The sequence below is a fragment of the Marinilactibacillus kalidii genome, from assembly GCF_017599325.1.
Classification (GTDB): Bacteria; Bacillota; Bacilli; order Lactobacillales; family Carnobacteriaceae_A; genus Marinilactibacillus; species Marinilactibacillus kalidii.
Genome location: NZ_JAGFVM010000030.1, coordinates 115,343 through 173,013, shown reverse-complemented (window position 1 = coordinate 173,013; position 57,671 = coordinate 115,343). Strand labels below are relative to the sequence as shown.

55 protein-coding genes and 4 pseudogenes (2 of these 59 running past the window's edge) are annotated in these 57,671 nt (G+C 36.4%); 49 read left to right on the top strand and 10 right to left on the bottom strand.

All coding sequences use genetic code 11. From position 1 onward, the window contains the following. The 12 genes and pseudogenes from J5J05_RS13025 to J5J05_RS07585 all read left to right on the top strand — a co-directional run. Nucleotides 1-263, top strand: a pseudogene (locus J5J05_RS13025) (transposase) (its annotated part extends 53 nt beyond the left edge of the window); the annotation flags it as partial. Nucleotides 264-1,578: 1,315 nt separating this feature from the next. Beyond that, on the top strand, nt 1,579-1,842 hold the full coding sequence (locus tag J5J05_RS07635) for a hypothetical protein (protein ID WP_208560086.1): 264 nt from the start codon (nt 1,579-1,581) through the stop codon (nt 1,840-1,842). Beyond that, complete coding sequence (locus tag J5J05_RS07630; RefSeq protein WP_208560085.1) at nt 1,824-2,129, top strand: hypothetical protein; 306 nt, start codon at nt 1,824-1,826, stop codon at nt 2,127-2,129. Before J5J05_RS07635 ends, J5J05_RS07630 begins: the two co-directional genes overlap by 19 nt. A 266-nt stretch (nt 2,130-2,395) precedes the next feature. Continuing rightward, a complete protein-coding gene (locus tag J5J05_RS07625) occupies nt 2,396-2,704 on the top strand; it encodes a rhodanese-like domain-containing protein (RefSeq protein ID WP_208560084.1) in 309 nt (102 codons plus the stop codon). Nucleotides 2,705-2,709: 5 nt separating this feature from the next. Then, nucleotides 2,710-4,365, top strand: a complete 1,656-nt coding sequence (locus J5J05_RS07620; RefSeq protein WP_208560083.1) for an FAD-dependent oxidoreductase — start codon at nt 2,710-2,712, stop codon at nt 4,363-4,365. Beyond that, a complete protein-coding gene (locus J5J05_RS07615) occupies nt 4,358-4,669 on the top strand; it encodes a rhodanese-like domain-containing protein (protein ID WP_208560082.1) in 312 nt (103 codons plus the stop codon). Before J5J05_RS07620 ends, J5J05_RS07615 begins: the two co-directional genes overlap by 8 nt. Continuing rightward, nucleotides 4,656-4,925, top strand: a complete 270-nt coding sequence (locus J5J05_RS07610) for a metal-sensitive transcriptional regulator (RefSeq protein ID WP_208560081.1) — start codon at nt 4,656-4,658, stop codon at nt 4,923-4,925. Before J5J05_RS07615 ends, J5J05_RS07610 begins: the two co-directional genes overlap by 14 nt. 239 nt (nt 4,926-5,164) lie before the next feature. Continuing rightward, entirely contained in the window at nt 5,165-5,902 is a 738-nt protein-coding gene (locus J5J05_RS07605; protein WP_208560080.1) for a hypothetical protein, read from the top strand. Nucleotides 5,903-6,154: 252 nt separating this feature from the next. Further along, complete coding sequence (locus J5J05_RS07600) at nt 6,155-7,765, top strand: DUF7309 domain-containing protein (RefSeq protein WP_208560079.1); 1,611 nt, start codon at nt 6,155-6,157, stop codon at nt 7,763-7,765. A 188-nt stretch (nt 7,766-7,953) separates the two neighbouring features. Further along, nucleotides 7,954-8,592, top strand: a complete 639-nt coding sequence (locus J5J05_RS07595) for a DUF6088 family protein (protein ID WP_208560078.1) — start codon at nt 7,954-7,956, stop codon at nt 8,590-8,592. A gap of 112 nt (nt 8,593-8,704) precedes the next feature. Further along, nucleotides 8,705-9,523, top strand: a pseudogene (locus J5J05_RS07590) (nucleotidyl transferase AbiEii/AbiGii toxin family protein); the annotation flags it as partial. A gap of 510 nt (nt 9,524-10,033) precedes the next feature. Further along, a complete protein-coding gene (locus J5J05_RS07585; RefSeq protein WP_208560077.1) occupies nt 10,034-11,173 on the top strand; it encodes a M20 family metallopeptidase in 1,140 nt (379 codons plus the stop codon). Between the two features lie 130 nt (nt 11,174-11,303). Here the strand turns inward: J5J05_RS07585 and J5J05_RS07580 are convergent, their stop codons facing one another. Both J5J05_RS07580 and J5J05_RS13020 read right to left on the bottom strand, forming a co-directional pair. After that, nucleotides 11,304-12,572, bottom strand: coding sequence for an MFS transporter (locus J5J05_RS07580; RefSeq protein ID WP_208560076.1), 1,269 nt, complete (start codon nt 12,570-12,572; stop codon nt 11,304-11,306). Between the two features lie 230 nt (nt 12,573-12,802). Beyond that, nucleotides 12,803-12,880, bottom strand: a pseudogene (locus tag J5J05_RS13020) (SEC-C metal-binding domain-containing protein); the annotation flags it as partial. A gap of 1,681 nt (nt 12,881-14,561) precedes the next feature. On the opposite strand from J5J05_RS13020, the gene J5J05_RS07570 reads away from it, so the two are divergent. Continuing rightward, entirely contained in the window at nt 14,562-15,329 is a 768-nt protein-coding gene (locus tag J5J05_RS07570; protein ID WP_208560075.1) for a tyrosine-protein phosphatase, read from the top strand. 98 nt (nt 15,330-15,427) lie between these two features. Here J5J05_RS07570 and J5J05_RS07565 read toward each other — a convergent pair whose 3' ends face one another. Then, nucleotides 15,428-16,735 carry a metal-dependent hydrolase family protein gene (locus tag J5J05_RS07565; protein ID WP_208560074.1) on the bottom strand — a complete coding sequence of 436 codons (1,308 nt, stop codon included), beginning with the start codon at nt 16,733-16,735 and terminating at the stop codon, nt 15,428-15,430. Between the two features lie 284 nt (nt 16,736-17,019). Between J5J05_RS07565 and J5J05_RS07560 the strand changes: the two genes are divergently transcribed. Next, nucleotides 17,020-17,394, top strand: a complete 375-nt coding sequence (locus tag J5J05_RS07560; protein ID WP_208560073.1) for a hypothetical protein — start codon at nt 17,020-17,022, stop codon at nt 17,392-17,394. A gap of 93 nt (nt 17,395-17,487) precedes the next feature. On the opposite strand, the gene J5J05_RS07555 is transcribed toward J5J05_RS07560, so the two are convergent. After that, nucleotides 17,488-17,799 (bottom strand): PTS sugar transporter subunit IIB, encoded by a 312-nt coding sequence (locus J5J05_RS07555; protein ID WP_208560072.1) that lies wholly within the window; start codon nt 17,797-17,799, stop codon nt 17,488-17,490. A gap of 382 nt (nt 17,800-18,181) precedes the next feature. On the opposite strand from J5J05_RS07555, the gene J5J05_RS07550 reads away from it, so the two are divergent. The 10 genes and pseudogenes from J5J05_RS07550 (at nt 18,182) to J5J05_RS07505 (ending at nt 26,723) form a co-directional block, all read left to right on the top strand. Next, nucleotides 18,182-19,672 (top strand): BglG family transcription antiterminator, encoded by a 1,491-nt coding sequence (locus J5J05_RS07550; protein WP_208560071.1) that lies wholly within the window; start codon nt 18,182-18,184, stop codon nt 19,670-19,672. After that, nucleotides 19,662-20,066, top strand: coding sequence for a PTS sugar transporter subunit IIA (locus J5J05_RS07545; protein WP_208560070.1), 405 nt, complete (start codon nt 19,662-19,664; stop codon nt 20,064-20,066). The genes J5J05_RS07550 and J5J05_RS07545 overlap by 11 nt, the downstream gene beginning before the upstream one ends. Nucleotides 20,067-20,081: 15 nt before the next feature. Next, nucleotides 20,082-20,396, top strand: a complete 315-nt coding sequence (locus tag J5J05_RS07540; protein ID WP_208560097.1) for a PTS fructose transporter subunit IIB — start codon at nt 20,082-20,084, stop codon at nt 20,394-20,396. 23 nt (nt 20,397-20,419) lie between these two features. After that, nucleotides 20,420-20,869, top strand: coding sequence for a PTS sugar transporter subunit IIA (locus J5J05_RS07535; RefSeq protein ID WP_208560069.1), 450 nt, complete (start codon nt 20,420-20,422; stop codon nt 20,867-20,869). Between the two features lie 34 nt (nt 20,870-20,903). Continuing rightward, nucleotides 20,904-22,004 (top strand): PTS fructose transporter subunit IIC, encoded by a 1,101-nt coding sequence (locus J5J05_RS07530; protein ID WP_208560068.1) that lies wholly within the window; start codon nt 20,904-20,906, stop codon nt 22,002-22,004. Nucleotides 22,005-22,025: 21 nt separating this feature from the next. Next, entirely contained in the window at nt 22,026-22,715 is a 690-nt protein-coding gene (gene alsE / locus J5J05_RS07525; protein ID WP_208560067.1) for a D-allulose 6-phosphate 3-epimerase, read from the top strand. 29 nt (nt 22,716-22,744) lie between these two features. Beyond that, the gene (gene tkt / locus J5J05_RS07520) at nt 22,745-24,742 is read left to right on the top strand and encodes a transketolase (RefSeq protein WP_208560066.1); all 1,998 of its coding nucleotides are present in this window, start codon (nt 22,745-22,747) and stop codon (nt 24,740-24,742) included. 143 nt (nt 24,743-24,885) lie between these two features. Continuing rightward, nucleotides 24,886-25,070, top strand: a pseudogene (locus tag J5J05_RS07515) (sugar ABC transporter permease); the annotation flags it as partial. Between the two features lie 277 nt (nt 25,071-25,347). Beyond that, nucleotides 25,348-25,893, top strand: a complete 546-nt coding sequence (locus tag J5J05_RS07510; RefSeq protein ID WP_208560065.1) for a sigma-70 family RNA polymerase sigma factor — start codon at nt 25,348-25,350, stop codon at nt 25,891-25,893. A 14-nt stretch (nt 25,894-25,907) separates the two neighbouring features. Beyond that, nucleotides 25,908-26,723: an N-acetylmuramoyl-L-alanine amidase family protein gene (locus tag J5J05_RS07505; RefSeq protein ID WP_208560064.1), complete on the top strand. Its 816-nt coding sequence runs from the start codon at nt 25,908-25,910 to the stop codon at nt 26,721-26,723. Nucleotides 26,724-26,762: 39 nt separating this feature from the next. Here J5J05_RS07505 and J5J05_RS07500 read toward each other — a convergent pair whose 3' ends face one another. Beyond that, nucleotides 26,763-27,581, bottom strand: a complete 819-nt coding sequence (locus J5J05_RS07500; RefSeq protein WP_208560063.1) for a competence protein ComK — start codon at nt 27,579-27,581, stop codon at nt 26,763-26,765. Nucleotides 27,582-27,868: 287 nt separating this feature from the next. Between J5J05_RS07500 and rfbB the strand changes: the two genes are divergently transcribed. The 6 genes from rfbB to J5J05_RS07470 all read left to right on the top strand — a co-directional run bounded on the left by rfbB (nt 27,869) and on the right by J5J05_RS07470 (nt 32,274). Further along, a complete protein-coding gene (gene rfbB, locus J5J05_RS07495) occupies nt 27,869-28,846 on the top strand; it encodes a dTDP-glucose 4,6-dehydratase (RefSeq protein ID WP_208560062.1) in 978 nt (325 codons plus the stop codon). A 277-nt stretch (nt 28,847-29,123) separates the two neighbouring features. Further along, nucleotides 29,124-29,999 (top strand): transporter substrate-binding domain-containing protein, encoded by an 876-nt coding sequence (locus J5J05_RS07490; RefSeq protein ID WP_208560061.1) that lies wholly within the window; start codon nt 29,124-29,126, stop codon nt 29,997-29,999. Between the two features lie 2 nt (nt 30,000-30,001). Next, nucleotides 30,002-30,688, top strand: a complete 687-nt coding sequence (locus J5J05_RS07485) for an amino acid ABC transporter permease (RefSeq protein ID WP_208560060.1) — start codon at nt 30,002-30,004, stop codon at nt 30,686-30,688. A gap of 76 nt (nt 30,689-30,764) precedes the next feature. Further along, on the top strand, nt 30,765-31,178 hold the full coding sequence (locus J5J05_RS07480) for a GNAT family N-acetyltransferase (protein ID WP_208560059.1): 414 nt from the start codon (nt 30,765-30,767) through the stop codon (nt 31,176-31,178). 78 nt (nt 31,179-31,256) lie between these two features. Continuing rightward, nucleotides 31,257-31,877 carry a hypothetical protein gene (locus J5J05_RS07475; RefSeq protein WP_208560058.1) on the top strand — a complete coding sequence of 207 codons (621 nt, stop codon included), beginning with the start codon at nt 31,257-31,259 and terminating at the stop codon, nt 31,875-31,877. 100 nt (nt 31,878-31,977) lie between these two features. Continuing rightward, nucleotides 31,978-32,274: a hypothetical protein gene (locus J5J05_RS07470; protein ID WP_208560057.1), complete on the top strand. Its 297-nt coding sequence runs from the start codon at nt 31,978-31,980 to the stop codon at nt 32,272-32,274. A gap of 62 nt (nt 32,275-32,336) precedes the next feature. Here the strand turns inward: J5J05_RS07470 and J5J05_RS07465 are convergent, their stop codons facing one another. Then, nucleotides 32,337-32,681 (bottom strand): TM2 domain-containing protein, encoded by a 345-nt coding sequence (locus J5J05_RS07465; protein ID WP_208560056.1) that lies wholly within the window; start codon nt 32,679-32,681, stop codon nt 32,337-32,339. Between the two features lie 162 nt (nt 32,682-32,843). Here J5J05_RS07465 and J5J05_RS07460 point away from each other — a divergent pair, with 162 nt between their 5' ends. From J5J05_RS07460 to J5J05_RS07425, 8 genes are all read left to right on the top strand, one after another. Next, nucleotides 32,844-33,572 carry a plasmid pRiA4b ORF-3 family protein gene (locus J5J05_RS07460; RefSeq protein WP_208560055.1) on the top strand — a complete coding sequence of 243 codons (729 nt, stop codon included), beginning with the start codon at nt 32,844-32,846 and terminating at the stop codon, nt 33,570-33,572. Nucleotides 33,573-33,747: 175 nt separating this feature from the next. Further along, a complete protein-coding gene (locus tag J5J05_RS07455; protein WP_208560054.1) occupies nt 33,748-34,203 on the top strand; it encodes a PTS sugar transporter subunit IIA in 456 nt (151 codons plus the stop codon). Further along, entirely contained in the window at nt 34,200-34,523 is a 324-nt protein-coding gene (locus tag J5J05_RS07450; protein WP_208560053.1) for a PTS fructose transporter subunit IIB, read from the top strand. The genes J5J05_RS07455 and J5J05_RS07450 overlap by 4 nt, the downstream gene beginning before the upstream one ends. A 17-nt stretch (nt 34,524-34,540) precedes the next feature. After that, nucleotides 34,541-35,659: a PTS fructose transporter subunit IIC gene (locus J5J05_RS07445; RefSeq protein ID WP_208560052.1), complete on the top strand. Its 1,119-nt coding sequence runs from the start codon at nt 34,541-34,543 to the stop codon at nt 35,657-35,659. Nucleotides 35,660-35,677: 18 nt separating this feature from the next. Further along, on the top strand, nt 35,678-38,311 hold the full coding sequence (gene mngB, locus J5J05_RS07440; RefSeq protein ID WP_208560051.1) for a mannosylglycerate hydrolase: 2,634 nt from the start codon (nt 35,678-35,680) through the stop codon (nt 38,309-38,311). An 80-nt stretch (nt 38,312-38,391) separates the two neighbouring features. Beyond that, nucleotides 38,392-40,293 (top strand): BglG family transcription antiterminator, encoded by a 1,902-nt coding sequence (locus J5J05_RS07435; RefSeq protein WP_208560050.1) that lies wholly within the window; start codon nt 38,392-38,394, stop codon nt 40,291-40,293. 243 nt (nt 40,294-40,536) lie between these two features. Beyond that, entirely contained in the window at nt 40,537-41,367 is an 831-nt protein-coding gene (locus J5J05_RS07430; RefSeq protein ID WP_208560049.1) for a PRD domain-containing protein, read from the top strand. A gap of 120 nt (nt 41,368-41,487) precedes the next feature. Next, nucleotides 41,488-43,401 (top strand): beta-glucoside-specific PTS transporter subunit IIABC, encoded by a 1,914-nt coding sequence (locus tag J5J05_RS07425; RefSeq protein WP_208560048.1) that lies wholly within the window; start codon nt 41,488-41,490, stop codon nt 43,399-43,401. A 210-nt stretch (nt 43,402-43,611) separates the two neighbouring features. On the opposite strand, the gene J5J05_RS07420 is transcribed toward J5J05_RS07425, so the two are convergent. Beyond that, a complete protein-coding gene (locus J5J05_RS07420; protein ID WP_208560047.1) occupies nt 43,612-44,385 on the bottom strand; it encodes a MurR/RpiR family transcriptional regulator in 774 nt (257 codons plus the stop codon). A gap of 134 nt (nt 44,386-44,519) precedes the next feature. On the opposite strand from J5J05_RS07420, the gene J5J05_RS07415 reads away from it, so the two are divergent. The 3 genes from J5J05_RS07415 to J5J05_RS07405 all read left to right on the top strand — a co-directional run bounded on the left by J5J05_RS07415 (nt 44,520) and on the right by J5J05_RS07405 (nt 48,402). After that, on the top strand, nt 44,520-45,887 hold the full coding sequence (locus J5J05_RS07415) for a PTS transporter subunit EIIC (RefSeq protein ID WP_208560046.1): 1,368 nt from the start codon (nt 44,520-44,522) through the stop codon (nt 45,885-45,887). An 18-nt stretch (nt 45,888-45,905) separates the two neighbouring features. Then, nucleotides 45,906-47,366 (top strand): sulfatase-like hydrolase/transferase, encoded by a 1,461-nt coding sequence (locus tag J5J05_RS07410; protein WP_208560045.1) that lies wholly within the window; start codon nt 45,906-45,908, stop codon nt 47,364-47,366. 217 nt (nt 47,367-47,583) lie between these two features. Beyond that, nucleotides 47,584-48,402 carry a formylglycine-generating enzyme family protein gene (locus J5J05_RS07405; protein WP_208560096.1) on the top strand — a complete coding sequence of 273 codons (819 nt, stop codon included), beginning with the start codon at nt 47,584-47,586 and terminating at the stop codon, nt 48,400-48,402. Nucleotides 48,403-48,446: 44 nt separating this feature from the next. On the opposite strand, the gene J5J05_RS07400 is transcribed toward J5J05_RS07405, so the two are convergent. Next, a complete protein-coding gene (locus tag J5J05_RS07400; RefSeq protein ID WP_208560044.1) occupies nt 48,447-48,782 on the bottom strand; it encodes a DUF6054 family protein in 336 nt (111 codons plus the stop codon). Nucleotides 48,783-48,959: 177 nt separating this feature from the next. Here J5J05_RS07400 and J5J05_RS07395 point away from each other — a divergent pair, with 177 nt between their 5' ends. Beyond that, nucleotides 48,960-49,598, top strand: coding sequence for a hypothetical protein (locus J5J05_RS07395; RefSeq protein WP_208560043.1), 639 nt, complete (start codon nt 48,960-48,962; stop codon nt 49,596-49,598). Between the two features lie 34 nt (nt 49,599-49,632). Here J5J05_RS07395 and J5J05_RS07390 read toward each other — a convergent pair whose 3' ends face one another. Next, nucleotides 49,633-49,809 carry a hypothetical protein gene (locus J5J05_RS07390; protein WP_208560042.1) on the bottom strand — a complete coding sequence of 59 codons (177 nt, stop codon included), beginning with the start codon at nt 49,807-49,809 and terminating at the stop codon, nt 49,633-49,635. Nucleotides 49,810-50,333: 524 nt separating this feature from the next. Between J5J05_RS07390 and J5J05_RS07385 the strand changes: the two genes are divergently transcribed. The 5 genes from J5J05_RS07385 to kduD all read left to right on the top strand — a co-directional run bounded on the left by J5J05_RS07385 (nt 50,334) and on the right by kduD (nt 55,764). Beyond that, nucleotides 50,334-52,073: a glycoside hydrolase family 35 protein gene (locus tag J5J05_RS07385; protein WP_244244660.1), complete on the top strand. Its 1,740-nt coding sequence runs from the start codon at nt 50,334-50,336 to the stop codon at nt 52,071-52,073. 152 nt (nt 52,074-52,225) lie between these two features. Continuing rightward, nucleotides 52,226-52,993 (top strand): endonuclease/exonuclease/phosphatase family protein, encoded by a 768-nt coding sequence (locus J5J05_RS07380; RefSeq protein WP_208560041.1) that lies wholly within the window; start codon nt 52,226-52,228, stop codon nt 52,991-52,993. 60 nt (nt 52,994-53,053) lie between these two features. Next, complete coding sequence (locus J5J05_RS07375) at nt 53,054-53,929, top strand: ROK family protein (RefSeq protein ID WP_208560040.1); 876 nt, start codon at nt 53,054-53,056, stop codon at nt 53,927-53,929. Nucleotides 53,930-54,126: 197 nt separating this feature from the next. Next, on the top strand, nt 54,127-54,957 hold the full coding sequence (kduI, locus tag J5J05_RS07370; protein ID WP_208560039.1) for a 5-dehydro-4-deoxy-D-glucuronate isomerase: 831 nt from the start codon (nt 54,127-54,129) through the stop codon (nt 54,955-54,957). Nucleotides 54,958-54,981: 24 nt separating this feature from the next. Further along, the gene (kduD, locus tag J5J05_RS07365; RefSeq protein ID WP_208560038.1) at nt 54,982-55,764 is read left to right on the top strand and encodes a 2-dehydro-3-deoxy-D-gluconate 5-dehydrogenase KduD; all 783 of its coding nucleotides are present in this window, start codon (nt 54,982-54,984) and stop codon (nt 55,762-55,764) included. A 50-nt stretch (nt 55,765-55,814) separates the two neighbouring features. On the opposite strand, the gene J5J05_RS07360 is transcribed toward kduD, so the two are convergent. Next, nucleotides 55,815-56,573: an IclR family transcriptional regulator gene (locus J5J05_RS07360; RefSeq protein WP_208560037.1), complete on the bottom strand. Its 759-nt coding sequence runs from the start codon at nt 56,571-56,573 to the stop codon at nt 55,815-55,817. A 227-nt stretch (nt 56,574-56,800) separates the two neighbouring features. Between J5J05_RS07360 and J5J05_RS07355 the strand changes: the two genes are divergently transcribed. After that, entirely contained in the window at nt 56,801-57,643 is an 843-nt protein-coding gene (locus J5J05_RS07355) for a sugar phosphate isomerase/epimerase family protein (protein WP_208560036.1), read from the top strand. A gap of 10 nt (nt 57,644-57,653) precedes the next feature. Next, nucleotides 57,654-57,671: the 5' portion of a beta-galactosidase BglB gene (gene bglB, locus J5J05_RS07350; protein WP_208560035.1), read on the top strand. It continues 1,089 nt past the right edge of the window; only the first 18 of its 1,107 coding nucleotides appear in the window; the start codon lies at nt 57,654-57,656; its stop codon lies off the right edge, out of view.

Sequence of the window (57,671 nt, the reverse complement as noted above, 5' to 3'; positions counted from 1 at the left end):
CGGCCTTCATAAAGGTACTTCAAGAAACTCTAGATGTGTATTTAAGTCATCCTTATGCTTCGTGGGAGAGAGGAATGATCGAAATCCAACATAAGTTTATTTGCGAATTTATTCCAAAAGTAAAAGTCATCGGTCAATTGAGTGAGACGGAATACTTGAGAATCCAGCAATGGATGAATGACTACCCTCAGAAAATACGTGGCTATAAAATATCACATGACTGTTTTGCTCGTGCTCTACGCTCTTTATCCCAATTAGCCTAAGCACGTTAGTACTTTCAAAAATGGAGACTGACTTCTTCTAATAATAATAACTGATGGAACAACTGACAATTAAGCTAATATTTTTGTAAAATACGTGGCTAACTTAAACTTGAAATTTACAAAAAAAAGAGAACGATTTCAGTACCTTTCAAAAATGAAACAGAATAATGTGAAATTATAAGCATCTAAAAAGTAGTAATCTTTATGAAACCTGTAAAGTGATTTTCTTATATTGTTTTAGTCCTTCAATATTTTTGATAATATATTATATATTCTTCACTTCAAAATTATAAACGTAACATAATAATGAGCGCAACCTAGATAAAGGGAACAGATTAAGTCTAAGAATAAAGTTTCAGTTGATTTTATAAATTTACAAACTTTTTCAAAGTGGAAAAAGCTAAAATAGTAATGACATTCTAAAGGTTTTTGTTTAAATCAACATTTGCACTATATACTGCAAATGTTGGTTTTTTTAAAAGTGTTATTGATAAAATAACTTAAGATATTTAAAAAATTCAAGAGGTGAAAATATGAAAAGGTTAGTTCAATATTTATTGAGTGACATTATATGACTGTAACAGTTTTTATACTTATCGATAACAGAGATTGTAGACGAACTGGATACTGCTCAGCGAATTGCTATTAGTCAAATCGATATAGTCGACAATGAAAATGAATCAGTTAAAGAAGTCACTAAAAATACTGAATGCAATCTGTTCATTAGTTAGAAAACGAGTGCACTAAAAGCTATAAAGAAAGCATACAATATATAAATTTACAGTAATGATTTTTAAAGAGTGCATAAGAAACGCAATCTTCTTTAAATAAGAGATTTTTGTCTCGAATGTCAAGTGCATTTTGCCTATCATTTGATGCAGGCAAATGATTTCCCCTATGAATGTTTAGTTTTAGAAGATTATCTTTCTACAAGGAACTCACTTGTTTTCTACTGTTTTTTACTTTTGGAAGAACGTTATGATCTGCGTACTTTCTTAAGGTAAACCAATCATAACCGGTTTTCGTGACAAATTTGTTTGAAGAATAGCCTTCTTCAGTTTTCATTTTTTGATAGAATAGATTTGGTTCATTGTGAGCATCCTTTCTCAAGCCTCTCTGAATTTCTTAGTCAAACTCCATTTTAGGCGAATGGTAAAGTAGAAACAATGGACTATTTTTATCTGAGTTATGAATTTTTTCATGCACTATTCTACATATTTATTCTGCCATACACACTTGGAAGAGATTCAAGAAATATTTTGATTAAATACTAAATCTTTCAAAGAAATAGTGGGATAAAATTAAGAATATAAAGATGTTTAGAACACTTAAGTTAATGCTTTTATCAATGTTGAGTTTAATCGTGCTCACAGCTTGCATTAAAACGCATGATGCTTCTCTTAGTGAGCAAAATATTGCTAGTTTTAAAGAGAGAATACCTGAAACTGAACTAGAACATCCTAGAGAAACAGAACAATTAATCGACGGTCAGCACAGTGTTGAAGAAAACCTTCCAGTTGGACGTTATTTATTCACTGCAAAATCCTCAGGTGATTTTACATGGATAATGCTAAAGTAGATATTAGAGATATAAAAGAATCATTGAATAATGAAAATAAAAAAGCAGTAATTTTTGAATTAACAGTTGATCTGTATAGAGGTAGCCTAATAAAGCTAACTAGTTTAGAAGAGACGACGTTTAAACCCATTACAGAGCGAACATTTTTTAATACATTAAAAAATGGTATGTGGAAAGTGGGAACGGATATAGAGGTTGGCAATTATAATGTATATAATAAAGAGAATAGTGGAAAACTTATTATATATGAGGTAAATAACGAAGTACCTAGGACGATTGATAACTAAAAGAAAAGTACGCTGTCGTTGAATGATTTGAATATAAGTAGTCTTGAGTAGCTTAAATGTTTGCTCAAGACTTTTTTATTCTAAAAATTATACCCAAAGGGGTATTTGACATGGGATGATTTTTCGATTATTATACCCGTATGGGTATTTTATAATTAGATGAATTTAAAACTTCTTCCAGATAGTGTATCAGTATATTAGCGGTGTAAAAGGCCAATCACTGAAAGAGTTCAATTAAACAGAGAAAAAAGAAAGAAGGAAAATAGATGTTTGCATTGTTTAAACCAGTAGAGCAAATCACTACACAAGAATTGAAAAAACGGTTACCAAAGAAAAGTAAATTGATCGATGTTAGAACCTCTAGAGAATTCAAGGCCGGACATATCAAAGGTGCGACTAATCTACCCTTAAATGAGATTAATCGTTTCAATGGAAAGAAAGATCAGCCAGTCTATGTCATTTGTCAGTCAGGTATGAGAAGCAAACAAGCCTGTAAAAGACTAATGAAAAAGGGCTACAAAGTGATTAATGTTCGTGGTGGTATGAATCAGTGGAAAACAACTAAAGGAGAATGATAAAAATGGATAGAGTGATTATAGTAGGTGGCGTTGCAGGGGGTATGTCAGCAGCAACAAGGTTAAGGAGGTTACTGTCAAACGTAGAGATTGTTGTGTATGACAAAGGACCCTATGTATCTTTTGCCAATTGTGGTTTGCCCTATCATGTTTCTGGAGAAATAGCTGAGCGAGAAAAATTGATTGTTCAAACACCAGAAGCGTTAAAGAGCAGATTTGATATCGATGTGAAACCAAATCATGAAGTAGTAGCCATTTCACCCAAGAACAAAACCGTCACCGTTAAATTCAACGGTAAAATAACCGAAGATCATTATGATAAACTGATTCTTTCTCCTGGAGCAAAGGCTTTTATCCCACCGATTGAAGGACTAGCAGAAGCTGAAAATACAGTTACTTTAAGAAATGTGCCAGACTTGGATGATATTATGGCACGTCTTGATGAACCGGCTGTTGAACGAGCTGTGGTTATCGGTGCTGGATATATTGGTTTGGAAATGTCTGAGAATCTAAAAAAACGTGGACTCAACGTTACGATCGTAGAAAAAGCACCACATGTAGTACCTTCTTTCGATGAAGAAGTGGCAGCTTATGTACAAAATGAACTTTTGGCGAACGATGTTGCACTATTTACAGGACAATCAGCCGTAGCCTTCAAGGATAAAGGGAAAATCGTTCAGCTAGAAGATGGAACAGAATTAAAGAGTGATTTAACGCTACTATCTGTTGGCGTACAACCGGAAAACACCTTAGCAAAAGCTGCTGGTCTTACACTTGGACACCGTGGTGGTATAGTTGTGAATGATCACTATCAAACGAGTGATCCTGACATTTATGCAGTAGGGGATGCAATCGTTGTAAACCAACAAATTTTAAATCAGAATGCTTTGATATCACTAGCTTCTCCTGCTAATCGACAAGGAAGACAAGTGGCTGATGTGATTGCTGGGCTCGATAGAAAGAATAAGGGAAGTATTGGAACAGCTATTGTGAGAGTATTCAATCTGGTTGCAGGATCTACGGGTTTAAGTGAACGTGTAGCGAAACTAAACGATTTATCTGTCCATGTCCTTCATCTACAAGGGAAAAGTCATGCTGGATACTACCCTGGTGCAGAAAACATCTTGTTGAAAGTGATTTTTGATAAAAAAAGCGGTATAATTTACGGTGCGCAAGCGGTGGGGGCTGACGGCGTCGACAAGCGAATCGACATATTAGCGACTGCAATCAAAGCGAATATGACGATCGAGGATTTACCAGAATTAGAATTTACGTACGCTCCTCCATTTGGTGCTGCTAAAGATGTCGTCAATATGGCAGGCTATGCTGGGTTAAATTTATTGGAAAATATCAGTGAATCTATTCAGTGGTATGAACTAGAAGAAAACTTAGCAGCTGGTGCTATTTTATTGGATGTTCGAAATGCTGCTGAACTAGAACACGGTACATTCAAAGATAGTGTGCACATCCCGCTTGATCAGTTAAGTGAGCGTTTGAATGAATTAGATCAATCCAAACAATATATCGTCAGTTGTCATAGCGGACTGAGAAGTTATATTGCTGAAAGATTGCTGAAAAATAAAGGTTTCACTGTAAAAAATCTCGATGGTGCATTTGCACTCTACCAAACTATTAAACCGGAGGAAATTAAATATGTATAGATCAATTGGAGCAGATGAATTTTATCAAGAAGCAAGAAACAAAGAACTAACGATTTTAGACGTTAGAGAAGTTGACGAGTTTGAAAATGGTCATATCCCCAATGCCCATAACTTTCCTCTCAGTCAGCTTAATGAAGAAATAGATGCACTAGATAAAACCAAAACTTATCACGTGATCTGTCATTCTGGTGGTCGCTCAACGCTGACTAGTGAACGTTTAGCTGAACATGGCTATGATGTTGTCAACGTAATGGGCGGAATGTCTAGCTGGAAAGGGGAAACGACGAAAGATGAATCAAAGTGAAGAACAAAAACGGAAAATGACGAATCGCCTAAAACGAGCAGAAGGACAAATGAGAGGCGTTCAGAAAATGATCCAACAAGATGATGAATGTATCGATATCGTCACCCAACTTAGTGCAGTTCGTTCTAGCGTTGACCGAATGATCGGTATGATTGTTGCTGAAAATCTAAAAGATTGCCTAGAAAACCCTTCTGACAGCACTGAAGATCAATCAGCAAAAATAGAGAAAGCCATCCAACTGATTGTCAAAAAGTAGTCAGTACTAACGATTTTCAAACGGTATACATCAATAGAAAAAGATTGTGCGTCCGGATTATTCTCAAAAAAAATGAGGAGAATCCGGACTTTTTGATTATCAACTGTTCTCGCTGTGTTTTTTTGTAAAAATCTTACGAATATTTTCTTGATTAGTAGATTATATGATACTTTGTTTGGAAATGGAATAACTAAATGTTACAATAAAATTCAAATGTTTCACATCTAGGAGGAAGTAAATTGAAAGTAAAGATTCTTGAAGTTACATATAGAAAAATGAAGGTATTGACGTTAATGCTTGCCAGTGGAGTAGTCCTTGCAGCTTGTAGTACCGATGATAATGCTACAGATGAAATGTCTGATGCAGATGAAACTACGGAAGAAACGAGTGATGCTGCAATGGATACCGAAGAAGATGAAACAGAAGCATCTGGCGGTGCTCAAGGAGCCATGTCCGATACATTAGATGGTGTGAAAACACTAACTGATGGGGAATACGTTGTAGGTGAAGATTTGCCTGCTGGACGTTACGAGATTACTGGTAAAGAACCTGGGAACTTGTTGATTGAAAATAATGATGACAGAAACACAAATATTTTAGAGATACTAGAAGATGGTTCAATGAATATGGGTGTACCGAGTGTAACGACGGACTTGACAGATGGTACAAAAATAGCACTAAATGATCTTGAAGAGACGAGGTTTGAACCAGTTTCTGAACGCACATTATCGAATGTACTTTCAACAGGTACTTGGGAAGTTGGCAAAGATATCGAACCAGGTAGTTATGAAGTCACTACCAATAGTGATAAGAGTGGGAAAATCATGGTTTATGAAGGATTAAATGCTTTACCAATCGTTGATAGTCCGATTGATCCCGAGGGAGAGCTAGGACCAGAATCTTTAGAAGTAGAATTAGAAGAAGGTCAAGAAGTTATCGTTAGTGTAAGCCCAGAATTAGAATTTGCCCCAAAATAATAAAAGAGTAGCTATTTTTTTTACTATGATAAAGCATGAATCCCTGATAATTTTAGGGGGTCATGCTTTATTTTGGTTATAAGTTCGACATTTTTCCACATATACTAATGGTTCTTTAATATGGTAGCGTTTTAGAGGAAGTATACTTTGTCGGATATGTTTTAGTAGTGTAAACTAGTAAAGAAACGAACTAACTTACGTTTGTTTATACTAAGATTACCTTATACAAATGATAAATAAAGGATGTATCGCATGAGATTTCACGCAACGAATAAATTATTGACAGTATATAAAAGAAGTTTAAAGCAAAACCAACTTGACGCACCGAATATCGGCGAAGTTGAAGCACTCCCAGCTGATCGAGATGAACTCTATGACTGGCATGTTTCTTTAATAGAAGTGGAAGACCAGTTTCTAGTTGCGTTTGTCAATGACTTAACGCAATTTCCTATCATCACAGGACCATTTTCAACAGTAGAACTCGCAAATGCGTTTGAAACATTCAATAAATTGCTTAGTAGCGTAATGAAGGCACAACAATTTAACGATGAGCAAATAACTGAATACTTGAACACAGTTCAACCAATCGAGTTGACGAAATCAGTCAGTCGTAAAAAACTGGGACCATTGACTGCGGTCGTAACGGACACAAACTACCGAGTAAAAGAAGAGGGATTATCCACTCTATCCGCTGAAGAATACACTGATTTCTTAGGTGGTGTGCCACGTGTTAAAGATGATGAAGTATTTATACCCGTTGAAAAATGGTATGACACTTGGATGGAACGCACAGAAACAAAAGGTTTTAGTGCTTTTACGACTGAAGAAGATGATAAGTGGATACCAGCGCATGGGGAACCTGATAATCAAGAATGGACTAATCTATACGATGCTATTGAGCGAGTGAAACAAGTAGCACCATGGAAACAGTTAGATGACTCACAATGGATCGCTGTGACCAATCCAACTACTGGTGAGCAGACATTTGTTTCTATTATGGGTCAAGAGGACGTCTTTAAAGGTCTGGGCTTATATACTGGCGATGAAGGTTTACGTAGCTTGTATAAAATTATCGATCATGAAGAAACAGTGCCCGCTTATAACTACCATACGGTGCAAGATGGTATTGTGATTTCATTTATCGAAGATAGTGAAAGAGTCGATCAAGATAATATGGATCGACTTAATCGCATGAATCTTTTTGATTCAAAGGAGACAATGATTCCAGAAATCTTGAAATACACACCAGGATTTATTCCATGGGCAGTATTAAATGAAGCCGAAGTTGAATGGACAACGACTGTTTTAAATCAATTGTTAACGGTGATTGAATCAAAAGAAAATCCATCCATACCTGCAGCTTCAAGTGGTAAAGTCATCAACCGCATCGAAAAAGATGGGAAATGGATGACAGAGACAGTTGATTTGCCAACAAGTCTAGCAGTACAAAAAGTCAACGAACCGATACAGTTTAGAAATGACTTGGCAAGATATCAAATCAAACGCGCGCCAAAAGTCAAAAATACGATCGTGCTTGATGTCGCGCATACACAAGCAGTCATGCAAGATCATCCACATGAGAGACCTTATTACCCCATTATTATGCTGTGTGCGGAAAAAGGGAGTGGAAAAGTGTTAAACTTTAAAACTCTCCAAGACCAAACGCATGTTGCGCAACAAGTCTTTAATATGCTGATTGAAGTGTGTGCTAAAGGGAAACCGAAAGAGATCGTAGTCCGCAAAGCATCTATTGAATGGATCGTTGAAGACTTTTGTAAAAAGAACAACATCAAGTTCAAAACGGCTAAACGTTTACCAGAAATAGAAGCGGTCATGAAAGACTTAAACGAAGAAATGCAATAGAAATAAAACCTATAGAATTAATTGAGACGTTGGTGAGTAAGAGTGCCAACGTTTTTTTTATGAACTTTTAAAATCATTTTTTACATCATATGGATGGTCGATTGCCTCATAGATAAGGATTAAAAGTTGTAACATATTTTGAAATATTATTTTATAATGTGTTACAATATGATTGGGAGGGGTTATGAATGGCTGGAATATACGAGCAGATTGTACAGAGATATGGTTACAACGAACCAATATTTACGAATACGTTAAAAGAAGAATTAGATTTAAAGCCGAATACGTTTAGACAAACAATTAAAAGATTGTCAGACAAAGGTTTGATAAAAAAAGTTACAAATGGTATTTATTTTGTGCCCGATAAAAATTCAGTTTTAAGTAGTCCTATACTAAGTGTTGATAAAATAATCGACAAAAAATTCCTACAGGACAGTGATGGCATTGTTGGCTATAAAACAGGTATTAATTTTGCGAATAGTCTGGGATTAACTAGTCAAACAGCGAGTGTAACCACAATCGTTACGAACAAAACAGCATCAGTTAAAAGAGATGTTACGTATTATAATAAAAAAATAATCATACGGAAACCAAAAAAAGAGATAAGTACCCAAAACTATAAAGTCCTTCAGGTATTAGACCTTTTAAATGATTATGAAAAATTATGCGAAGAGCCAATGGGCAATGCAAAAATTAAAATTCTTAATTACCTAAAAGATGTAAAAATAAGTGAAGCAGATTTTAAAGAATGCTTAAAACCTTATCCTGATAAAACTAAGGTTAGAGTCTATGAATCGGAGATAGATTATGAAATTACACGAAGATAGTAAAGCCTTTAAAGAAATTGTGAGTGCGACGGCGGCAGAAATGAACTTAGAAGAATTTTAAGTTGAAAAAGATTATTATGTCTCTTTACTACTAGAGAAGTTAGCAGAGGTTTCTCCTGATATTGTCTTCAAAGGTGGAACTTCTCTTTCTAAATGTTATAGCATAATAGATCGCTTTTCTGAAGACGTAGATATTAATTTGAAAATAGAGGAGAACGCTGGAAAAGTTACTAACAAACAGAAACGTAATATCAAAAATAACATTTTAAGAACTATAGAGGAAACTGGATTTGAGCTATTGAACGAACAAGTAGAACCAATTATTGAAATACGATCTAGAAGAGATTTTAATAAATATTTAGTCGGATATCAGAAGGCGTATGTTGGTGGCGAGTTTATGGTGAATCATATAATAGTTGAAACCAGCTTAACCTATCGAGCTTTTCCATGTGAACAAAAAGAAGTAAGCAATTATATTACGAAATTTCTTTTAGCTAATAATGAGATAGAGGTTATCAATAAGTACAATTTGCAACCTTTTTTGATGTACGTTCAAACCATTGACCGTACGTTTATAGATAAGGTGTTTGCTGTTTGTGATTATTTTGAAGAAAATACTAGTCATAGATATTCTAGACATATTTATGATATACATATGATATGGAAGAGTGGACAAATTAACTTTGAAGAATTAAAAAAATTAGTTCCTGAAATAATAGAAGTAAGGAAGCTTGGAAATAAGACACACTCCTGTAAGGAAGGGTATCATTTAATAGAAGTACTAGAAGAAATAATCTCGATAGAATTTTACAGAAAAGATTATGAAACAAATACTAAAGAATTCTTATCTAAAGAAGTTTCTTATCATGAATCAATAAATTCTTTAGAAGAAGTGATTAAAAGTAGTATTTTTCCAAAAGTAATAAAGTAGAGTTTAAATAAATAGTTCAACTTTAAAATTAAGTTTAGCGTATTAAGAGCGCAAGATGAGAATATTTACTTACTTATCTTATGCTCTTTTTGCATCTTTTTGAAGTTATCGTGTGTATAATCTAGAAAATAAATACCATGTTGCATTCTAATAAAGAATAAACAACCAATCTCTCTCTATACAATCCAATCAAACAATCCAATCAACGGACCATAGGAGTATATAATCCATTCTCTTTTTTTAAAATCCATATTCTAGATGCACCGTTTGAAGAATAAGTATGATTTTTTTCAAAAAAAGTTCATAGAAAGGTTACGGGCTACGATTATGATGAAATAAATAGAGCGTGTTATTTAAAATTTCTATGAAAATTATTACTTCTGTCATACCTACTAGTTTGAAACTTTAAATACTGATTTGACCATCATACTAAAATACCTTAAATAGGATATTTTGGTGATTAGATATGGCGGAATAATTTTTGTAGTAAAAAAGGATGGGAGATATCTGGTGGAAAGAGAAGGCATTGAGCTACTAAAAGAGTCTATCAAAATTAATTCAACAAATCCCGGAGACGGCGACGAAAAAATCACTTATTTTTATGAAAATCTTTTGAGAGAAAATGGTATTAACGCTTCTGTGACGACAAACAAGAAAGGCTACCACAGTATTTATGCTTATGTTGCGGCTAGCCAGGATAGCGAAACGACATTAGCTTTTTGTGGACATATGGATACTGTTCCAGTAGGAGATGAAACATGGTTATATGAGCCACTAGGAGCTGAAGAAATAGAAGGCAAAATCTATGGTCGTGGTGCTTGTGATATGAAGGCGGGAACGCTCGCAATGGTTTTAGCTGTTATAGAAGCTAAAAAGAATGATTCATTGAGAAATAATGTGTTTTTACTGATAACCGGAGATGAAGAAGTTGGAATGACAGGTGCTCAAGAACTGGCCACCATTATTCCTAAAGAGCAGATAGACTTAATGATTATAGGAGAACCTACTGCAGGTTATGTTGGGTATGTACAAAAAGGTGTTTTAGGAGTAAGGCTAACTTTTGAAGGGATAGCAGCACATAGTTCCGCACCAGAGTATGGTATAAATGCCATTGAACATATGAATAAAGTATTGCATGAGGTCTTTCATGACCGCTTTTCACTCCCTATCGACCCACATCCAGTATTAGGTCCGGTTATTTCAAACGTTACTAAAATAAATGGCGGTACAGGATTAAATGTTATACCGGACAAAGCTTTCTTTGAAATGGAGATTCGGACGATTCCAAACATGACGGAACAAATGATACTTGATAAATTTGATAAGATCATTAGCGAAGTGAAAGGCGATTATCCTGATTTAAAAGCAAATGTAACGATTTTTAAAAATATTCCTCCTGTTGAAACGGATATAAGCAAACCAGAGGTAAAAAAATTTAATGAGATCTATGAAGCAACAACCAATAAAAAACCAATCTATGTCGGCATTCCTGGTGCTACAGATGCAGCCATGTTTGGAATTCAAACGCTCGTAGTCTCATTTGCAAACCCAGAACTAGCTCATCAAGTGAATGAATATGTAACCATTAAGCAGTTTGAAGAAACCATAACCTTGTATTTGAATGTTTTTGAAACAAATTTTAAAGCATAATGAGAAATAGGATAGTAGCAGATTGGTCTTTTGATGTTAGTAAAAAAATTGATAAGACTATAAAATGGATAAAAAAGCAGGTTTGAATTCATCAATAGAATTTAAACCTGCTTTCATGATTTTAATTTACTTAATCACTTAAGTGTTCTCTTGTTGGTGCTGGAGAAAGGAAACAAGCTACGGAAGCTAGTGCAGGAAGAATCAAGACGAGCAATAGTACTTCATGGTATCCACCAAAAATGTCATAGGCGATCCCGAATGGTAGCGGTCCTAAAGCAGATCCAATAACCATAGCAGACATAGCTAACCCTCTGATTTTACCCAAATGAACTCTGCCAAAATAATCTGGCCACAATACATTTGTTGAAACACTATCAAAAGCAACGAAACTTCCTTGTAATACTGCAAAGACAAATAGTAAAGCAGGTTGTTCACTGAAATTTAGCAAGAGTAGAATGCCAAAATATAAAACAAAATTTAAAGATTTAACAATATTCACTTTCACTTTTTCAAGTACATATCCAGCTGCAAATGTCATGATCATTTGAGTGACTGCAATCGTACTCAATAGATAAGCAGCTAATGCAGCGTCATGTCCTTTTTCAGAAATAATGGAGACCATATGAAAGGTGAAAGCAGTATTGACTAGTGAAGGGACGATGCTCACAAATAACATTAACCAGAAGCTTCTAGTTTGTTTGGCTTCTTGTAAAGTCCAAGATACATCGGGAGGATGAATGGCATCGGAGAGCTTATTGTCTTTTTCATCTTCAATCGAAACAGATAGCTGACCATCGATCACTTGTCCCATATCTTCGGGACGATTTTTTACAAAAATCAATCCAATCGGCAACATAATGAATAATAAGGCCACGGCCCAAAACAACCAAGCAAAGGTTAAGCCTCTACTTTGAATTAGAAAATGATTTAAAGGCGGAAAAGTGGCTGATCCGAGTACGGCACCAATCGTTACAAAAGAAAATGCTCGTCCCTTTTTCTTATCAAACCATTGAGGAATAAGAACGGAAGGTATGAGCGACATAGCGCCTTGTCCGAACATACGAATAAAAAGAAATCCAATCAAGATCATCCAAGGTGCATTGACTTGACTCATCCATATCAACGTTAACCCAAATAGAAAGGCGACGATACCAATAGAAGTTCGGTGTCCTTTTTTATCGATTAAATTGCCTACAAAGGGCATGGAGAGACCAGAAACCAAAGTTGCGATTGAATAAAAACTGGATATTTGACTTCTACTCCAACCAAATTCCTGAATGTAATAATCAATAAATATTGAAACCGAGAAAGTCTGTCCTGGTGAGTTAAAGAATAGGCATAACGCAGAGACTGCGACAATTACCCATCCATAATAAAAAGAATGCTGTTTTTTCGTCATTAGATAATCCTTTCTGTGGTTATAATCCTTACAATTATAACGAACCTTTATCAGCCAATCAATGAAGAAAGGTCAAACAATACGTAGGATATCAAGAAAATGAGAATTGAATGGAACGAACCTTTTAATAAGGTAAACAAAACTTGTTTTTTAAACTTGATATAATTAAACTAAAAATCTGAAGAATCACTTTATAGCAATCCCTCAGATTTTATTTAACTTATTTTAACTTACTTACCACAGCATTTTTTGTATTTCAGACCACTGCCGCATGGACATGGATCATTACGTCCTACTTTTACTGCATGGTGAGGTTTGTTTTTGCTGGGTTGAAGTGGTGCTAAATGATTTAAGTGGTTCATACTGACAATAGGATCTACGGCACTGACCATCTCTGAATGTTCTTTGATTTTATAGCCATAGTTTTTCCATTGTCTTGTTTCTCTGAGTAAATCATGATAAAGAAAAGCGAATTTTTTTGCTTCTCCTTCTGATGAAAAAATTACAAGGTCTGAATCATTCATTTCGTCCATCATAATAGACATAAAAGAACCCATCAATGCATGTGTTTCAATAACGTCTATTGCCATTTCAGGATCATCAGATAAGGACTTTACCAGTTTGACAAGCTTCTTATAAGAAGCTAATCTATGGTCAAAGTCGTTTTTACCAAAGAACTTAATTTCTGTTTTTGTCGGTTGATATCGTTGATTTGGGTACCCAAGCGCTTCAGAGAACAGTTGTGCATGATAATCATTGTCAAACCGCCGACTAGCTATTTTAAATTCGAAAACAAAATGTCCTTTGGCGATTGCAATGAGGGATACATAATGGTAAAAGTCACGAATACTGTCAGGGGTTAAATCATTTTCTGGAAAAGCAATGGACTGAAGTCTGAGAAGTGATGAAAAATCTACAACACCATATAAATTTACGGCAGCATTAAGAATCATTTCAAAGGATTGGATTTTCTGAATTAGTGCCTGATTTTTAAAATGAGCATCAGTTTCCAGTATCTCTGTAACTTCTTCTGGGAAAGTCAAAGTCAATTGGTTGTTTTTTGAGGTTATAAAAGTAAGGCCAAGTTTAACTGCTACTGGTAGAACATTAATCAAAAATAAATGATAGGCTCTAGAGTCATTTTCTTTAAGCTCTAGCGCTTTTAACGCCTTCTTATAAAGAGTGTATTGTTCTTGACTCAAAGCCAGTAATCGACCTTCTAATGTTTCTTTTACCTGTTCTGTGGCATGAACCACGATGTTTTTTTTAGTCCAGCTTTTACGTACTTCAATATAATTAAAAGATGTCCAATCTAGCAAAGTTTCTTTCGTATAATTAGCTAGTAAATCGTTTAAAGTAAATGCCGTGGGTATTTTTTTTTGTCCGAATGTTTCTAGCAAGCTATAAATGGTTAAATGACTTAAGTCATTTAAATCATTAGTGGGAATGCCGTCAAATAGATTGTAAGCCAAACTTGTTCATCCTTTCGTAATTCAATATTCAAATAGATTTGTTAATTTTACTTACCTATTGGGATTAGTGTATAACAAACGAAAGTGTACTTCTATAATAAATTGAATAGCTAATTAAAATTATTAAGGATAATGAGCAATGAAGCTATACACTTTTAACTATCATCTAAAAAATGACTTTAAGGTATGGAATCTGTTAGAATAAAAAACTAAAGTAAGCAGTAATATGTTATGATGTTAACATCAAAGTAGCAGATTTTGTTTTGGAAAGGATGAGAAAACATGTTGCTATACGTGAATCAAAATATATTTGAAAGTCCTGCTCTATTAGGCGCTCATAAAGGTGGACTTAATCGGAAGTTAAGCCATTGTTTGAAAAATTTACCAATAGATATTTTCGTCCATGTAGTTAATAAAAATCAGCCAATAGCTGAGCACATGAGTACAAATAGTACAAAAAAACACCTTAAAAAAGAACCAAATTTTTAATAACAGTTATAAAGAAAGGGTGAACGAGATGATTGATTTGCATAGCCACATTTTACCAGGTGTAGATGATGGTGCTAAAACAATAGAAGATTCACTGGATATGGCTCGTTTGGCAGTAGAAGAGGGGATTACACATTTACTGGCTACGCCTCACCATATGAATAGAGACTGGATGAATGAAAAAAGCAAAGTGATTGAACTGGTCAAAAACTTACAAACTGAAATTGATCGAGAGGGGATTCCATTAACGTTGTTCCCTGGTCAAGAGATACGGATTTATGGCGATATTTTAGAAGATATAGAAAAAAATTTAATTTTATTCACGGATGAGCAACAACAATATTTGTTGATTGAGTTTCCGACTTCATCCATTCCTACTTATACGGAGCGTTTGTTCTATGATTTACAAACGAACGGCAAAACACCGGTAATCGTACATCCTGAACGTAATCGAATGATTTTAGAAGATCCTGATAAGTTGAAAGAATTAGTTGAACATGGTGCGTTGGCACAATTGACTGCTGCCAGTTATACAGGTGGATTTGGAAAAGAAATCAAGAAGTTCAGCAAACAACTGATTGAAGCTAATCTTGTTCATTTTATTGCTTCTGATGCACATAATACGACGAATAGAGCTTTTCATATGCAAGAAGCACATGATAATTTCATCAAAGACTATGGACGTCATAAATGGCATGAGTTCCATCAAACGACTAAAGATTTGATCAACGGGGATGTTATTATCCCGCCAACGCCAACAAGCGTAGAGAAGAAGAAATTTTTCGGATTATTTTAAAAAAAGGTCCGGACACGGTTATTTTTAACCAGTGCCCGAACCTTTTTTCTATGTCTTAAAATGACTTATCGTGTTCTAGAATGTTTAGCGAAACAGCCTTATTTCAGAATTTTGTCCAAAAGTTGATCTAGCTCAGGATATTTTCTTACTTTTTTGCGTTGAACGAGCTTTCCATTTTTGAAAACTTTTGAGATTTTAGTAAGAGCTTTGATATCTTCGACAGGATTTTCTGAAAGGACAATAATATCCGCTTTTTTTCCTACTTCTATGCTACCGACAACATGATCGACTCCGATTATTTTTGCGTTTTGCCTAGTTGCGATATCTAGTGCATGCCAGGTTGATAGGTTAGCGTGGTCGACAAAATGAGCAAGTTCTCTCCAGAAATCATAATGCGTTACAAATTTCATTGAAGCATCATTTCCCATACCAATCGCTATATCATTTTCAATAGCTTGTCTTGCACTTTCGATTGAGTGTTCGTAAACCATTTTACCGTTTTGATAGGCTATCTCGTTTAAGCCACTTTCTTCTTTAGCTAAAAAGGCAAAAGGTGCGCCGGCTTGAAAAGTTGGGATGAGGGAAGTATAACCACGTAAGGATTTAGGATTATGATTGTAAAGCTGAATGATTTCTTCATCCATTGGGGCGCCATGTTCAATGGTATCAACACCTCCCCGAAGAGAAATCCTTACACCTTCAGTGCTTTCGACATGAGCCGCAACTTTAACACCTACTTTATGGGCTTCTTCACAGATTGCTGTGATTTCTTCTTCGGTAAATTGAAGTGCACCAGCTTCTCCGATTCTTCTCGCATCTGTTACACCACCAGTTGCACAGATTTTGATCCAATCCACACCTTGTTTGATACTTTTACGAACATTTTTTCTACCTTCCCAAGGGGAATCACTCTCAAGGGCTAAATAGGGTGCACCATGCCCCCCTGTAATGCTAAGAAAAAAGCCTGAGACGAGTAAGGAAGGCCCAATTTTTTCGTCTTTAGCGTAAATTTCTCTCAATTTGACATCTTGATAAAAAAACTCTCCAACAGATCTAATGGTGGTAGTACCAGATTGTAGTTGAATTTGAGCATGTTTATCCATGATTTTTCTTAAAATAGACTGACCAATTGTTGTCTTCAGTAACCGATAACCAAAGTTAATTGTTCCTTCTCCAAAACTAGCTGACATAGGCTTTCCTGAAGAAAATAGATGTGAATGCGCATTGATCAATCCTGGTAAAACATAACTGCCTTCGCAGTCTATGATTTCGTAATTTTGATGATTGATTGTTTCCGGAGCGCTGATTTTTGAAATAACGCTTAATGCATCAATATAGATATCACGTGTTAAATATCTTTTGTTCTCCGTGTCGATTACAGTACAATTTTTTAAAACCTTTTCCATGCAATTTTTCTCTGTCCGTTATTTTATATTGATAGGTGTTGTTTTCTAGCTCTAAATATACCAATGGTATACGTTATGCAAAATAACGAATAGTCTTTCGCTTTAACAGTATACACGAAGTTAACTTTCTAAAAACTAGCAAAGAAAAATTGGAGTAAAAAACTTGGAATAATTTCTGATCATTTCTTATGACTCTAAAAAGGTCTTTCTTAAAATTGATTCAAAAAATGATGGTTAAATAATTGAACCACAATGTGTGCTAGTATATATATAGGGGGACTTGGATGAATGAAGTAAAAAAGCTTAAAATAGGGGTCATTATTCTATTGATCTTATTTGCGGGTTCATGGCTTTGGTTTATTGTGCAAGACTCAAAACCTAAGTCGGTGGTAGATGTCGTGAATACAATCGTTTCAGAAGAATCAACCGCAAATATGAGTTATAAACAAGGAGCAGACACACAAGAAAATATCGATTTATTGTTGGAGTATCGGAATCTTACGGGGTATTTACATTATAATCAGTACTTTGTGTTAGATAAGGGTGGAGAAGAAGTACTGTTAGTAGAAACAACTCCAGGCTTAGTTGATAATGCGCTCGAAATCAAAAGTGTCAAAGAAATCAATCGAGAAATTTACGAAAATGAATTGCATGAATGATCTACTTCAAAGTAATAAAAAAGATTCAATCATCCATAATGGGTGATTGAATCCTTTTTTATATATATTCTAGGCTTCATAAGTGTTTTCTGGTTATTTCACTAATCCTAATGCTGTATCTAAGATAGCTTCGCCATCCATTTTCTCGAAGTTGCGCATATCAATGATTTCAACAGGGATATTTTTGCTGGCAACTTTTTCTTGTAATTGATCTTTCAAAAATTTAACTTGTGGTCCGAGTAGAAGTACGTCGATCTCTTTAGTTGATAGGTAACCATCAGCTTCATTCGGTGATACTGCGAAAATATCTGCTTCTACGTTTCGTTCTTTAGCGGCTTTTTGCATATTGGATACTAACATACTTGTACTGACACCAGCTGTACACACTAACATAATCGTTTTCATTGGACATCTCTCCCCTTAAGTTAAGTAAGTTGATTACAAGACAGTATTGCACCATAAAATTGGAAGCGTTTACTATCTATACTTTATTTATACACTAATTTGTAACAAATTTCAATGAAAGTTCCTTTTTTGTACAATACTGCATGCTAATTTTACAAAACGAAAAACAGAGAGAAAATAGGCTGATTGTCTAGTGTGATTGAATCAGATACACTCTCTAATTAAAGGTATTTAAGAATGTAAGCAATAAATGGAGATGACGAAAAATAATCTGATGTAAAAGAAAGCCCTATCATAAATTTGTCTATTGCAGTGGACATTTGTTTGTAAAACGTTTTCTTAAATGTCCGGTACACTATAACTAACAAAGGAGGAGATAGCGTTGCGTTCAAAGCAAATACATGAACAAAAACTGTTGCTGTTTCTCTCAGAAAAACCTGGTTTTACGACTTCAGAAGAATTAGCTAGTCAATTAGCCATTTCTAGAAAGACCGTATACCGGAAAATCAAAGATATTAATGAAAGCTTTCCAGGTGGTGAGCTTATATTATCAGAGAAAGGAAGAGGTTATCGGTTAGATTACGAGAAATATATATGCGCAAATAAAGAAGTAACACGTAAAACTAGTCAATTCACACCAGCTGAAAGGCGCGGTCGTGTAATGGAAGAATTACTGCTCTACTCTCCTAAAGCTCGAAATATCAACGAATTGTATGCTGACTATTTTGTCAGTGAAACGGTTATTTTTAATGATGAGCAATTCATCGCAGAAGAATTAAAGGCTTATAATTTGAAGCTAGTTAGAAGGAACAGAACAGTTTCTATTCTGGGTGAAGAAGAAGCTATACGAAAAGCCATCACTGAACGTATCCAGCGGATGAATATCGTGAATGTGAATGAGTTGAAGAACAATACAGATTTAAACTTTAATCACTATGATGTGTTGTATATTTTGGATCAGATCAAGACGATTGAAAAAAAACTGGCTATTACGATTCATTATCCATATGACATTAATATCTTTTCTCACTTATATATTTTGATTAGTCGTATCAGAAAAGTAGGATTAAAGCATATTTCAAGTAGAGACCTCGAGACAAAGTCAATTGAAAATCAGATTCATCAAAATGATCAAGGACTCTACTCAGCAGCTGAAACGACGATTCAAAACTTATCAACGTATTTAAATGTTGACTTACCGCATTCAGAAGTCATTTACCTTTATCAATATTTGATGTCTTCAAGGATGGGCAGTGCAACAACGATTGCTACTTTTTCAACTACCGTTACCGAATTGACGCAGTTGTACTTGAATGAAATGAGTAAACGATTAAACATCACGATACAAAGTGATTCGATTTTTCTAGATCTTGCCAATCATATCAAGCCTATGTTGAATCGGTTGCGGCATGGCATTAGGGTCAAAAACAGTTTACTGGATCAGATCCAATTAACATATCAAGCGATTTACAATGAAGTGGTTGAAGTTTCCAAGGAAGTCAGTCAAGTTTTTTCTTTACCGACCATCAATGAGGATGAAAACGGCTTTCTTACCTTATACTTCGCTCGAATCATTGAAACAAATCAACTACCGATTCGAACGGTCATCATGTGTACCACGGGTGTCGGAACATCTGAATTATTGAAAGTGAAGATCGAGAAGAAATTTCCAGAGCTTGAGATAGTAGATGTGATTGCTTATCGAAACTTGAGAGAAATCTCGCAGCATTATCCCGGTATCGAGTTGATCGTGACTACGATTCAATTCGAAGAGGCAGTACCGATGAAAACCTTACTAGTCAGCGCCATGTTCACAGAAGACGATAAAAACAGACTTCAGAAGAAAATAAAGGAGATTTACAATGAACGATAACCGTTTTGTGATGAAGTTAGATGTACCGATTCGTTCTCGGGCTGAATGTTTTCAATTTGTATCTGATGAACTGATGGATGAAGAAAAAATTGATTTATCAGGTTTAATGGCCGAACGGGAAGAAAACGGTAGTGTAGAGATCGCTGAAGAAATTGTATTGCCACATTTAGAAAGTGGTGTCTTAGATAAAAGCCAAATCTTTATTATTCGTCCAGAAGAGAAAATCACTTGGGACGAAAAGATTCACCGAGTTAAATTGATCATCATGATTCTTCTTCGAAAAGAGGAAACAGATGAGGTAAAAAGAGAAATCAGTCAATTTACTAGAAAACTGGCTGATGATGCATTTTTAGATTATTTAATGGAAACGAATCAACCAAATATTGAAATTTAAAAGGAGAAATGAATGATGAAAATTGTTGGCGTAGCCGCATGTACAGTAGGTATTGCACACACTTATATTGCTCAGGAAAAACTAGAAAATGCTGCAAAAAAAGCAGGATACGATATTCATGTTGAAACACAAGGGACGATTGGGATTGAAAATAAACTGACGCAAGAACAAATCGATGCTGCTGATGTTGTTATTTTAGCGGTAGACGTTAAAATCTCAGGGCGTGAGCGTTTTGAAGGTAAAAAAATCGTTCAAGTTCCTACAGAAGTAGCGGTCAAATCACCAAACAAGTTGATCCAGAAAGTAACAGAAGTCGTCGAAGCCCAATAATGATTAAAAGGAGTATGTAGCAAATGGAAGTAAAAGAGATTTTAGACGCCAATCTGATCAAATCAGATATGTCCGTTGCAACGAAAGAAGAAGCGCTGAATACGTTATGCCAGAAGTTAATAGATAATGGCTATATCTCAGATGTCGAAGGATTCAAAAAAGATGTTTATGCACGTGAAAAAGAAGGGAAAACGGGTATCGGAAACTTTATCGCGATTCCTCACGGAAAAAGTGAGCATGTTGACAATATCGGTGTAGCGATTGGGATCAATGAAACAGAAATTCCGTGGGAGTCCCTAGATGACCGTGGCGTAAAAGGCATTATTCTTTTTGCAGTTGGAAATGATCATGAAGATGCAAATCAACATTTAAAACTTTTGTCATTATTTGCACGTAAATTAGGTAATGATGAAGTTGTAGAAGAACTATTGAAATCGACAAGTCCAGAAGAAGTGATTCAAGCATTTTCATAAGGTATCAACAACAGTAAAAAAATGGGGGTTTATCATGCAAAAGATTAAACAGTTAAATTTAAAAGGGCATTTATTGACCGCAATATCATATTTGATTCCGATCGTCTGTGGGGCAGGTTTTATGATTGCCATTGGTATGGCATTCGGTGGAGAGCCTAGTACAGATCTACTAGCGGGGAGTTATTCGATTTGGGATGTATTAGCGGTAATTGGTGGATTAGGGCTTGGCATGTTGCCGGTCGTTATCTCTACGGGTATTTCCTACTCTATTGCTGAAAAACCGGGGATCGCACCTGGATTTATCATTGGTTTACTAGCAAGAACGATTGAAGCAGGATTTATTGGTGGTATCTTAGGCGGTTTTGTCGCCGGATACTTAGTTATTGGGATTTTAAGATTCTTGAAAGTCCCTGCTTGGGCTAAGGGCTTGATGCCGACTTTGATTATTCCACTGCTTTCAACATTCCTTGGTGGCTTGATCATGATCTACGTAATCGGTACGCCGATCACTTTATTCACAGATGCTTTGACAAACTTGTTGAATGGCTTAGGCTCATCCTCTTTATTAATCTTTGGAGCAGTTGTTGGCTTATTGAGTGGCGTTGATTATGGTGGACCAATCAACAAAACCGTTTTTGCTTTTGTGCTAACGCTTCAAGCGGAAGGATTGAACGGTCCGATCACTGCTTTGCAACTTGTTAATACAGCGACGCCAATTGGCTTTGGACTAGCATTCTTTGTGGCAAAACTATTTGGTAAAACGATCTATTCTCCAGTAGAGATCGAAACGTTAAAAACAGCTGTACCGATGGGCGTCGTCAATATCGTAGAAGGGGTTATTCCCATCGTCATGAATGATATTTTCCGCGGCGTATTCGCAACAGCTGTGGGTGGTGCTGTAGGAGGGGCGGTCTCTATGTCTCTTGGCGCTGATGCGACAGTCCCTTTTGGTGGCGTCTTAATGATTCCGACGATGTCTAGACCCATGGCCGGCATTTTAGCCTTGCTTGCCAATATCGTCGTTACAGCAGTCGTCCTCGCACTTATTAAGAAAAATGTAACAGAGGAATCAATCAATGCACAATTGGATGCCGAAGAAGAAGACATCGACTTAGGCGATATCCAAATCAGTTAAAAATAAAAGGATGGTTTTAACATGAAGAAAGTAGAAATTTCTCCATCATTGATGACGATGGATTTAGATAAATTCAAAGAACAGATTACGTTTTTGAATGACCACGCAGATTCATATCATATCGATATTATGGACGGTCACTATGTGCCCAATATTACCTTATCACCATGGTTTATTGAAGAAGTCCGTAAAATCAGTGATCTCCCTGTCTCAGTACACTTGATGGTCACAGAACCTAGTTTCTGGGTACCACAACTGATCGACTTGAAGTGTGAATGGATTTGTATGCACGCCGAGGTATTGGATGGATTAGCATTTAGATTGATCGATGATATTCATGATGCTGGTTTGAAAGCAGGTGTTGTCTTGAATCCCGAAACGCCAATCGAAACGATCTTCCCTTACATTGAATTAGTAGATAAAATCACGATCATGACAGTAGATCCTGGTTTCGCTGGTCAACGATTTATTGACAACACCTTAGATAAAATCGTCGCTTTAAAAAAACTCAGAGAAGAAAAAGGCTATAACTACGTGATTGAAATGGATGGCTCTTCCAATCGTAAGACATTCAAGAAAATCGATGCAGCTGGACCAGATATTTATATTGTTGGTAGAAGCGGTTTGTTCGGTCTCACTGAATCCATCGATACTTCGTGGGATACGATGGTTAAGGATTATGAAGATATGACTGAGAAGTCTTTTCAGTAAACAGGTTTAAAGTAGTTGGAGGGAATAAATTGTTTGACAAAATAGATGAACTTGGTGTAAATACCTTGAGAACGTTAAGTATAGATGCTGTGCAAAAAGCGAATTCTGGTCATCCTGGACTGCCTATGGGGGCAGCGCCAATGGCTTATGCATTATGGACAAAACACTTGAAAGTCAATCCGAAACAGTCAAAATGGTTTGACCGCGATCGGTTTATTCTTTCAGCGGGCCATGGTTCGGCGTTATTGTATAGCTTACTACACGTCTCTGGTTTTGACGTGACGATCGAGGATATGAAAAATTTTAGACAAATTGGAAGTAGAACGCCTGGACACCCGGAAGTGCATATGACAGATGGTGTAGAAGCGACGACTGGACCGTTAGGCCAGGGAATCGCGAATGCTGTTGGTTTTGCAATGGCAGAAGCCCATCTAGCAAGTCGTTTTAATAAAGAGTCGTTCAATGTGATCGATCATTTCACCTATGTCTTATGTGGCGATGGAGACTTACAAGAAGGCGTTTCTCAAGAAGCCGCATCTCTTGCAGGACATTTGAAACTTGGAAAGCTTATTGTATTATATGATTCAAACGACATTCAATTAGATGGCCCGATTGAAATGGCTTTTTCCGAAAAAGTCGGTAAACGATTTGAAGCTTATGGCTGGGAACATATTTTAGTTGAGGATGGAAATGATCTTGAAGCCATCGATCAAGCTATTGTGCAAGCGAAGGGCAATCTTGATCAACCAACCTTGATAGAAGTGAAGACAACGATAGGTTTCGGTGCACCGAACGCTGGAACATCTGCGGTTCATGGCGCGCCACTAGGAGCAGAAGGTATAGTAGCTTCTAAGAAAGCCTATCTTTGGGAAGAAGAAGATTTCTTCGTGCCAGAGTCCGTACAAGCTCGATTCAATGAAACAATGGTTGAGGAAGGACAAAAAGCAGAATCAGCGTGGAAACAATTGGTTGAAAAGTATAAAGCTATCTTCCCTGAATCAGCTCTAGCTTTTGAAGAGATGATGAATGGTCAATTACCAAAGGGCTGGCAAGAGGCATTACCGGTTTATAGTGGTGAGAGTGGGACAAAGGCGACACGCGTGTCTAGTGGAGAAGTATTAAATGCCATCGCTAAAGCTGTCCCGACATTCTGGGGAGGATCAGCTGATTTATCAGGTTCCAATAAAACGATGCTCGATAACCAGAAAGATTTTTCAGCAACACAGTATGATGGACGCATTATCTGGTATGGCGTTCGAGAATTTGCAATGGCTGCTGCGTTGAATGGTATTTTACTTCATGGCGGAACACAATCGTATGTTAGTACCTTCTTCGTATTCTCAGATTACTTGCGCCCGGCTGTTAGATTAGCGGCATTATCAGAGATCCCAGCAATATATGTGATGACGCATGACTCGATTGCGGTAGGGGAAGATGGACCGACGCATGAACCTGTCGAGCAACTGTCCAGTTATCGTGGGATGCACAACTTATCTGTCATTCGTCCAGCGGATGGAAACGAAGTAGCTGCGGCATGGTCCATAGCCGTTGAATCTAAGAAAACACCCACTATGCTGGTTTTAACGAGACAAGACTTGCCAGTATTACCGGGAACAGAAAACAATGCAAAAGAAAACGTACGAAAAGGTGCATACGTCATTTCACCTGCAGTAGATGAAACGCCGGAAGGTATCTTGATCGCGACAGGATCAGAGGTCTCATTAGCAATCGAAGCACAGCAACAGTTGAAAAACGCTGGTGTTGATGTATCAGTGGTTTCAATGCCGAGTATGGACCTGTTTGAACAGCAGTCAGCGTCCTATATAGAATCGGTATTACCATCAACGATTACCAAACGTGTTGCAATTGAAATGGGCGCTTCGTTTGGCTGGGAACGTTACACGGGACTAAAAGGCACAAGTTTGACAATTGATCGCTTCGGCCAAAGTGGCGAAGGTTCAAAAGTTGTTGAAGCTTATGGTTTCACACCAAAAAATATTGTTGAAAAATTCTTGTCCTTAACATAACGTTTCAAAAAAATTCTTCTTGACTAGCATCATTCTAGTCAAGAAGATTTTTTGTTTTATAGCGTACTTTCTAATGAATATAAAAACCTGTTTTTAGTCATAATGTTGGCATCAGTTTAGGTGTTCTTTCTTCCCTTCAAGCATCAGGTGGTGTTGCAACGATTGTCGGTGCGGTCATAGGGCTTTGATCATGGGAATCCTTGATAACGGGATGTCACTCTTGGGTATTGGTGTCGATTTTCAACAAGCAATCAAAGCGCTTGTGTTATTAGGGGCTGTTGTTTTTGATACATTGAATAAACGTAAAGGAAATAAGCTTTCTGCTTAAATCAGTTTAAATCCGTTAAAGCTCTAGTACCTCCAGTTGAGGTGCTAGAGCTTTTTAGTATTTGTAAAAATAGTTGTAGTTAAAAATAAAAGTTTAATGAAATCGTATACGATGATTCACCGGTTTTAGATAAAAGCATGCCATTTGTTAAAATTTTTACCGATTTGCTTTTAAAACCATCTTTTTTAGCACTTTGAATGAGAAGCGCAATATAGATAAAGTAAAAGCATACAAGGCCTTGTAAATAAAAAATGATTTTTTAGAAATAGAGGGGAATATGCAAAGACAATTGGAAGAAGAGATGGAACAGGATTTTTTCTTTGTTCACGATGCAATTGTGTTTGGGGCAATGAAGAAAATGGGTATTCGCTACGATCATATGAACTACGATGACTTTATCCAAATCGGCCGGTTAAAATTAGTTGGTGCCTATCAGTCATTCCCAAAAGACTTGCATCAAGAGACGTACTTTTATCAATTCACCGGCTACGCCTACCGGAAAGTCTATTGGGGTCTGATGGATCAGATACGTAAAGAGCAGAAAGTGTTTGAACGTGAAGCAGCACTGCCAGAATCTTATAAAGAACGAGGAACCGTCGATCATCAAGCTTTTGACCAAGAAATTATCGTCTGGACGATGTTCAGTTCGATGCTACAGTGCCTTACAGAGAAAGAACAACTTTATCTAAAGTATTTAGTGATGGACCAGTTAACGATTACTGAAATTGCCAAGAAACTTCAAGTTAGTCGGAAAACGGTCTACACCTGGAAAAAGCAAGTAGCTAAAAAGTTAAGTCACTATCAAACAGTTTTAAAACAGTAATGGGAGGAAATTTTATGAGTAAAACGATTATCATAGACGCTGGACATGGTGGGATCGATTCGGGTGCAGTGGGTTTCAATAAAAAAGAAAAAGACTGGACACTCACGATCAGCCGCTATCAGTACAAACGATTAACAGAATTGGGTGCCAAAGTTGCATTAACGAGAAACGCAGATACTACCTTATCTCCGACCCAGCGTATCGCTAAAATTAAAAATCAATATGATATTTGTATCTCTAATCACTGGAATGCCTTTGATGGAAATGGGCGTGGTATTGAAACGATTCATTCAGTAAAAGCTAAACCGGATTTTGCAAATGATCTAGCGAATCGTCTAAAACAGACCACAAATTTGCCGCTGAGAAGGGTTTTCCACCGTACAACCAGTCCGGGAGTAGATTATTACTTTTTGCACAGACTGACAGGAAGGACAGAGACCGTTATCATCGAGTATGGTTTTATTGATCATGCTCAAGATCACGCCTATTACAATGATGAAGCAAACATCTATAAAGCAGCTGAAGCGGTCCTTGAAGGGATTTGTAAAAATCTTGGGATACACTATGTGCACTCGACTAATCAGACGGTTAGCAAAAAGGATGGCTTATCTGGACGCGTCGAAAGTATTCACCATGGGCATTTACGCTTTTATAAGCGACCAAGCTGGAAGGATGAAGATGTATTTGGTTATCTGACGTTCGGTCAAGGCTTCACGAAAGTGTTAGAAAAAGTCAAAGTGGGCAGTGGTAAACAATACAAAGTAGCCAATGCTAGAGGAGAGGTTTTTTATGTTACGGCAAGTCCAACCTATGTAAAATTGATTCACTAATCTTTAACAGCCACTGACGATAGATCAGTGGCTGTTTTTTTAGTCTTCTGTCTCATCAGATTGAAGCTGTTCAAACGCTTCACCATAAGTATCCGCTATCATTCTTTGGCAAATGGATAACATCATATCCGTGAACCAACTAAAAGGAGAAATTTGATCATACATATAAGACTTGTGTTGAAGAATACGTGAAATCATATTGTCCGGTTGAAGGGGTTGATTCGTTTTGAATAAACGTTCGAAATCGAGTTTCATACACTGCTGTAAATAAACCATTTCAGCGGCATTATCGATCATTCGTTCAACCGCCTGCAATTTAGTATTGGAAATCAATTCGTGTTTTGGATGGATATGAATAAACGTTTTATCGTTACAAGATTCGATATTTTTCACATGATGAAGACCGATCCAATTAACATGATCTTTTGAAGGCCCTTTCTCCGGGGCGAATTGGATGTTCCCTAATACGTAAGGACATTTTTGCTTGATACCAATGAGGCTTCCTAAATGTTGAATGATCGTATAAGAAGTGTTCAATTTAAAGAAGCGATGGATGATATCAGTTGTTGTTTCTTCCGACTTGTAAATAGCGCCAGTCTGTTCAAAAACGATACTTTGGTAAGGTGTAAAGGAATGTTTAGATAAGTCACAGAGATAATAAGCCGATTCATCAATGTAAATTCTTTGTCTGATAATGGCTTCATCTATATATTGAGGAATCGTTTCAGAAGAAATGGCATGTGGGGTTGGTTTCGGATTGAAGTATGTCAAGGCATCTTTGACGGTTATCGGAGGAGGGGAGAAATTTTCTCCTATGATTTTTCGGAGTCTTTGTAATTCTTTGTTCGGTTGGTACATCTACACAAATCCTTTCTTTACGAATGATACAGACGATTTTTTGTAGGTATCAGTTCGTTTAATATGATAATTCCAGTATAACAACGGTCGTTATTTCAAACAACGGCATAAAATAAAATTTACTAAATTCTTCATACTTTATACAGCTTGTTAGTAGTGGCTATTTTATTTGGGTACTGGATAAGGCTGTCGATTATTAAGCGAAAATATGATAAAATGAGATGAAATAATAGCGTCTTCTAATAAGAAATATTGTTGAGTTTAGTCGGTAAAGGAGTTCGAATCATATGATATTATTAGTTACTGGTGGTGCAGGATTCATTGGCAGCCACTTTATTCGTTACATATTAAAGCATGACCAGAACGTTACTGTCGTTAACTTAGATAAATTGACATATGCCGGAAATTTAAAAAACTTAAGATCAATCGAGGCTTGCGAACGGTATACTTTTGTAAAAGGAGATATCACAGATACACCATTTATTGACCGCTTGATGGAAGCCTATGGTATTACACATGTAATCAATTTCGCAGCGGAGTCGCACGTCGATAGAAGTATCGTTCAATCATTACATTTCACGAACACAAATGTTCAAGGAACGACGATTTTACTAGAAGCAGCAAAAAATTGGCAAATCGAACAATTTATTCAAGTATCTACGGATGAAGTTTATGGGTCTATTGAAGGAGAAGGCAGTTTTAAAGAGACTGATTTATTGAATCCTAGCAGTCCTTATGCCGCAAGTAAGGCGAGTGCAGACTTATTAGTCGGTGCTTACGGGCATACTTATGGATTGGATGTCCGGATTACGCGTTCCACAAACAATTATGGTCCATTTCAATATCCTGAAAAGCTGATTCCTCTAATGATCACACGGGCAATGGAGCGAAAGATACTCCCAATCTATGGTGATGGTCTGAATAAGAGAGACTGGATTCATGTAAAAGATCATTGTAGAGCACTATATGCAGTTTTGATGAAAGGAAAAAGTGGAGAAATTTATAATATCGGAGCGCAAAACGAGCGCTCTAATCTGGAAATCGTACAAACGATTCTAAAGCATACCGGTCGTTCAGATACCCTTATTCAGTATGTGGAAGATCGTCTGGGTCACGACAAGCGTTATGCCCTAGATACAAGTAAAATTCGGTCGGAGCTAGACTGGGCACCGATCCATACTTTCGATCAAGGTCTACATGAGACGATTGCTTGGTATCAGATACAAGAAGATTGGTGGAAGTCTCTAGAGAAACAAACCTATTAAGTCGTAAGTCATTCTACTCTCTATTCAATAGAAGAAAAATCATGTTAGGGCTAAGTTCTTTAAAAGGACTTAGCTTTTTTGTATAGCGCGTTAGGTCTTTGCTAGATAAAAAACAATGTTGTATATATTAAGTGTTGTATAAACGCTGTCCTGATAGGTATTTTAAAGGTTTTGAAAATATTTTATATGAAAATTGACGAAATTGGAGAACGATTTTTGACTCGGTTCGATCATGCTTGTTAAAATCTAGTAGATCTAATTTGAGAGGAAGTATATGATGAACAGAACCTTAAAATCCTTATTAACGTTATCCTTAGGAAGTACATTTTTATTGACTGCTTGTGGGTCAAATTCTGCTGAAGACAACTCAACGGATGAAACAGCTAGTGAAGACGCCTCTTGGGAGAACATTCAAGAAGCGGGTGTATTGAAAGCAGCCACTTCCGGAACCTACTTTCCAAATTCTTATCACGAAGAAGGTACTAATGATCTTACAGGATTCGAAGTTGAAATTTTAAGAGAAATCGGCGAGCGACTGAACCTTGATGTCGAGTTCACAGAAATGGGCGTAGATGGTATGTTGACGTCCCTTAATAGTGAACAAGTAGACATTGCAGCCTTGAGCATCAGTCATGCTGGAGAAAATGCAGATAAATTTAATTATTCTGAACCATACAAGTACACTTATATGTCCATGATCGTGCGAGAAGACGACAATTCTGGTATTCAAAGTATGGAAGATTTAGAAGGCAAGCGAGCAGCTGGTGCGGCAACAACCGCTTATATGCAGATTGCCGAACAGTATGGTGCGGAACTTGTTATTTACGATAATGCGACAAATGACCAGTATTTATGGGATGTAGCCAATGGTCGAACTGATTTGATCATCAATGATTACTATGGACAAAAGTTAGCGTTAGCAGCTTTTCCAGAGATACCAATCAAAATTCAAGAAGATTTATTTTTCAATCCAAGCTATACAAATTTCTCGATGAAATTAGGCAACGATACGTTGACCCAAGAAGTAGACAAAGCTTTAGAAGAAATGCATTCTGATGGGACTTTAAGTGCATTATCTGAAGAATTCTATGACGGAGAAGATGTATCTGTTGAACAAGATTTTGATATGCCAACATATGAGATCGAGGAATAGTCATGGGTGGGATTGAATGGCAGTATATTTTTGACCCTGAACTAGCGTGGGAATCCTTGCCTTTTTTATTGAGCGGGATCCCCAATACGCTATTCATCGCGATGATTAGTACGTTTATTGGATTGATTATCGGATTAGGCCTGACAGTGATGCGATTGTCTGAATTAAAGATCGTAAATCTGCTTGCTAAAATCTATGTTTCCTTTATGCGTGGCACACCGGCACTCGTTTTTTTATTTCTGATCTATTTTGGTTTACCCTTTGTTAATGTACAATTTGATGCCGTAACAGCGGCGATTATCTGCTTTAGCCTAAACTCAGCGGCATACATCTCTGAGATTTTGAGATCAGCGGTATCCTCTGTCGACCACGGTCAATGGGAAGCGGCTAAAGCTCTTGGTCTAGGTAAAGGTGTAACCTTTCGTGCGATTATTATCCCTCAAGCAACACGCATTGCCTTACCACCATTAGGGAATGTACTGATCGATGTCATTAAAGGGACATCCCTAGCAGCAATGATCACGGTCAACGAGATTTTTCAAAACGCCAGAATCGTTGGCGGGCGAGAGTTCGATTATATGACCATGTACATTATGGTCGCCCTGATTTATTGGTTGATTTGTAGTTTGTTTAGCTATTTACAGTCGTACCTTGAAGTGATTTCTTCCAGATATGTTGTTCAACGATAAAAAATCAGATGAATTTAAATAACTAAACTGATAAAATGAAATAGGTAAGTAAACTATTTTATCAGAGGAGTTTAATATGGCGATTGAACAAGTACCTTATAAGGAAAATAAAAAGGCAACTTTAGCAGGCCTTGATGAATATACCAAGGAAAAAGTGCCGAATCTACAAATGGACACCAAAGCAATCAGCTTTGTATACAAAGAAGAAGACCAAGTGCTCGGAAGAATCGTCGGACACGTCCAGTGGGATCACATTAAAATCGAGTTGTTCTATGTTTCGAAACAGACTCAAGGCAAGGGAATTGGCTCAAAGCTACTCGCTCATGTTGAAACCATTGCACGTGATGAACACTATCGCTACGTTTATTTAGAGACGATGAGTTTTAATGCACCAGCCTTTTATCAAAAACACGGATATGAGATCATTGGGCAGATCGAAAACTCACCCTTACCCGGTGAAACCAGATATTTTATGAAAAAAGATATGTAGCAAGAGATCTCTTCAACAGTAGGATAGCTGGGTTGAGGTCTCTTAACTATGTATATAGTTAAAGGAGAGATACATAGAATGAATCGTCATAAATTAAGCAAAACAGTCGGTGCTTTAGTCGTTCTTAGTCTACTAAACGGTTGTGCAAGCGAAACAAGTGAAAAAGAAATGGTTACTGAAACGCCAGTTGAAAAAGATGATACAACAACAGATCTAGAACCAGTAAAAAAAGTAGAGTCAGCCGATGAAGTAGATGAGGATAAAGCAGAAATAGTTGAGGAAACTGAAGAAGTGGATGATACATTAGCAGCTTATTCGAATGAAGAAATCGAGTATGCACGTATCTGGTTGCAACTAGGTGCAACGCAAGATATTGATGAATTGTCTGTTGAAAAAATACCTAAAGGGTCACCCTTAAATAGTGAAGATGAAGCAAGTGCAGTATACCCAGAACCTGTGGTACATCTTTCTGGTTCGAGACTTGCAGAAGGATCAATCACTTATTCTAGTAACGGTAATGGCACCATCGATGTTTATCCAGTACCGCATCGTTGGGAAATGCTTTCTTCAAATGTAAAAATAGAAAATGGCGTGAGTGTTTATACGCAAAAACTGTTAGATAGAAAAGAACGAGTCAGTGTCGATGTTGGAGACACTGATGCGATTGAAGCATTGATTCAAAAAGAACAAATCGAGTAATTATTTTTGATATAAAAGTTATTTTTAATTCGTTCTGGTATAATCTTACTATTAAGAGAAGTAACAATATTCGGTTCATTTAGTAGTAAGGAGGACAAAAATGGAAAACGTTAAAAGAATCCCTTTATCTGTGAAAGCTTTTGCTGCTGGATTGGTAGTGTTAAGCATCAGCTATTTAATGACATTTGCGATGCCTTTCGATTTTGGGACATTCATTATGTGTGCTGCAGCTATACTGACTGTACTAGTAGTGATTTTCTCAGGAACTGCTGTGAGCGGCGACCGTATGCGTGCGAACAATTACAGTACAAAAGGGAAGAACACCCAATTTGTAAAAGTCATTTTTCTTTTTGCCATACCGTTTTACATATGTTTTTTAATACTAGAATTTCTATAAAATAAAGAGGTACACATGGTTTAACCAAGGCGTACCTCTTTCTCTGCTTGAAACCTACACACTTAAAAACTAGCTTGTCGGTTATGTAAGATTTTTTCTGAATAATGATCAACAAGGTCTGCTTGATCCTTTTTGATCATACCACCAATAAGGAAAAGATCGACTAAAAGCCAAACACCACAAATCAATAGGAAAACAAAACCAATAGCAAAAACAACTGTAAGCCATCCGACAACAGTCAATAATAGCTGAGCGATTGCCGAAGCTTTTCTATTCAAGTAAAATCTATGGATGCCTAGAGTACCTAGAAAGAACCATAATAGATAAGCGACACCAGCACTTTTTTTCTGATTGTTTACTTCAGAATTAACGACCATTTTTTCTTCATTCGTTAGTTGATTATACATACACGCACCCCCTTAATAGCCTTAGCGTTCATTTAAAAAAAGTAACGCTAGAACAACCTTATCATTATCGGAATAAATTCAAAAAATTTAATATGCAAATCGTACAAACTTTACGATTAAAGATAGTGAAAAAAATTTGATCAACTCATTATGATTTAGGAGATGTCCATTATCAAAGCTTATATTATTCGCATTGAATTAAAAGAAAGCCATCCAAAAGTATGGAGAAAAATCGTTTTGCCTGCCGGTGCAACTTATAGAAGGTTACACGATATGATTCAGTATGCTACCAATTTTAAAGACAATCATCTTTACGAATTTCGTTTAGAGGAAGAGAATCGTGTCGTAACCAATAATGAAGAGGCATACCTTGAACATCAGTATTTTAAAAAAAATCGTAAGTTATTTGAAGAACAATTGAAAAATATACCCAAAAACATGCGGAAATTTGAAGAACAGCATCAATCTCGACTAAATAAAGAGGTTAGAAAACCTTCGGGGTTAAAAATCGATGATTATCTGGAGACGTATCGATCCATTGACTATGTGTATGATTATGGAGATAACTGGGAAATAACGATTATACTGGAAGATATTGTAGAGGACTATTATTTTGGATATCCTATTTTATTAGATGGTGCAGGAACAGCACCACCTGAAGACATTGGTGGCGTCGAGGGATATCATGAGCTCCTTCGTATCCTCAAGGATCCAAATCATCCTGATTATCATGACAGGCAGTTTTGGATAAATGGTCCATTACGATATAGAGCTTATGATCCAAACCATATTAATCGAATGTTAAAAACAGTCCATTATAAGAAAACAGAATGGCATCTAATCGATCATGATAATTATACTTTGATTGAAGATAAATATCGTAAAGAATAATAGATGATCTACATAGACCTGAGTTTATTCAGTAACTTAGGTCTATTTTTTTTGCTCGTATACTTTTTTCCACTTCAACTGGCGAATCTTTAAATTAAAGGAGAACAATTAATTACGTATACTATGAAATGTAAGCGATACCTTTAAAGATGAAGGAGTGATTTTGGACGTGTTGATGGATAAACAACAAATATTTTTAGATAGTCTTCTTGAAGATAAAGAAGCAGTATTAAGCTTCATATCTAAAAAAGCAAAGCAACAAGGTGTTGTAGAGGATGAAGAAATGTTATTCAGTGATTTCCTTTCTCGTGAGAAAGAGTACCCTACTGCCGTTCAACCTGGCATTGCTATTCCGCATGCCAAAAGCGATGCAGTCAAAGAAGCAAAATTATATTTTGTTAGATTAAAAAAAGAAATTAACTGGGAATCTCCAGATGATTTCAATGCTAAAGCAATATTCGCTATACTCGTTCCAAAAAATGAAGCAGGTTCTACACACATTAAAATTCTTTCAGCTCTGGCAGTTAAATTGCTTGAAGAAGACTTTCAGGAAGAAGTGTTCTCTGTAAAAGATGAAGAAGCAATGTTAACGTTATTAAATTTAGAAGAAGAAGGAGTAGATCAAGTATGAATATCGTAGGCGTAGCATCATGTATAGCAGGGCTAGCACATACCCCGATGGCAGCAAAATCACTTGAAAAAGCTGGAGATAAATTGGGACATAATGTGAAAATCGAACAACAAGGCGCGATGGGAACCGTAAATGAGGTTACTTTAGAGGATATTTTCAATGCTGAAGTCGTGATTATTGCAGCAGATAAAGTCATCGAAGGAGAAGAACGGTTCAATGGTAAAACAGTTGTGAGAGTAAAAATTGGACAATGTGTTTCTAATGGAGAAGGCGTCATTGAAAAAATAGTTAAAGCAATCGAAAGCCGTAAAAAATTCTGATCAAAGGAGTGTAAAAGATGAAAAAGAAAATGAATGTAGCTAAAGATCATTTGATGTCTGGGATTTCTTATGTCTTACCCGTTATTATAGCGGGCTCTTTAGTTGTTGCAGTAGCAAAAATCATTGGGTTTATGTTTGGTGTTACGGATCTTAACACAGTAGCGGATTCAGGTGGTCTTCTTCACTATGCATACTTATTTGAACAAGTTGGCTGGACAGCCATTGGTTTATTAAATATCGTACTTGGTGCGTACATTGCTTATTCAATAGCTGGGAAACCTGCCTTGGCAGCTGGTCTGGTAGGGGGTGCTTTAGCTTCAGACACGAATGCTGGATTTTTAGGCGCAGTTGTAGCTGGTTTCTTTGCAGGATGGTTGACAAACTGGGTTAAAAATCACATCAAGATTGAAGGATCATTGTCTACTGCGTTGCCTCTAATTATTCTACCTTTAATTACGGTGGGGGCAACGGGGATTCTTATGTCACTCATATTAGGTGGACCGCTAGGTTGGATTAATACCTCATTATTAAACTGGATTACTGATATGACAGAAAATAGTACAAATACCATTTTACTGGCAGCAATTATGGGCGGTATGATTGGCTTTGATATGGGTGGCCCCGTCAATAAAGCAGCTTGGATGGCTGGAAATGCACTGATGATTAGTGGAATTTATCTACCAGCTATCATGGTTAATGCAGCAATTTGTGTGCCACCGCTTGGATATGGTATTGCAACACTGATCAAAAAAAGAAACTTCTCACCTGAACTTGCAGAGTCAGGAAAAGGGTCGTTCATTATGGGGATCATTGGTATCACAGAAGGTGCCATTCCTTTTACATTAAAAAGCCCTTTAAAACTGATTCCCTTGAATGTTATCGCTTCGGCAACCGGCGCGGCAACTGCAATTGCTTTGGGTGCAAATGATATTATGCCACCAGTAGGTGGAGTATATGGCTTCTTTTCAGTGGGAAGCGGTTGGGCATACGTTATCGGTATTTTGGTGGGTGCATTCATCATTGCTATTGGATCCAATATATTAGTTGATTTTACTGACAAAGACAAAGTTGCATCGCCAACAGCAGCATCAACCGTAGGAGAAGACAGTATTGAATTAAATTTTGATGACTTATAGAAGGAGCGTTATAGTATAATGACTAAAAGTAAGGTTCATGTAATTCCGCACACACACTGGGATAGAGAATGGTATTTTACTTCTTCCAGATCAACGATCTATCTGGTTAAGCATCTCAAAGAAGTGTTAGAAACGCTTGAAGATACACCAGGATTTGATTTTTATCTAATGGATGCACAAAGTTCTTTGATCGAAGATTATCTCAAGTATTGTCCAGAAGATAAAGCGCGTATTGAAAAGCTAGTTTCAGCTAAAAGGTTACTCATCGGACCATGGTATACACAAACAGATCAGTTAGTCATTTCTCAAGAATCTGTTGTTAGAAACTTAATGTATGGTACCCGTTTTAGCAAAGCGCTAGGACACTCTATGAATATTGGCTATGTACCAGATGCCTTTGGACAAGGTGGCAATATGCCACAAATCTATAATCAATTTGGGATCAATCGCTTCTTATTCTGGCGAGGGGTTGCTGATAATCGTCTTAAACAAACGGAATTCACATGGGAAGGCGACGACGGTTCTCAAAATATTGCCGTTCAAGTTCCTTTTGGTTACTACCATGGCGGAAACTTACCAGAAGATCAAGAAGATGTTCAAGCATATTTGGATGAATTTGTTGGGAAGCTAGAAGCAAAAGCATCAACTGAACACATTTATTTCCCAAATGGCTTTGACCAGGCGCCTGTAAGAAAGAACTTACCGGAACTTTTGGAACGATTTAATCAAACAGATAAAAATAGAGAATTCGTTTTACACTCACCTGAGACATTTTTTGATGATCTCGAAAAAGATGTCAAAGATTTACCTGTAATCAAAGGGGAATTAACTGAAGGAAAGCATAGTCGTTTGCATAAATCGATCTTTTCAACTAGAGCGGATTTAAAACAAATGAATAATGAGATTGAAAACTATCTTGTAAATGTTTTGGAACCAATCTTAACGATCAGCTATAAGCTAGGGAATCGTTATCCGCACACTGAACTTGAAGAAATCTGGAAATTAATGTTTGAAAATGCAGCACATGATAGCATCGGTGGCTGCAATAGCGATACAACAAACCAAGACGTTAACTATCGCTATAAACTTGCAAAAGATAAAGCTGAAAATCTGTTAAATATTCATATGAGATTAGTCTCTGAACGTATCCTATATGAAAATGATTTGAACTTTACTGTTTTTAATCCTCTACCATATAAACGATCAGGGATCATCAAAGTTCAGGCATATATCCCTGAGAATGCATTCAAAATGAAAGATATCAACGGAAAAGACCTTTCTTATAGTATACTAAACAAGGTTGATTTAACAGAATACGTTTTAAATCAAACGATTCAATTAAATCCGAGCAAAGAAATCTATCGTCCTGAGAAAGTCTATCTAGTTGATATGTTGGTTGAGATTTCAGAAGTTGAAGGGCTAGGATATCATTCTTTCTATTTAGAACGAGCAGATGGCGCTAATCAGGTTTCAATTGAAGAGAAAACAGAATCATCAATTGAAAACGCAAAATATCGTATTTCGATAGCGGACAATCACTCGTTAACCATTGTCGACAAAGATTCTGGGAAAGTATTCGAGAACCAGATGATTTTTGTTGAGAATGGTGATGATGGAGATTCTTATAATTACTCTCCACCTAGAGAAGATCAAGTAATTTCTTCTACTGAGGCCCAACGGTTATCACTAAATATTGAAACAACAGCACTGGAAGAGAGATTACACTTAAGTCTCGAAATGACTGTACCTTTTAGTTTAGAAGAGAGAGCCACCGGTAAAGCAGATCAGGCATTTGTTCTTACAGCAACTGTGTCTCTAAGAAAAGATGAAGAAGTCATTCGATTTAGTGTAGATATGAATAATCAAGTACTCAGTCATCGTTTATGTGTGCAATTCAATACAGAAATTGCCAGTGACTTCTCAACAGCTGACCAATTATTTGGGACAGTCAAACGTCCTGTATATCTTCCAGAGATGGAAGTTTGGGAAGAAGAGGAGTGGGACGAAGCACCTATCTCGATTGAACCGATGCAAAGTTATGTGAGCTTGCACAATGAAGAGCGCACAACAGCGATTATTACTGAAGGTGTAAGAGAATACGAAATCATTGGAGAAACATACGACACGATTCAGTTAACGCTCTTTAGAACCTTTAGTCATATGGGGAAAACTGATTTATTGTACCGACCAGGTCGTGCCTCAGGTGAATCAATCGTTGAAACACCAGATGCACAATTACTGGGTAAGTTGTCCGCAACGTTTGCTTATGTAACTAAGACGCTATCGTTCGATGAAGCAAAAATTGGACAATTGGCAAAAGAATTTTTATCACCAATGCCAACTTACCAGTTTTCTGATTTCTTAAATGGAAGATTGATTTATGCTTATCGTGATGAAGAAAAAACAAATAAAGCCTCATATGGACTCATGTCATTAGAAAATAAAGATTCCGTAATTTCTGCAATCAAGAAAGCAGAAGATTCTGATGAAATCATTATTAGACAATTTAATCCTTATCTAGAGAAATCGTCAAGGTTAGACAAAGCGTTACTTGAAAGTGGAAGGTTCGTTAAACTGGATGAACGTACAGAAGATCGGTCGACAGATCGACTCAATAAGAATCAGTTTAAAACAATCAAATTTAGACTTTAAGAAGCGGATAGGAGATTTGGTTGAATAACCAAGTCTTCTTTATCTGTATTAAGTAGATAGTAATCAATAGAGGTGAGCAGATGTTTGATCAAGCTAGACATTTTAGAATATATCAGCTGATAAAAGATAAGCCAGAGGTATTTAATAGTGAACGTCTCGGTGAAAATCTAACTGTTTCTTCTAGAACGATTCGTAATGATGTTAAGGAAATGAATGGAAATGCCAGAAACTATGGCTTTGAAATCAACTTAAAAAGAGGTTGTGGTTATTGGATCGATATTATCGACAACAATCGCTATGTAGAATTTGAGAATGAACAGGTCAATAATCTGCACGACGTATCCAATTGTAAAGAACGAATTCGATATTTTATTAGGATGTTATTATTTGAAAAACAAGTAAAATCGTTAGAAGAATATGCAGAAGCTTTATATATTAGTCGTTCAACTTTAACAAATGATTTGCCTGCTATCAAATCTACGTTAGCAGAGTACAAACTTACATTTGTTTCAAAAGTTGGTAAAGGCGTCAGTGTAGAAGGCAATGAAAAAGATAAACGCTATGCTTTAATGTCCTTATTCAATCCAAAGACCCTTACCCAATTAAGCATTCATCCTTTTTTTCAATGGTCAGATTCATTGATTAGGGATCTAAGGGAAAAGATTCCTAACATGCTCCAACAATATGCGATTGTATTCACCGATGAAAACTTAGAGAACTTTATTTATCACTTATTAGTGATGTATACACGTATAAAAAATCAATTCATCCTAAAAGATTTGGATATCTACGACATAGATGAAAGTGGAAGTGAATTCATCAATGAATTGAAAACGTATCTCGAAGCTGTCATGGAAATTGAGATAACCGATGCAGAGCTAAGTTATTTGTCGATTTTGATAAAAAGTAAAACAATCCATTCTCTTGAACAAGACGAGGAAGATCGGCAAAGAGAACAACGATATATCAACGATCTTTTATCTACCATTAAAGCGCATTATCAATACGAATTGACCGATGACGAACAATTAAAAAATGACTTGATCAATCATATTCACTCTATGTTTTATCGGTTTGATCACGATATTCGTGTACGAAACCCAATGGAAGAACATATTCAAAAATTTTACCCGCTAGCTTTCGAAGTAACACTGAATGCAGTCGAATCCGTCAAAGACCGCTATTCCTATTCAATCAATGATGGTGAAGTGGCTTACTTAGCGTTACACATTGGAGCAGCTTTGGAAAGAAATTACCAGATTGAATATGCTAGGCATACAACTTGTTTAATCGTTTGTGGTGCGGGAGTAGGAACAGCAAGAATGATTGAAACATCTATTCGACGTACGCTCCCAAACCTTTTTGTTATTAAAACGATATCAGCTCAGAAATACCATCAACTAGAATATATTGAAGAAGATGTTGTGCTGACCACAGTTGAAATCAATAAAAAAAATAAACCTGTTTTTAAGGTAGATAACTTACCTTCAAAAAAAGAACTGATAGCATTAAATCATCAAATAGAAGATGAAAATAATCTAAAAGAAGATATTTTTTCAAAATTCTTTTCGCCATCTTTATTTATTAAAGAAACATTTAAATCTAAAACACAATTGATCTCAGAGATGGTAGCACGTCTTGATGAAACAGACTTACTGATGGAACAAACAGACTTTTTAGCATCTGTTTTGGAAAGAGAGTCACTTGGATCAACGGCTTTAGCAGAAGGCTTAGCGATACCTCATCCAATGGGGCTATTTGCTAAGAAAACAAGAATAGTTGTAGCTTTATTGGAAGAGGATCTGATATGGGATAAGAATAGGTCAGTAAAAGTAGTATTTTTGATTGCAATTAGCAAAGAAGATTACGAAGAAGCATTAGGTATTTACGATTTCTTCGTTGAATCAGCCAGAGAAGAAAAATATATTGAGCTACTGAGTGCAACTACGTATGAAGCATTCATAAAAATTGCTAGAAGTTAATCAAATAATAATCAGTATAAAAGAAAAGTTATCGTTAGAACTGAACTGTATTGAGAAGTAAGGAAAAAAGTGTAAAATAAATTCCAGTAAACGGTTGCAATCGATTTCAAAGCATGCTATTATTTGAATACAATCAAATGGATGGTTACTGACAGCGAACTGATCAGGCTATACCTTAGTATACTCTTAGGGTTTATTCTCTAGGTATATTAGGGTTTTTTTCTTTCTATTGGGGGTGAATACATGCATGTAAAAAAGGTTTTGAATAACAGCGCGATCCTAGTTCGTGATGAAAACAGTAAAGAGGGAAAAGATTTCATCTGGGTCGGTGGAGGGATTGGATTCGGTAAAAAGCCAGGAGATCAGCCAGACGAGAGTAAGATAGAAAAAGTTTTTGTGATGCAACAGTCAAATTTAACGAATCGGTTTTCGGAACTTGTTGAAAATATTCCGGTTGAATACGTCTCGATTGCTGATGATGTAATCAGTTATGCAAAAGAAAAGTTACAACAGGAATTGAGTGATACGATCTATATCTCACTGACCGATCATATTGCCAATTTGCTGAAGTTGCACGATGAAGGCGTCGAAGTCGAGAATGCTTTGTTTTGGGAGATAAAGAAGTTTTACCCGAAGGAGTTTGAAGTTGCTCAGAAATCAGTTAAGATGATCAGTGACAAGACAGGTAAAAAAATCTCTGAATCAGAAGCTGGAAATTTAGCACTACATTTTATTAATGCGCAGTTAACTTCTGGTATCAGTCATTTATCACCTAGTCAGAATTCGCCTAAGAAAATAAGGGATATTTTATCACTTATTCGTTTTCAGAATAAAATTGAATTGGATGAGTCATCCATCGCGTATGATCGATTTGTTACGCATTTAAGATTTTTCTTTAAGCGTTTAGATCTGAGATCTGAGACTATGACCAAGAATCCACTTCTGGAACAAATCAAAGTGAGATATACCGCAGCTTTTACTACCATGAAAAAAATCGAACAATATTTAGATGTCGTCTTAGACGAAGATGAGCAATTATATCTTACATTACACATTCAGAAACTAATAGAATAAACTACATTGGAGTGTTACTGGTAAAGCAGGCAAGACCGAATGGGTGAGTCTTAGGGGCTCACTGTATTCAGTCTTACCTGCTTTTTGTTTTAGGAGATCATAAAGAGAGGAAGAAAAGTAATGAAATATGAAGAATTAGTTAAAACAATCGTTAATAACGTTGGAGGGAAAGAGAATATCAATAGTGTGACGCATTGTGTGACACGATTAAGATTTAAGTTGAAAGATGAATCAAAAGCGAACACAGACACGCTGAAAAACACAGATGGGGTCATCACTGTTATGCAAAGTGGCGGACAGTATCAGGTTGTTATTGGAAATCATGTACCAGATGTATACAGTGATTTAATGGCGTATGCTCAGATAAAAGAAAGCAACTCAGTAGAAGAAGACCAGTCAAATAAAGACAAGAATTTATTTAATGCATTTATTGATACCATTTCTGGTATCTTTACGCCTGTATTAAGTGTACTAGCTGCGACAGGTATGATCAAAGGTTTGAATGCTATGTTCGTTGCGTTTGGTTGGATAGCGAACACTTCAGGAACTTATCAAGTTCTTCAAGCGGCAGGAGATAGTTTGTTTTACTTTTTCCCTATCTTCCTAGGCTATACTGCTGCAGTTAAGTTTGGTGTAAAACCCTTTGTTGGGATGGTCCTCGGTGCGTCACTTGTCTATCCGAATATAGCGGCCGTACCAGGTGCTACTGACCCTTTGTATTCTTTGTTCCAAGGGTCACTCTTCGAATCGAATGTACACATTGAATTTTTAGGGATACCGGTTATTTTAATGAGTTACGCACAAAGTGTGATTCCAGTCATCTTAGCAGTCTACTTTGCTTCTAAAGTAGAAAAGCCATTGCAAAGAATGATTCCAGACGTCGTGAAAACTTTCCTTACACCGTTCTTTACAATTCTAATTGTCGTACCCATTACATTTATTTTAATTGGCCCTGTTGCAACATGGGCTGGACAATTACTAGGCTCGCTCACATTATTTGTTTATGATTTGAGCCCCATCCTAGCTGGTATTTTAGTAGGTGGGTTCTGGCAAGTATTCGTTATGTTCGGTTTACACTGGGGTATGATTCCGATTGCCATCAACAACTTGACTGTTTTTGGAAGCGACCCAATCTTAGTCTTAAGTATTGGTACACCATTCGCAACAGCGGGTGTTGTTCTGGGTATTATTATTAAAACTAAAAATAAAAAATTACGTGCTTTGGCAATTCCGGCTTTTATCTCAAGTATCTTTGGGATATCTGAACCATCGCTATATGGTATCACTTTACCTCGTAAAAAGACATTCTTTGCAACACTTGCTGCATCAGCTGTAGGTGGAATGATCATGGGTTGGTTAGGTTCAAGAGTCTACCTGATTGGTGGTTTAGGAATCTTTGCGATTCCTGCTTATATAGATCCCAATGCTGATGGGTTAACTTTAGGATTCTATGGGGCAATCATCGCAATCGCTGTATCATTCTTCTTAGGATTGATTTTAACATTGACGATTGCTTATGATCCGAAAATCGATTCTGAAGAAAATAAAGAAGATAATTTAAAACCAGATACAATTGTAAGTGATTTTGAAATCGCTAGTCCAATTGAAGGGGAAGTTATGCCACTGTCTTCTATTTCTGATACAGCCTTTTCTTCAGGTTTATTAGGAAAAGGCGTAGCCATTTATCCGACTGTAGGAAAAGTTTATGCTATTGGAGATGGTGTGGTGTCGACTTTATTCCCTTCTAAACATGCCATTGGATTGACATTAGATAATGGTATCGAAATGCTCATTCATGTCGGTATGGACACGGTTAATTTGAATGGTAAATATTTCGATGCACAAGTCGCTCAAGGTGATACTGTTAAAAAAGGACAGTTATTACTAACGTTTGATATTGAAAGCATAAAAAAAGAAGGTTATTCTGTTGAGACACCGGTGATTATTACAAATAGTGATCAGTATCTTGATGTAGTTGAATCAGAAATAACCTTAGCCAAACAAGACTTCACTTTGTTGACAGTCATTAATTAAGGTAAATGATCTTAGAAAAAAGGGCCGAGACAAAAGTCTCCGCCCTTTTTTTGTTGGTTTCAAAAATGTTTGAAGTATGCGTTCGTAATTTAGGGATCATCAAAGTGGTTTTCGTACGCATCAGACCTTTGCGTTTGACTCTTAGGTATGAATGGATTTTTTTCTAACGTATCCATCATTTAAATAGCACAAAACAAGAAGATGAATCATTTACTGTTTGTTTCTTTCGAGAATCGTCTCTCTCAAATATTGTTCAAAACCGATTCTCAAGAAATCGATTGTCATATGCATATAAGTAGAAGTAAATTCGCTCACTAACCCTTGTCCTTGTTCGATACCAAGACTAATAGAATAACTAGACTTTTCAGTAAGCCAATTTTGATCTGAAATCGTCATCGAAAAAATGGGAACATGCTTGATAAGCGGAATCGTTAGCATCTCTTTAATATCTTTATTTTCTCCAGAACTAGAGAGAACAATCAATAAGTCATCTTTTCTCAGTTTTTCAACAACTGCATTGGTTAAATCATTATTTGATCCTGCAGGCAACATATTCATAGGTATACCTATTTTCAAAAAATCTCTTTGAATCGTCTGACATTGCAGACGTTGGCTTACCCCTGTGCTGATTAGATAAATATTGTGACTATGATTAATCAATTGATATAAAGGGGTAAAGTCTTTCTTTGAAAGTTTTTTTAATAAATTCTGCTGTACTACAATCATATCATCCATTGTTGTTTTCGCAGGATTTTCTTCATGATTACTTTTACGAATCATAAATTTAAATTCAGTGAAACCGGAAAATCCAAGTTTTTGAACGAATCTTAGGACCGATGATTTTGAAGTATACGTTTTTTCTGCTAAAGAAGTGATACTAAGATGCACGATTTCTTCACTGTGTTCAAGTATATACTTGCTAATTTCTTTATCGGTTTCACTAAACTGAGGTGATTTATTTTTTATCAGATTAATTATAAACATGTAGTGTCTCCTTCACAAAAATCGTACCAGTTAAGTGGGAACATTCCCAGTGTTGTTGATAACGCTTTAATCCATAGTAAGGTAGTCTATAATTAAAGTCAAGATAGGAAAAAAATATAATAGGAGGAGATAAAATGGATTATAAAAAAACAGCTCAAAATATCATAGATTTATCGGGTGGCAAAGAAAACTTTTCCAGCGTGATCAATTGTATGACGAGAGTAAGAATCAAATATAACGAACGGTCGAAGGTCGATAAAGAACGTATCGAACAGATTCCGGAAGTTTTAGGGATTAAAGAAGCGGAGACTTTTCAAATCATCGTAGGTCCAGGTAAAAGTACGAAGCTTCAAGAAGCTATCAATGAGGAATTGGGCATGGAAAGCGCAGATGAAGCTGGTTCAGTGACTGGTGGAGATGGGGAAAAACAGAATTTCCTTAAAATATTAGCAAGTATTTTTGTACCAATTATTCCAGCTATTATAGCATCAGGTATTTTACAAGGGTTAAATAATGTATTAATCAGTCTAGCGACAAATAGAGCAGCGGAAATTGGTGCTGAAGCAACAGAAACGCTAACCAATGTACAAGTCGTCCTAAGTCAGTGGAATTTATTGGAAGTGAGCACGATAATGGGCGTGCTAGGACAAGCTGCCTTTGGTTTCTTAGCCATTTATATCGGGATCACTTCTGCTAGAATTTTTAAAGCTGATATGATCATGGGTGGACTGATTGGGGCAATGACCTTATCAACGGCTTTGCCATTAATTGGATTAACACCTGGACAGGGCGGTTTATTCGGGGTTATATTAGGTGTATGGATTTTCTCAAAAATTGATAGGATTTTGGAGAAATTTATTCCTGATCTCATTACGGTCGTTGTTAAACCAACACTATCTCTATTATTGACTGGGGTTCTATTCTTTTTTATCATTATGCCAATTACGGGTATTCTGACGGACGGATTGACAGATGGTATTATCTATCTAATTGAAAATACAGGTGTATTCGGCGGATTTGTTTTAGCAGCCATTTCACCGATCATTATTTCAACTGGATTGCATCATGGATTATTGCCAGTAAATATTGAAATCATCAATGCGACAGGAAGTACGCCTATCAATGCTGTACAAATCATGAGCAATGCTGGTTTAGTTGGTGCGGGTCTTGGATTATATTTCTTGACGAAGAGACCAATCATTAAAGAAACAGCCAGAGGCGTATTGCCAACGACATTCCTAGCCGTTGGGGAGCCAACCATGTTTGGATTAGTTATTCCATCAGGGTTCGGATTTATAACAGCTAGTTTAGGTGCTGGATTTGGTGGCGCTATGGTACGTTTCTTTGATGTTCAAATGTCTGCATTAGGTGCAGCAGGGATGTCCGCTATCCCTTTGATTGCTGATGGAAAATATCTACAGTATCTAATCAGTTATGCAGTAGGTTTAGTAGCCGCTTTTGTTTTAACAATGGTAGCGGGTAAGTTCTTCAAATACGAATAAAGATGAAAGGAATTTATAATGAAAACAGTTATGATTATGTTTGACACGCTTTCTAGAAATTATTTACCAGCGTATAAAGATATTGATATTGAAGTACCAAATTTTAAACGATTGCAAGAACACTGTATTGCGTTTGATCAATTTTATGGTGGTAGTATGCCATGTATGCCAGCAAGACGAGAACTTCACACTGGGAAATATAATTTTGTACACCGTTCATGGGGCCCACTAGAACCCTTTGATTTTTCGGTATTTGAAACATTGAATCAAAAAGGTATCTATACGCATCTCATCACTGACCACTCACATTACTGGGAAGATGGTGGTGCAACTTATCATAACCGCTATAGTAGTTGGGAAGGTTTTAGAGGACAAGAAGGAGACCGTTGGGTTTCTAGAAATGAAGCTTTGCCGAATGATAATGAACATCCCATGAATAAAAAAGGCTTATCTGTCACACAGCATTTTGCGAATCGTACAAGACAACAGAATGAAGAAGAAATGTCTACGGTGAAAACAATCAATGCAGGAATTGACTTCTTGAACCATCATCAAGATAAAGATGATTGGTTTTTACAAGTGGAATGTTTTGATCCGCATGAACCATTTTATGTACCCGAACGTTATCGAGAAAATAGTTCAAACGAAAAAGATTTTGTTTACTGGCCTAAGTATCAAAAAATTGATGGCGATGCACAACAAGAAGGGATCAAACAGTCTAGAGAAGAATATAAAGCCCTTGTGAGAATGTGTGATCATCATTTAGGGAAAGTGCTCGACTTTCTAGACGAATCGAATATGTGGGAAGACACAATGGTCATCGTCAATACAGATCATGGCTTCTTACTGGGAGAACATGATTGGATGGGTAAAAATAGCTCACCATTATATGAAGAGATTATTCACATTCCATTTTACATGCATGTACCTGGGGTAGAAACAAGTGAACGTTGTGCTGGTATTGCCCAAACGATCGATATCGCACCTACGCTACTAGACTACTATGGGCTTGAGATTCCTGAGAATATGGAAGGTAAATCGTTGTTAAGATTATTAGATAATGAAAAAATCAACCACGAAGCCATTTTATTTGGAACAAACGGTGGTCAAGTTTGTGTCTATGATGGCAGATATGTTTACATGCGAGCATCTGTTAATGAAAATAACCAACCTTTAGTGAATTATACAATGATGCCTACACAGATCAGAGGCTTTATGTCTAAAGAACAGTTAAAAGAAGCAGAACTTGTACCTGGTAATAAATTTAGTAACGATGTACCAATGTTGAAGATTAAAATGGATAATTATCATAATTCATATGCTTTTGGTCATTTATTGTTTGATTTGAAAGAAGATCCAGAGCAAAATAGCCCATTGAATGATGAAACAATTGAAGCAATGATGGTTGAAAAACTAATGAAATTGATGAAGCATATTGAAGCCCCAGAAGAAGAATATAGTCGATTGGGATTGAAGTAAGTAAAACTTATGGAGTGATAGGATGAGTTGTTGCCAACCAGATAATTCAATAGACAAAAAAGGCAGCGCAGTTGAAACGACTGGAGATCAAACAAATATAATAAGTAATCATGATTGCTGTAGTCCAAATTTGGATGTAGAAATTGGGAATCGTTCACCAGATAAAGAACTTTTTGAAGGGAACTTTTACAAAAAAGCAAAGGTCTCTTTACAAAAGATGATCTATATTGAAAAAGGCCAATTTCTAATGGGATCAGAGGACGAAGATATAAATGTCGGAGATAGCGAAGATCCTATTCGGCTTGTCGATGTAGAGGCTTTTTATATTGATCCTGCACCTGTAACGAATCATGAGTTTCAACAGTTTGTTGAGCAGACGGGTTACCGTACAGAAGCAGAACGATACGGTTGGTCATTTGTTTTTCATCTATTATTTGATGGGACAAGAAACGAAGTGAAAGGTACACCGGCACAAACGCCTTGGTGGCTTGCAGTAGAAGGGGCTGATTGGGCGCATCCTGAAGGTGCGGGTTCTTCTATAGAAGAAAGACTAGATCATCCAGTAGTTCATGTCTCTTGGAATGATGCTAATGCTTATTGCCAATGGGCAGATAAGCGACTCTTGACGGAAAAAGAATGGGAATATGCTGCTAGAGGTGGACTCGTTCAAAATAGATACCCATGGGGAAACAGCCTCACGCCCGATGGCAAGCATATGTGCAATATCTGGCAAGGCCAATTTCCATATTCAAATACTAAAGAAGATGGATTTCTTGGAACATCTCCAGTGAGAGCATTTCCAGCAAATGGCTATGGTCTCTATAGTGTTTCTGGCAATGTTTGGGAATGGGGATCAGAATGCTTTGATTCTAGTACAAATGGTCAACCAGATGCCCCTAGAGTTACGCGTGGCGGGTCATACCTCTGCCACGATTCCTATTGTAATCGGTATAGAGTGTCGGCAAGAACATCCAATACACCGGATAGTTCTTCTGGGAATACTGGTTTCAGATGCGGGAAATCCGTTATAGCATAAAAAACCTATCACTCGACTTACTGAGTGATAGGTTTTTTTAATCTTTACCAAGTCTTTTTAGCCGTTTCTAAGGCGTTTTTAAATTCTTTTAAAAAAGCATTTTCGCCCCAATTATTGATTTTAAGTACAACAGCTTGGCTACCGCCAGATGGAATGGCAACCAGGTGGATAGAATCTTCAAATGTAGTAATCATCAAACTTAATGTTACCCTACTTGATCCGACGATACTATAACGTTCATAAACCATCATGGCACTTTGATCAGCAAAGCGGTAACCATCTTCGTAAACGGTTGTTGAGCTGATATTTTGTGCTACATCATGTACTACACCAACAAATTTATTGAAATCTCCAGTTGTTTCATATAAGTATTTAGCCATTAAAGCTTCCTCTTTTCTTAAAAACTTCTCTATAGTTGGATATTACCACAGCAAACGAATAAACATATCATACCTGAGACTTATTATAGAACTTAAGAAGAAAGAAAGCGGTATGATATCTATGATATAAGCAATTAAGATAATACTTGCATTTTAAAAGAAAAGGGAGAGTGTAAAATGAAAAGTTGGAAATGGCTGATTGTAACTATCGCTATATCGAGTATATTAACTGGATGCACTAATCAAGACGAAGGAGAAACTCAAACAGAGGTAGAAACTGTTGAGGATACTGATCCACAAACGACCGAGACGAATACAAATGAACCCTCAGAAGTAACTGATTTAGAAATGAATGAAAAAGATGAAGAAACAGGCGAGAGTGTTACCGGAGAACTTGTGCTATCGAAACCTTATGAAGAATTAAATGCAACAGCTGAAAGCAATCCTTTAGTGAAACTAGCTGAAGATTTCTTAGCAGCAAATCCGAATATAGGAGAAGAAGGTTTGTTAAATGTTAGTTACACTGGAAATTGGTATGAGGAAGAAGAACAGCTATACGGTGTGTTTCTTTTAACAAATAGAACGGGTATGGTCATCAACGATATGGATTTTAGATTCAGTTGGGCTTATGATGGTCAACCAGTTGTTGAAAATCAAGTAATCAATTACCGTGAATTTGATATGAATACATTACCTGAAAATGCTTCGATTTTATTATTGATTCCAGTAGATCCAGCTAAAGAAGAACTTGTAAAATCAATGTCTGAATCTGAGGATCTTTATTTGTCAATTAGTCACATAGAAGTACTTAACTAAGTAATGTAATTTTTTTGAACAGCTTTAAAGCACTTTATGCTTTAAACTTATATTGATGATTCAAGAAATATAAAACATACAATAAGTAGAAAGGAAAGGCATACTTTATCGACAGCATAAAGCATCCTCTACCGGAGAAAGTCTTGCTTTCTAACATTGCAATTTCTTGAGCCGCACCAGTGAGTAAGAGACTGATTGCTAAATAAGCCATCAAAGGCAACTTATAGATTATATTAAAGTCTAATAGATAAATGAATCCTAAAGGAAAGAAGCTAATAAATAAAATAAAAATCCAATATACCACGAGAAAAATTTTAGTACCAGTGGTTTTGGGTGGCGTAATACCTTGCCATAGTATGTATTGAAAAAGCTTTTTAAACAAGCGTTCACCTCACTAACAAAATAATTGATTAATTATTAAAGCTTAGTCTATTCAAACTAACATAGTTGAAATGACAATGCAAATACTACTAACGTTAGAATCTCGTATAAAGATTGAAAGTTTACTTTTAAAAGATTTATACTAAAATAAAAAATGATAAAAAGGTAGTTATATCAATTTGAAATTACTTTTTTTGATCAGTAAAAGGTAATCAGTTCATTGTTTTTTTTACTTAATTAAAGAAAATTTACTAAATAATGTTTGCCTTATTCGCTCAGTCATGACATAATTTAAGATAGGTTGTAAGGCCTTTCTTTTTAAAAGTTATTAAATAACCAAGGTGGTGGCAAATTTTGTTTGAAATCAAAGAAACATTTTATCTAAATGGTAGTCCAATTAAAATAGTATCCGGAGCGTTACATTACTTTAGAATCGTACCCGAGTACTGGGAAGATCGATTATCTAAATTGAAAGCGATGGGTTGTAATACGGTAGAGACTTATGTCCCTTGGAATATGCATGAACCTAAGGAAGGTCAGTACAATTTCGAAGATATGTATGATATTAAAAAGTATATCGAAACAGCACAATCATTAGGGTTATATGTCATTGTAAGACCAGCACCCTATATTTGTGCGGAATGGGAATTTGGCGGCTTGCCCGCATGGCTTTTAAAAGACAGAAATATGAAATTCAGGACCTATTATCAACCCTTCATTGAAAAAGTAGATCGTTACTATCAACATTTATTAAAAGAAATTGATGATTTGCAGATAACAAAATCAGGTCCGATTATCATGATGCAAATCGAGAATGAATATGGTAGCTATGGTAATGATAAAAAGTACTTGAAGGCATTGGCTGATATGATGATAAAATATGGTGTTGATGTGCCGTTAGTCACCAGTGATGGAACATGGATGGATATGCTCGAGAATGGTACCCTCCCAGAGGTAGCTTTACCGACAGCTAATTTTGGTTCTGGAAGCAAAGAACATTTCGGTAAATTGAAAGCGTTTCATGATAAAGAGTCTCCTTTAATGGTCATGGAATTCTGGAACGGCTGGTTTACAGCATGGGGGGATGATGAGTATAAACATACAGCCTACGAAGAACAAGTTGATGAAATTGATGCGATTCTTTCAGTAGGACATATCAACTTTTATATGATACATGGCGGTACTAATTTTGGCTTTACAAATGGTTCTAACTACTACGATGAACTGACACCTGATATTACTTCTTATGATTACGATGCACCCATCACGGAGTGGGGCGATGTAACTGAGAAGTATAAAGCCTTTAGATCAGTAATAGAAAAGCATGTTGATTATAATATCCCAACAATACCGGTAACAGTTGAAAAGAAAGCTTATGGGCAACTGTCAATTCATTCGAGAACAAGCTTATTCGATAATCTGAGTAATTTGGCTGATGTCGTTTCTGATATGTCTACTCTATCTATGGAAGATTTAGATCAAAACTTTGGTTACGTGCTCTATCAAAATGATTTAGGCAAGAAACGTAAGATTGAAGAGTTTGAATTAGTTAAAGCGAATGATCGAGCGAAAGTTTATATTAATCGCCAGCATGAATTGACGCAGTATGATCGAGAACTTGGACAGAAAGTTTCTTTTGAGTTGACTGATGATGAAAATGAATTGAGTCTCTTAGTCGAAAACATGGGTCGCGTTAATTATGGTAAAAACATGATCCATCAGCAAAAAGGAATCGTTGATGGTGTGTTAGTTAACGGTGCCTTTCGAAATGGTTGGAAGCACTTCGGTCTTCCGCTAGATAATATTGATAAAGTAGACTACTCATATGATTATGTTGAAGGTGAACCTAGTTTTAGTCAATTTGAATTAGTTGTTGAAGAATCAAAAGATACATTTATTGATATGACTGGATGGGGTAAAGGTGTCGTCTTCATCAATGGATTCAATCTAGGACGATTTTGGGAAGTTGGTCCTCAATTTAAATTGTATTTACCAGGGCCTCTTTTAAAAACAGGTAAAAACGAAATCGTTATCTTTGAGACTGAAGGAACGGTTAAAGATACGATTGAATTAACAGACCAACCGCCTTATTAAATACTGTTAGATTGATAAATAGCCTCGCTAACTTAGCTGAGGCTATTTATGTTGTTACTAAAAAGAAAGACTCAAAACTTGTGAGCATATATGGTAGAATGGCTGAAGATAACGGTTACACTTTGTTTTGCGTTTTATGAAAGGGAGATTTTATGGCCATCGTCAAAGTTATGACATTTAATTTATGGGTAGATAGTGTGGATAGTCGAGATGTTAGGTCTTTTCATAATAGAAAAGCCGGTATTGTGGAGCTTATTCAAACAGCTGCTCCAGATATTATAGCGACACAAGAAGGCACACAAGCCATGTTAAATGAACTTATAGAACGATTAGGAGAAGCCTATCTACTTCAAACTTTTCCAAGAACATTAGAACCTGAAGCTGAACAATGTGCTATTTTAGTGAAATCCTCTAAGCTCTCAATCGTTCAGTCGTGTTCCTTTGCATTATCAAAGACACCACATCTTTTAGGATCTATTGGCTGGGATGCCACTTATCCAAGAATTTGCGCGAGTCTAACCTTAAGACTACTAGCAAATCCTTCTCAAGAATTGACCATTTATAATACACATTTGGATAATGACGGAAAGCAAGCTAGAGAAAAGAGTATCGAAATAATCAAAGAAACCCTATTAGAAGAAAATAATCCATCCATTTTACTTGGTGATTTTAACGCAACCCTTGAGGAAGAAGCTCTTGAGCAGCTAATCGCTGATAAAAAAATCAAGCATTATAGTGATGACGAAGGTGTGATTTATGATACTTTTCATAATTATGGTGAAGTCTCTTTTAACCAGAAAATCGATCACATTTTTTCGAATCAAAACGTTTCATTTCTTTCTACCGTTGTGATTCAAACTGGGCTAGAAGGCCTGCTTCCTTCAGATCATTATCCTCTTTTAGCGGAGTTGCAGATTTAAGAGGAAAAATATAAAGAATATTTAATTTCAAGATAAAAAAAGAAAGTAGGATGATGATAAATGGCTTTATTGGTATTCGATATTGGCGGTACATCTGTGAAATATGCTATCTGGGAAAAAGAGGAACTCGTGGAAAAAAGTAGTTTTGAATCACCGTCTACTTGGGAAGAAATGAAAAATGTTATGTTCACTATTAAAGATACATTCGTGCAACAATACGAGTTAGATGGTATAGCGATTTCTTCTCCAGGTGCTGTAAATCAAGTAGCGCGTACAATCGAAGGAATCAGTGCGCTACCTTATCTACATCATTTTCCGATATATGATGAACTAGAAACACTGTTTTCTTTGCCCGTTTCGATAGAAAATGATGCAAATTGCTCAGCTTTAGCAGAAGTTTGGAAAGGCGCAGCTAAAGAGAAGCAGAATGTGTTATTTGTTGTGATTGGAACAGGTATCGGTGGATCTGTAATCGTGGAAAAAAAAGTTCAACGTGGTGCGCATTTATTCGGTGGAGAATTCGGTATCATGTTGTTGAATGAGAAAGAAACGTTCAGTCAGTTAGGTACGACTGTTGCTTTGGCTAAGAGATACAATGAGCGAATGGATATGACAGCCATGCCGATAGATGGTCGAACAGTGTTTGACTTAGCTGAACGTGGTGATGATGTCGCTATTGAAGAAGTTAAGAAGTTTTATAGATACTTATCTATTGGACTATTTAATCTTACTTATGCCTTTGACCCTGAAGTCATTCTTATCGGTGGAGGCGTGTCTAGTAGACCAGACTTGCTAGAGAAGTTAAATTCAGAGATAGCGATCCTAATGGAAGAATTAGAACTTGATATCTTTAAGCCACTATTAGACGTTTGTATGTTTAAAAATGATGCAAACTTGATAGGCGCAGTTTATAATTTTAAACTTAAACAAGCATAATAAAAAGCAATCGAAACGTAGAGCATTCAGAAACAATTCTGGATCTTCTACGTTTTTTATTTCTTATATGGAAATTGATTTTTCTAAAAGAAAACACTTGCAATAAGGAAATCGCTTTACTATACTTTGAATATAGTTTCTTATAAGAAAAACTTATTTCCAAATAGGAAATATCAGATTACAGGAGGAATGTATAAATGGAAACAAGATATGCTACTGGCCCTAACGACGTTAAAAGACTAACGACTGATGAATTGCGTAAGCAGTTCATGGTTGAAAAACTATTTGTTCCAGGTGAAGTTACTTTAACTTATACCCATCATGACCGTATGATCTTTGGTGGTGTGGTTCCAACTGGTAAAACGTTATCTATTACGCTAGATAAAGAACTAGGAGTAGAATATTTCCTAGAACGTAGAGAGCTTGGCTTGATCAATATTGGTGGCGACGGCAAAGTTGTCATTGATGGCGAAACACATGATGTCAATAATCGCGATGGCTTCTATGTTGGGAAAGAGACGAAAGAATTAACGTTTGACTCTGTAGATCCAAACAAACCGGCAAAATTCTATGTTGTTTCAACGCCGGCACATAAAGTTTATCCAACAGTAAAATTAGATATTAATACGATGAACCCTCTTGAAAAAGGTGAACAAAGCACATTGAATGAGCGTAAAATTTATCAATATGTTCATCCAAATAACTGTGAAAGTTGTCAGTTACAGATGGGCTATACGATTCTAGAACCAGGTAGTACATGGAATACGATGCCTGCACATACACATGATCGTCGTATGGAAGTCTATCTATACTTCAACATGGATGAAAATACGAGAGCTTTCCATTTTATGGGTGAGCCGGATGAAACTCGTCATTTAGTCATGGCAAATGAGCAAGCTGCGATTTCACCGAGCTGGTCAATTCACTGTGGTGTTGCAACAGCAGACTATACGTTTATCTGGGCAATGTGTGGCGAGAACATCACATATGATGATATGGATCACGTAGACATGGCAGACTTAAAATAATCATTCATACAGGAGGAATAGAAAATGTCAGATCATTTAAAAGATTTTTCTTTAGATATGTTTTCGTTAAAAGGTAAAGTTGCACTTGTTACAGGTGGAAATACTGGTTTAGGTATGGGCTATGTCGTTGCGTTGGCAAAAGCTGGTGCTGATGTGATGGTCGCAACCTTTGATAATAATGTTGAGGAAGTGACATCTCTCGTAGAGCCGACTGGTGTGAGATTAGAATTTTATCAAGCCGATTTAACAAAAATCGATCAAATGGAAGCGATGGTTGAAAAAACGGTTGAATTATTCGGTAAGATTGATATTTTAGTGAACAATGCTGGTGCAATTAGACGTGCACCATTACTAGAGTATAAAGATGAAGATTGGCAAGCAGTAATCGATATCAATCAAAACTCTGTTTACTACTTGAGTCAACGAGTTGCGAAACATATGGTTTCACAAGGTTATGGAAAAATCATCAATATTGCTTCAATGTTGTCATTCCAAGGCGGAAAATTTGTCCCTTCTTACACAGCAAGTAAACATGCTGTTCAGGGTTTGACAAGAGCTTTTGCAAATGAATTAGCTGAACATAATGTAACGGTCAATGCGATTGCGCCTGGTTATTTTGTATCTGCTAACACAGCGCCCATTAGAGCAGATGAGAAACGAAATAAAGAAATCGTTGATCGTATTCCAGCAGCAAGATGGGGCGATCCATCTGAGTTAATGGGAACGGTCGTCTTCTTGGCAAGTCCAGCATCAGATTATGTTAATGGTCATGTACTGGCTGTTGATGGTGGATGGTTGACAAGGTAACAAATACAAAAAATAGCTACCAAGTCATCGGACTTGGTAGCTATCGTTTCTTAACGAAGAGATTCTACGATTTTTTTTTTATAGAGTAAAAGATTACTTTTTAATGAGTCCAGTACTTCTTCAGAGAGGCGATACTTAGGTAAACTGATGCTGATTGCACCATAATTCGTCTTACCCACTGTGATACTAGAGCCGATACAGAATACATCTAAATCATGTTCACCATTATCGAAAGCAAAACCATCAATGCGTGCTTGATTGACTTCATCAAAGAGTCTTTCAGCTGTAACGATTGTATTTTCTGTTTTGGGAATCAATTCGTTTTTCTCAATGTAATAGGCGATATCGTCATCTTCCAAATCCGCTAGAACAGCTTTACCCATCGCAGAACAATATAGCGGAATTGACTTACCGATTTCACTATATAAGGAGACAGGCTTCTTACTAGCAATTTTTGTGATGTATTTGATATAGCCAAACTCATGAAGCCCTAAATGAACGGTTTCATCTGTCGCTCTTTGTAAATCTTCCAAGTACGGTTGGGCGATTCGTTTGATGCTCAATTGATGTAAACTTTTATTCGCGTACTTCAGTAAGCGAGGTCCTAAGCTAAATAATTTGGTATCTGGATCCTTTTGTACGTAACCAATCAGTAATAATGTATTCAAGATTTTTGAAGCAGTAGGGGGTGTTAGTCCAGTTTGACGGGCGATTTCACTCAGCCTATGTTGGCTATCATCACTAGATAAAAATTCTAGAATATCATCTGCTTTCAGTAAAACACTTCCGTAAGCTTGTTTTTGAACCATTTTTAATGACTCCTTCTCCGAGGTTTTCTATATAGTTAATTTATTTTCTAAATAAGAAATTTGGTTTATTATAGCAGAATGATTTTTCGACTACAATAGTAATTTTGAAATGTTTTTGAATTTTAAATTTTCCTATAAAGAAATTGTTTTATCTATATAGAAAAGGAAGTGAATCTGCTTTATAATATTGTTAATGATTTCACAAAAAAGAAAGGGTGCTATGAAGCATGTCATTGAATATTGGGATAAGAGCCCATGATATTGAAAATGAATCACTTGAAGAATTAGCGGACACATTAGCGAATAAGTCAATCGACTCTATTCAATTGGCCTTACTAAAATCCTTTAAAGAAGTAATGCTGACAAAAAGTATGTTCAATGTTGGATTAGCTAGAAAAATCGGTCAAATCTTTTCCAGTAAGCAAATCGATATTATGGTGCTGGGATGTTATATCAATATGATTCATCCAGATGAAGAAGAAAGACGGAAAGCACTAGATTTCTTTAAGACACATATACGATATGCTAGTGATTTTAATGCAGCAACAGTTGCTTCTGAAACGGGTGGTGTATTTCCTGAAATACAGTTCACAACAGAAAATTATACGGAAGACGCTTATCAAAAAGTATTGACTAGTATGAAAGAACTTGTAGCAGAAGCTGAAAAGTTTGGTGTGATTATTGCAGTAGAAGGGGGCATCAATCATCCAATCTATTCACCAAAGATGATGCATAGATTACTGGTGGATATTCAATCCAATAATCTTCAAGTCATATTGGATGTTGTGAATTATCTGTACCCAGAGGATACGAGTGAAGAGAAGCAACAAGCGATCATTGATCAAGCTTTTGAATTGTTTGGAGATCAAATAACCGTTATCCATGCAAAAGATTTTAAAGTAGAAGATGGTGAGTTGAAGATCATGCCTGTTGGTCAAGGAGAAATGAATTATCCATATCTTATTGAAACCTTACAGCGTGAAAAACCTTGGATTCCCATTTTACTTGAAGAAACACAAGAGCCTCATATTGATCAAAGTATAAAATTTTTAAATTCACTTGAAAAATAAGAGATAAAGGATGGATAAAAGAATGCAG

Coding starts and splice junctions, on each gene's coding strand:
- J5J05_RS07635 (WP_208560086.1), top strand. CDS start 1,579: ATGTTTAGAACACTTAAGTTAATGCTTTTATCAATGTTGAGTTTAATC.
- J5J05_RS07630 (WP_208560085.1), top strand. CDS start 1,824: ATGGATAATGCTAAAGTAGATATTAGAGATATAAAAGAATCATTGAAT.
- J5J05_RS07625 (WP_208560084.1), top strand. CDS start 2,396: ATGTTTGCATTGTTTAAACCAGTAGAGCAAATCACTACACAAGAATTG.
- J5J05_RS07620 (WP_208560083.1), top strand. CDS start 2,710: ATGGATAGAGTGATTATAGTAGGTGGCGTTGCAGGGGGTATGTCAGCA.
- J5J05_RS07615 (WP_208560082.1), top strand. CDS start 4,358: ATGTATAGATCAATTGGAGCAGATGAATTTTATCAAGAAGCAAGAAAC.
- J5J05_RS07610 (WP_208560081.1), top strand. CDS start 4,656: ATGAATCAAAGTGAAGAACAAAAACGGAAAATGACGAATCGCCTAAAA.
- J5J05_RS07600 (WP_208560079.1), top strand. CDS start 6,155: ATGAGATTTCACGCAACGAATAAATTATTGACAGTATATAAAAGAAGT.
- J5J05_RS07595 (WP_208560078.1), top strand. CDS start 7,954: ATGGCTGGAATATACGAGCAGATTGTACAGAGATATGGTTACAACGAA.
- J5J05_RS07580 (WP_208560076.1), bottom strand. CDS start 12,572: ATGACGAAAAAACAGCATTCTTTTTATTATGGATGGGTAATTGTCGCA.
- J5J05_RS07570 (WP_208560075.1), top strand. CDS start 14,562: ATGATTGATTTGCATAGCCACATTTTACCAGGTGTAGATGATGGTGCT.
- J5J05_RS07565 (WP_208560074.1), bottom strand. CDS start 16,735: ATGGAAAAGGTTTTAAAAAATTGTACTGTAATCGACACGGAGAACAAA.
- J5J05_RS07560 (WP_208560073.1), top strand. CDS start 17,020: ATGAATGAAGTAAAAAAGCTTAAAATAGGGGTCATTATTCTATTGATC.
- J5J05_RS07555 (WP_208560072.1), bottom strand. CDS start 17,799: ATGAAAACGATTATGTTAGTGTGTACAGCTGGTGTCAGTACAAGTATG.
- J5J05_RS07545 (WP_208560070.1), top strand. CDS start 19,662: ATGAACGATAACCGTTTTGTGATGAAGTTAGATGTACCGATTCGTTCT.
- J5J05_RS07540 (WP_208560097.1), top strand. CDS start 20,082: ATGAAAATTGTTGGCGTAGCCGCATGTACAGTAGGTATTGCACACACT.
- J5J05_RS07535 (WP_208560069.1), top strand. CDS start 20,420: ATGGAAGTAAAAGAGATTTTAGACGCCAATCTGATCAAATCAGATATG.
- J5J05_RS07530 (WP_208560068.1), top strand. CDS start 20,904: ATGCAAAAGATTAAACAGTTAAATTTAAAAGGGCATTTATTGACCGCA.
- alsE (WP_208560067.1), top strand. CDS start 22,026: ATGAAGAAAGTAGAAATTTCTCCATCATTGATGACGATGGATTTAGAT.
- J5J05_RS07510 (WP_208560065.1), top strand. CDS start 25,348: ATGCAAAGACAATTGGAAGAAGAGATGGAACAGGATTTTTTCTTTGTT.
- J5J05_RS07505 (WP_208560064.1), top strand. CDS start 25,908: ATGAGTAAAACGATTATCATAGACGCTGGACATGGTGGGATCGATTCG.
- J5J05_RS07500 (WP_208560063.1), bottom strand. CDS start 27,581: ATGTACCAACCGAACAAAGAATTACAAAGACTCCGAAAAATCATAGGA.
- rfbB (WP_208560062.1), top strand. CDS start 27,869: ATGATATTATTAGTTACTGGTGGTGCAGGATTCATTGGCAGCCACTTT.
- J5J05_RS07490 (WP_208560061.1), top strand. CDS start 29,124: ATGAACAGAACCTTAAAATCCTTATTAACGTTATCCTTAGGAAGTACA.
- J5J05_RS07485 (WP_208560060.1), top strand. CDS start 30,002: ATGGGTGGGATTGAATGGCAGTATATTTTTGACCCTGAACTAGCGTGG.
- J5J05_RS07480 (WP_208560059.1), top strand. CDS start 30,765: ATGGCGATTGAACAAGTACCTTATAAGGAAAATAAAAAGGCAACTTTA.
- J5J05_RS07475 (WP_208560058.1), top strand. CDS start 31,257: ATGAATCGTCATAAATTAAGCAAAACAGTCGGTGCTTTAGTCGTTCTT.
- J5J05_RS07470 (WP_208560057.1), top strand. CDS start 31,978: ATGGAAAACGTTAAAAGAATCCCTTTATCTGTGAAAGCTTTTGCTGCT.
- J5J05_RS07465 (WP_208560056.1), bottom strand. CDS start 32,681: ATGTATAATCAACTAACGAATGAAGAAAAAATGGTCGTTAATTCTGAA.
- J5J05_RS07460 (WP_208560055.1), top strand. CDS start 32,844: ATGTCCATTATCAAAGCTTATATTATTCGCATTGAATTAAAAGAAAGC.
- J5J05_RS07455 (WP_208560054.1), top strand. CDS start 33,748: ATGGATAAACAACAAATATTTTTAGATAGTCTTCTTGAAGATAAAGAA.
- J5J05_RS07450 (WP_208560053.1), top strand. CDS start 34,200: ATGAATATCGTAGGCGTAGCATCATGTATAGCAGGGCTAGCACATACC.
- J5J05_RS07445 (WP_208560052.1), top strand. CDS start 34,541: ATGAAAAAGAAAATGAATGTAGCTAAAGATCATTTGATGTCTGGGATT.
- mngB (WP_208560051.1), top strand. CDS start 35,678: ATGACTAAAAGTAAGGTTCATGTAATTCCGCACACACACTGGGATAGA.
- J5J05_RS07435 (WP_208560050.1), top strand. CDS start 38,392: ATGTTTGATCAAGCTAGACATTTTAGAATATATCAGCTGATAAAAGAT.
- J5J05_RS07430 (WP_208560049.1), top strand. CDS start 40,537: ATGCATGTAAAAAAGGTTTTGAATAACAGCGCGATCCTAGTTCGTGAT.
- J5J05_RS07425 (WP_208560048.1), top strand. CDS start 41,488: ATGAAATATGAAGAATTAGTTAAAACAATCGTTAATAACGTTGGAGGG.
- J5J05_RS07420 (WP_208560047.1), bottom strand. CDS start 44,385: ATGTTTATAATTAATCTGATAAAAAATAAATCACCTCAGTTTAGTGAA.
- J5J05_RS07415 (WP_208560046.1), top strand. CDS start 44,520: ATGGATTATAAAAAAACAGCTCAAAATATCATAGATTTATCGGGTGGC.
- J5J05_RS07410 (WP_208560045.1), top strand. CDS start 45,906: ATGAAAACAGTTATGATTATGTTTGACACGCTTTCTAGAAATTATTTA.
- J5J05_RS07405 (WP_208560096.1), top strand. CDS start 47,584: ATGATCTATATTGAAAAAGGCCAATTTCTAATGGGATCAGAGGACGAA.
- J5J05_RS07400 (WP_208560044.1), bottom strand. CDS start 48,782: ATGGCTAAATACTTATATGAAACAACTGGAGATTTCAATAAATTTGTT.
- J5J05_RS07395 (WP_208560043.1), top strand. CDS start 48,960: ATGAAAAGTTGGAAATGGCTGATTGTAACTATCGCTATATCGAGTATA.
- J5J05_RS07390 (WP_208560042.1), bottom strand. CDS start 49,809: ATGGCTTATTTAGCAATCAGTCTCTTACTCACTGGTGCGGCTCAAGAA.
- J5J05_RS07380 (WP_208560041.1), top strand. CDS start 52,226: ATGGCCATCGTCAAAGTTATGACATTTAATTTATGGGTAGATAGTGTG.
- J5J05_RS07375 (WP_208560040.1), top strand. CDS start 53,054: ATGGCTTTATTGGTATTCGATATTGGCGGTACATCTGTGAAATATGCT.
- kduI (WP_208560039.1), top strand. CDS start 54,127: ATGGAAACAAGATATGCTACTGGCCCTAACGACGTTAAAAGACTAACG.
- kduD (WP_208560038.1), top strand. CDS start 54,982: ATGTCAGATCATTTAAAAGATTTTTCTTTAGATATGTTTTCGTTAAAA.
- J5J05_RS07360 (WP_208560037.1), bottom strand. CDS start 56,573: ATGGTTCAAAAACAAGCTTACGGAAGTGTTTTACTGAAAGCAGATGAT.
- J5J05_RS07355 (WP_208560036.1), top strand. CDS start 56,801: ATGTCATTGAATATTGGGATAAGAGCCCATGATATTGAAAATGAATCA.